General features: G+C 71.0%; 44 protein-coding genes and 1 riboswitch (2 of these 45 cut by a window edge). Of the genes, 23 read left to right on the plus strand and 21 right to left on the minus strand.

What is annotated here, in order from left to right:
* Together treS and ABZ564_RS14505 are read right to left on the minus strand one after the other, a co-directional pair.
* Positions 1-1,703: the 5' portion of a maltose alpha-D-glucosyltransferase gene (gene treS, locus ABZ564_RS14500; RefSeq protein WP_360855040.1), read on the minus strand. The gene continues 4 nt to the left of window position 1, outside the view; only the first 1,703 of its 1,707 coding nucleotides appear in the window; it begins with the start codon at positions 1,701-1,703; its stop codon lies beyond the left edge, outside the window.
* Positions 1,700-3,733 carry an alpha-1,4-glucan--maltose-1-phosphate maltosyltransferase gene (locus ABZ564_RS14505; RefSeq protein WP_360855043.1) on the minus strand — a complete coding sequence of 678 codons (2,034 nt, stop codon included), beginning with the start codon at positions 3,731-3,733 and terminating at the stop codon, positions 1,700-1,702. Before ABZ564_RS14505 ends, treS begins: the two co-directional genes overlap by 4 nt.
* A gap of 700 nt (positions 3,734-4,433) precedes the next feature.
* Between ABZ564_RS14505 and glgP the strand changes: the two genes are divergently transcribed.
* Complete coding sequence (gene glgP, locus ABZ564_RS14510) at positions 4,434-7,037, plus strand: alpha-glucan family phosphorylase (protein ID WP_360855046.1); 2,604 nt, start codon at positions 4,434-4,436, stop codon at positions 7,035-7,037.
* Positions 7,038-7,137: 100 nt separating this feature from the next.
* Here glgP and ABZ564_RS14515 read toward each other — a convergent pair whose 3' ends face one another.
* The 4 genes from ABZ564_RS14515 to glgX all read right to left on the minus strand — a co-directional run bounded on the left by ABZ564_RS14515 (position 7,138) and on the right by glgX (position 16,003).
* Positions 7,138-9,180 (minus strand): M4 family metallopeptidase, encoded by a 2,043-nt coding sequence (locus ABZ564_RS14515; RefSeq protein WP_360855049.1) that lies wholly within the window; start codon positions 9,178-9,180, stop codon positions 7,138-7,140.
* Positions 9,181-9,569: 389 nt separating this feature from the next.
* Positions 9,570-11,450 (minus strand): ABC transporter ATP-binding protein, encoded by a 1,881-nt coding sequence (locus ABZ564_RS14520; RefSeq protein ID WP_360855052.1) that lies wholly within the window; start codon positions 11,448-11,450, stop codon positions 9,570-9,572.
* The gene (locus tag ABZ564_RS14525) at positions 11,447-13,426 is read right to left on the minus strand and encodes an ABC transporter ATP-binding protein (protein ID WP_360855055.1); all 1,980 of its coding nucleotides are present in this window, start codon (positions 13,424-13,426) and stop codon (positions 11,447-11,449) included. The genes ABZ564_RS14520 and ABZ564_RS14525 overlap by 4 nt, the downstream gene beginning before the upstream one ends.
* Positions 13,427-13,756: 330 nt before the next feature.
* Entirely contained in the window at positions 13,757-16,003 is a 2,247-nt protein-coding gene (glgX, locus tag ABZ564_RS14530) for a glycogen debranching protein GlgX (RefSeq protein WP_360855058.1), read from the minus strand.
* Positions 16,004-16,276: 273 nt separating this feature from the next.
* Between glgX and ABZ564_RS14535 the strand changes: the two genes are divergently transcribed.
* The 5 genes from ABZ564_RS14535 to ABZ564_RS14555 all read left to right on the plus strand — a co-directional run bounded on the left by ABZ564_RS14535 (position 16,277) and on the right by ABZ564_RS14555 (position 21,233).
* Positions 16,277-17,389, plus strand: coding sequence for an Ig-like domain-containing protein (locus ABZ564_RS14535; protein ID WP_360855205.1), 1,113 nt, complete (start codon positions 16,277-16,279; stop codon positions 17,387-17,389).
* Positions 17,390-17,590: 201 nt separating this feature from the next.
* Positions 17,591-18,841, plus strand: coding sequence for an Ig-like domain-containing protein (locus ABZ564_RS14540; protein WP_360855061.1), 1,251 nt, complete (start codon positions 17,591-17,593; stop codon positions 18,839-18,841).
* Between the two features lie 129 nt (positions 18,842-18,970).
* Positions 18,971-19,738, plus strand: a complete 768-nt coding sequence (locus tag ABZ564_RS14545) for an enoyl-CoA hydratase-related protein (RefSeq protein ID WP_360855064.1) — start codon at positions 18,971-18,973, stop codon at positions 19,736-19,738.
* Between the two features lie 244 nt (positions 19,739-19,982).
* Positions 19,983-20,498, plus strand: coding sequence for an ATP-binding protein (locus tag ABZ564_RS14550; protein ID WP_360855067.1), 516 nt, complete (start codon positions 19,983-19,985; stop codon positions 20,496-20,498).
* Positions 20,499-21,017: 519 nt separating this feature from the next.
* Positions 21,018-21,233, plus strand: coding sequence for an EF-hand domain-containing protein (locus ABZ564_RS14555; protein WP_360855070.1), 216 nt, complete (start codon positions 21,018-21,020; stop codon positions 21,231-21,233).
* A 48-nt stretch (positions 21,234-21,281) separates the two neighbouring features.
* On the opposite strand, the gene ABZ564_RS14560 is transcribed toward ABZ564_RS14555, so the two are convergent.
* The 12 genes from ABZ564_RS14560 to gcvT all read right to left on the minus strand — a co-directional run bounded on the left by ABZ564_RS14560 (position 21,282) and on the right by gcvT (position 36,727).
* Positions 21,282-22,742: a carboxylesterase family protein gene (locus ABZ564_RS14560; protein ID WP_360855073.1), complete on the minus strand. Its 1,461-nt coding sequence runs from the start codon at positions 22,740-22,742 to the stop codon at positions 21,282-21,284.
* Positions 22,743-23,045: 303 nt separating this feature from the next.
* Positions 23,046-24,026 (minus strand): terpene synthase family protein, encoded by a 981-nt coding sequence (locus ABZ564_RS14565; protein ID WP_360855208.1) that lies wholly within the window; start codon positions 24,024-24,026, stop codon positions 23,046-23,048.
* An 838-nt stretch (positions 24,027-24,864) separates the two neighbouring features.
* Positions 24,865-26,571: a methionine--tRNA ligase gene (gene metG, locus ABZ564_RS14570; RefSeq protein ID WP_360855076.1), complete on the minus strand. Its 1,707-nt coding sequence runs from the start codon at positions 26,569-26,571 to the stop codon at positions 24,865-24,867.
* Positions 26,572-26,785: 214 nt separating this feature from the next.
* Positions 26,786-27,754 carry a hypothetical protein gene (locus ABZ564_RS14575; RefSeq protein ID WP_360855079.1) on the minus strand — a complete coding sequence of 323 codons (969 nt, stop codon included), beginning with the start codon at positions 27,752-27,754 and terminating at the stop codon, positions 26,786-26,788.
* Positions 27,755-28,300: 546 nt separating this feature from the next.
* Positions 28,301-30,505, minus strand: a complete 2,205-nt coding sequence (locus tag ABZ564_RS14580) for a caspase family protein (RefSeq protein ID WP_360855082.1) — start codon at positions 30,503-30,505, stop codon at positions 28,301-28,303.
* Positions 30,505-30,912 carry a hypothetical protein gene (locus tag ABZ564_RS14585; protein WP_360855211.1) on the minus strand — a complete coding sequence of 136 codons (408 nt, stop codon included), beginning with the start codon at positions 30,910-30,912 and terminating at the stop codon, positions 30,505-30,507. The genes ABZ564_RS14580 and ABZ564_RS14585 overlap by 1 nt, the downstream gene beginning before the upstream one ends.
* Positions 30,913-31,399: 487 nt before the next feature.
* Complete coding sequence (locus ABZ564_RS14590) at positions 31,400-31,792, minus strand: PIN domain-containing protein (protein WP_360855085.1); 393 nt, start codon at positions 31,790-31,792, stop codon at positions 31,400-31,402.
* Positions 31,789-32,061, minus strand: coding sequence for a hypothetical protein (locus ABZ564_RS14595; RefSeq protein WP_360855088.1), 273 nt, complete (start codon positions 32,059-32,061; stop codon positions 31,789-31,791). Before ABZ564_RS14595 ends, ABZ564_RS14590 begins: the two co-directional genes overlap by 4 nt.
* Before the next feature lie 242 nt (positions 32,062-32,303).
* Positions 32,304-33,686 (minus strand): L-serine ammonia-lyase, encoded by a 1,383-nt coding sequence (locus ABZ564_RS14600; protein ID WP_360855090.1) that lies wholly within the window; start codon positions 33,684-33,686, stop codon positions 32,304-32,306.
* Positions 33,687-33,852: 166 nt separating this feature from the next.
* Positions 33,853-35,112 (minus strand): serine hydroxymethyltransferase, encoded by a 1,260-nt coding sequence (gene glyA, locus ABZ564_RS14605; RefSeq protein WP_360855093.1) that lies wholly within the window; start codon positions 35,110-35,112, stop codon positions 33,853-33,855.
* A 20-nt stretch (positions 35,113-35,132) separates the two neighbouring features.
* On the minus strand, positions 35,133-35,510 hold the full coding sequence (gene gcvH, locus ABZ564_RS14610; RefSeq protein ID WP_360855096.1) for a glycine cleavage system protein GcvH: 378 nt from the start codon (positions 35,508-35,510) through the stop codon (positions 35,133-35,135).
* A gap of 101 nt (positions 35,511-35,611) precedes the next feature.
* Positions 35,612-36,727, minus strand: a complete 1,116-nt coding sequence (gcvT, locus tag ABZ564_RS14615; RefSeq protein WP_360855098.1) for a glycine cleavage system aminomethyltransferase GcvT — start codon at positions 36,725-36,727, stop codon at positions 35,612-35,614.
* Positions 36,728-36,870: 143 nt separating this feature from the next.
* Positions 36,871-36,964, minus strand: a riboswitch (glycine riboswitch).
* A 181-nt stretch (positions 36,965-37,145) separates the two neighbouring features.
* Here gcvT and ABZ564_RS14620 point away from each other — a divergent pair.
* The 11 genes from ABZ564_RS14620 (at position 37,146) to ABZ564_RS14670 (ending at position 49,377) form a co-directional block, all read left to right on the plus strand.
* Positions 37,146-37,829 (plus strand): AAA family ATPase, encoded by a 684-nt coding sequence (locus ABZ564_RS14620; protein WP_360855101.1) that lies wholly within the window; start codon positions 37,146-37,148, stop codon positions 37,827-37,829.
* A 122-nt stretch (positions 37,830-37,951) separates the two neighbouring features.
* On the plus strand, positions 37,952-38,746 hold the full coding sequence (locus tag ABZ564_RS14625; RefSeq protein ID WP_360855104.1) for an enhanced serine sensitivity protein SseB: 795 nt from the start codon (positions 37,952-37,954) through the stop codon (positions 38,744-38,746).
* A 166-nt stretch (positions 38,747-38,912) separates the two neighbouring features.
* The gene (locus ABZ564_RS14630) at positions 38,913-39,695 is read left to right on the plus strand and encodes an enhanced serine sensitivity protein SseB C-terminal domain-containing protein (protein ID WP_360855107.1); all 783 of its coding nucleotides are present in this window, start codon (positions 38,913-38,915) and stop codon (positions 39,693-39,695) included.
* Between the two features lie 424 nt (positions 39,696-40,119).
* Positions 40,120-41,118, plus strand: coding sequence for an ABC transporter permease (locus ABZ564_RS14635; RefSeq protein ID WP_360855110.1), 999 nt, complete (start codon positions 40,120-40,122; stop codon positions 41,116-41,118).
* A gap of 70 nt (positions 41,119-41,188) precedes the next feature.
* The gene (locus tag ABZ564_RS14640; protein WP_360855113.1) at positions 41,189-42,955 is read left to right on the plus strand and encodes an ABC transporter substrate-binding protein; all 1,767 of its coding nucleotides are present in this window, start codon (positions 41,189-41,191) and stop codon (positions 42,953-42,955) included.
* Between the two features lie 139 nt (positions 42,956-43,094).
* Positions 43,095-44,105: an ABC transporter permease gene (locus tag ABZ564_RS14645; RefSeq protein WP_360855115.1), complete on the plus strand. Its 1,011-nt coding sequence runs from the start codon at positions 43,095-43,097 to the stop codon at positions 44,103-44,105.
* 35 nt (positions 44,106-44,140) lie between these two features.
* Entirely contained in the window at positions 44,141-45,187 is a 1,047-nt protein-coding gene (locus ABZ564_RS14650) for an ABC transporter ATP-binding protein (RefSeq protein WP_360855213.1), read from the plus strand.
* Positions 45,188-45,201: 14 nt separating this feature from the next.
* Positions 45,202-46,434: a dipeptide ABC transporter ATP-binding protein gene (locus ABZ564_RS14655; RefSeq protein ID WP_360855117.1), complete on the plus strand. Its 1,233-nt coding sequence runs from the start codon at positions 45,202-45,204 to the stop codon at positions 46,432-46,434.
* An 18-nt stretch (positions 46,435-46,452) separates the two neighbouring features.
* Positions 46,453-47,112 carry a trimeric intracellular cation channel family protein gene (locus tag ABZ564_RS14660; RefSeq protein WP_360855119.1) on the plus strand — a complete coding sequence of 220 codons (660 nt, stop codon included), beginning with the start codon at positions 46,453-46,455 and terminating at the stop codon, positions 47,110-47,112.
* Between the two features lie 58 nt (positions 47,113-47,170).
* Entirely contained in the window at positions 47,171-48,007 is an 837-nt protein-coding gene (locus ABZ564_RS14665) for a thioesterase family protein (RefSeq protein WP_360855122.1), read from the plus strand.
* Between the two features lie 200 nt (positions 48,008-48,207).
* Positions 48,208-49,377, plus strand: coding sequence for a cysteine desulfurase family protein (locus ABZ564_RS14670; protein ID WP_360855125.1), 1,170 nt, complete (start codon positions 48,208-48,210; stop codon positions 49,375-49,377).
* Here ABZ564_RS14670 and ABZ564_RS14675 read toward each other — a convergent pair.
* Positions 49,374-50,054 (minus strand): N-acetylmuramoyl-L-alanine amidase, encoded by a 681-nt coding sequence (locus tag ABZ564_RS14675; protein WP_360855128.1) that lies wholly within the window; start codon positions 50,052-50,054, stop codon positions 49,374-49,376. The two genes, ABZ564_RS14670 and ABZ564_RS14675, sit on opposite strands and share 4 nt — an antisense overlap.
* Positions 50,055-50,115: 61 nt before the next feature.
* On the opposite strand from ABZ564_RS14675, the gene mnmA reads away from it, so the two are divergent.
* Complete coding sequence (mnmA, locus tag ABZ564_RS14680) at positions 50,116-51,246, plus strand: tRNA 2-thiouridine(34) synthase MnmA (protein WP_360855131.1); 1,131 nt, start codon at positions 50,116-50,118, stop codon at positions 51,244-51,246.
* A 149-nt stretch (positions 51,247-51,395) separates the two neighbouring features.
* Here mnmA and ABZ564_RS14685 read toward each other — a convergent pair whose 3' ends face one another.
* Positions 51,396-52,196, minus strand: coding sequence for an alpha/beta hydrolase (locus ABZ564_RS14685; RefSeq protein WP_360855133.1), 801 nt, complete (start codon positions 52,194-52,196; stop codon positions 51,396-51,398).
* A 66-nt stretch (positions 52,197-52,262) separates the two neighbouring features.
* Positions 52,263-52,598 (minus strand): DUF427 domain-containing protein, encoded by a 336-nt coding sequence (locus tag ABZ564_RS14690; protein ID WP_360855137.1) that lies wholly within the window; start codon positions 52,596-52,598, stop codon positions 52,263-52,265.
* Positions 52,599-52,675: 77 nt separating this feature from the next.
* Between ABZ564_RS14690 and ABZ564_RS14695 the strand changes: the two genes are divergently transcribed.
* From ABZ564_RS14695 to ABZ564_RS14715, 5 genes are all read left to right on the plus strand, one after another.
* Complete coding sequence (locus ABZ564_RS14695) at positions 52,676-53,215, plus strand: TIGR00730 family Rossman fold protein (RefSeq protein WP_360855140.1); 540 nt, start codon at positions 52,676-52,678, stop codon at positions 53,213-53,215.
* A 38-nt stretch (positions 53,216-53,253) separates the two neighbouring features.
* Complete coding sequence (locus tag ABZ564_RS14700) at positions 53,254-53,943, plus strand: SDR family oxidoreductase (RefSeq protein ID WP_360855143.1); 690 nt, start codon at positions 53,254-53,256, stop codon at positions 53,941-53,943.
* 29 nt (positions 53,944-53,972) lie between these two features.
* Positions 53,973-54,998 (plus strand): methionine synthase, encoded by a 1,026-nt coding sequence (locus ABZ564_RS14705; RefSeq protein ID WP_360855146.1) that lies wholly within the window; start codon positions 53,973-53,975, stop codon positions 54,996-54,998.
* 30 nt (positions 54,999-55,028) lie between these two features.
* Entirely contained in the window at positions 55,029-57,242 is a 2,214-nt protein-coding gene (gene ligA, locus ABZ564_RS14710) for an NAD-dependent DNA ligase LigA (protein ID WP_360855149.1), read from the plus strand.
* Between the two features lie 266 nt (positions 57,243-57,508).
* Positions 57,509-57,671, plus strand: the start of a protein-coding gene (locus ABZ564_RS14715; protein WP_360855152.1) for a bifunctional diguanylate cyclase/phosphodiesterase. The gene runs 2,015 nt beyond the window's last position; only the first 163 of its 2,178 coding nucleotides appear in the window; the start codon lies at positions 57,509-57,511; the stop codon falls past the right edge of the window.

Consider the following 57,671-nt stretch of genomic DNA (forward strand, 5'->3'; position numbering starts at 1 on the left):
CTCGGCGGCGCGTCCTTGCGCAGCCGGAACCAGTAGAAGCCGTGGCCCGCGAGAGTCAGCAGGTAGGGCCACTGACCGATGGCGGGGAAGCGCACCCCGCCGATCAGCTCCACCGGATGACGCCCGTTGAAGGACCTGAGGTCGAGTTCCGTCGGCTGTGCGAACCGCGAGAAGTTGTGGACGCACAGCACGAGGTCGTCCCCGTGCTCGCGGGTGAAGGCGAGCACGGCCGGGTTCGACGACGGCAGTTCGTTGTACGTGCCGAGGCCGAACGCCGGGTTCTGCTTGCGGATCTCGATCATCCGCCGCGTCCAGTGCAGCAGCGAGGACGGGGAGGCCATCGACGCCTCGACGTTGGTGACCTGGTAGCCGTAGACCGGGTCCATGATCGTGGGGAGGTAGAGCCTTCCCGGATCGCTGGAGGAGAAGCCGGCGTTGCGGTCGGGCGTCCACTGCATCGGGGTGCGTACGGCGTCCCGGTCGCCCAGCCAGATGTTGTCGCCCATCCCGATCTCGTCCCCGTAGTAGAGGATCGGGGAGCCGGGCAGCGACAGCAGCAGCGCGGTGAACAGCTCGATCTGGTTGCGGTCGTTGTCCAGCAGCGGGGCCAGCCGGCGGCGGATGCCGATGTTGGCCCGCATCCGCGGGTCCTTGGCGTACTCCGCGTACATGTAGTCGCGTTCTTCGTCCGTGACCATTTCGAGCGTCAGCTCGTCGTGGTTGCGCAGGAAGATGCCCCACTGGCAGTTGTTCGGGATCGCCGGGGTCTTCGACAGGATTTCCGAGACCGGGTAGCGGCTCTCGCGCCGTACCGCCATGAAGATGCGCGGCATCACGGGGAAGTGGAACGCCATGTGGCACTCGTCGCCGCCGCTCTGGTAGTCGCCGAAGTAGTCGACGACGTCCTCCGGCCACTGGTTGGCCTCGGCGAGCAGGACGGTGTCCGGGTAGTTGGCGTCGATCTCCTTGCGGACCCGCTTGAGGAAGTCGTGGGTCTCGGGGAGATTCTCGCAGTTGGTGCCCTCGCGCTGGTAGAGGTACGGCACGGCGTCCACCCGGAAGCCGTCGATGCCCAGGTCCAGCCAGAAGCGGAGCGCGGAGATGATCTCCTCCTGCACCGCCGGGTTCTCGTAGTTGAGGTCGGGCTGGTGCGAGAAGAACCGGTGCCAGTAGTACTGCTTGCGCACCGGGTCGAAGGTCCAGTTGGACGACTCGGTGTCGACGAAGATGATCCGCGCGTCCTGGAACTGCTTGTCGTCGTCGGCCCAGACGTAGTAGTCGCCGTACGGTCCGTCGGGGTCGGTCCGGGACTGCTGGAACCACTCGTGCTGGTCGCTCGTGTGGTTCATGACGAAGTCGATGATCACACGCATGCCGCGCTGGTGGGCGGCGTCGACGAACTCCACGAAGTCGGCGAGGTCGCCGAACTCCGGCAGCACGGCGGTGTAGTCGGAGACGTCGTAACCGCCGTCGCGCAGCGGTGACTTGAAGAAGGGCGGCAGCCAGAGGCAGTCGACTCCCAGCCACTGGAGGTAGTCCAGTTTGGCGGTGAGCCCCTTCAGGTCTCCGATGCCGTCGCCGTTGGAGTCCTGGAAGGACCGGACGAGCACCTCGTAGAAGACGGCACGCTTGAACCAGTCGGGATCGCGGTCCTTGGCCGGGGTGTCCTCGAACTTGTCGGGGACGGGCTCATTGACGATCATGGTGTGGGTGACCCTCCGGTCGGCGGGGACGGTCGCAGGACGGCGATGTGCGCGGGCGTCACGCCCGGCTCAAGGCGCACATAGAACGTCCTGCCCCAGTGATAGGAAGTGCCGGTGAGCTCGTCGCGCACCGGCACGCTCTCGTGCCGGTCGAGGCCGAGTCGCGGCATGTCCAACGAGACGGTCGCCTCCTGGGTGTGGTGCGGGTCGAGGTTGACGACCATCAGAAGGATGTTCGAACCGGAACGCTTGCTGTACGCGATCACCGCGTCGTTGTCCGACGAGTGGAAGTGAACGTCACGCAGCTGCTGCAGGGCCGGGTGGCGGCGCCTGATCCGGTTGAGCGAGGTGATGAGCGGGGCCAGCGAACGGCCCTCACGCTCGGCGGCTTCCCAGTCCCTGGGCCGGATCTCGTACTTCTCCGAGTCGAGGTACTCCTCACTGCCGTGGTGGATCGGGGTGTTCTCGCACAGCTCGAACCCCGCGTACACCCCCCAGGAGGGGGAGAGGGTCGCCGCGAGCACCGCCCTGGCCTCGAAGGCGGGCCTGCCGCCCTCCTGAAGGTATCCCGGAAGGATGTCGGGAGTGTTCACGAAGAAATTCGGCCTCATGAACGCGGCGGTCTCACGGGCCAGTTCGGTCACGTAATCCGTGAGTTCCTGACGGCTGTTGCGCCAGGTGAAATACGTGTAGGACTGCTGGAACCCGATGGCGGCCAGGGTGCGCATCATCGCCGGCCGCGTGAACGCCTCGGCCAGGAAGATCACATCGGGATCGGTCCGGTTGATCTCCGCGATCACCTTCTCCCAGAAGATCACCGGCTTGGTGTGCGGATTGTCGACCCGGAAGATCCGCACACCCCGGTCCATCCAGAACCGCAGGATGCGCACGCTCTCCGCGACGATGCCCGGAAGGTCCTTGTCGAAGGCCAGGGGGTAGATGTCCTGGTACTTCTTCGGCGGATTCTCCGCGTAGGCGATCGACCCGTCGGCCCGGTGCTGGAACCACTCGGGATGCTTCTGCACCCACGGATGGTCGGGCGAGCACTGGAGGGCGAAATCCAGGGCCACTTCCATCCGCAGATTGCGGGCCGTCTCCACGAAATGGACGAAGTCCTCCAGCGTGCCCAGATCCGGGTGGACCGCGTCGTGCCCGCCCTCCGCCGAACCGATCGCCCAGGGCACGCCCACGTCGTGCGGGGCGGGGGTCAGGGAGTTGTTCGGGCCCTTGCGGTGGGTCGTGCCGATGGGGTGGACGGGCGGCAGGTAGACCACGTCGAAGCCCATCGCGGCGACCGCCGGCAGCCGCTCGGCCGCCGTACGGAAGGTGCCGCTGACGATCCGGGGCGGCTGCGGCTCCGCGGACTTGGCGCCACGGCCCCTGGCCGGTTTCGCGGGCTCGATCCTGGCCCCCTCCGAGCGCGGGAACATCTCGTACCAGGAGCCGTACAGCGCGCGCCGGCGCTCGACGACCAGCGGGTGCGGGCGGGAGGCGGTGACCAGTTCGCGCAGGGGATGGCGGTCGAGCGCCCGGCGGGCCTCGGGGGCCAGGGCCGCGGCCAGCCGCGCCTCGGCCGGCCTGGACTCGTCGCGCAGCGCGTCCACCGCGGCCAGCACCGCCTCGCGGCCGTCGCGCTTGGGCACGCCCTCGGCGGCCCGCTCGTACAGTTCGGCGCCCTCGGCGAGCACCAGCGCGGTGTCGATGCCCGCCGGGATCTTGATCTGCGCCGCGTGGAGCCAGGTGGCGACCGGGTCGCTCCACGCCTCGACCGTGTACGTCCAGCGGCCCTCGGAGTCCGGGGTGACCTCGGCACCCCAGCGGTCGGTTCCCGGAGCCAGCTCGCGCATCGGGGTCCAGGGGCCCGGGCGCCCGCTCGGACTGCGCAGCACGACATTGGCCGCCACCGCGTCATGGCCCTCCCGGAAGACGGTCGCGGTGACCTGGAAGGTCTCACCGGCAACGGCCTTGGCGGGCCTTCTGCCGCAATCGACGAGCGGATGGACGTCGAGAACGGGAATGCGACCGATCATGGAATCACCTGGGGGCTGGAGCTCGGACTCGGCAGAGTGGGCAGCGGGCGCCGGAGACTGAACGCGCGCGCCGCGAGGGTGGGGTTGCGTCCTTTCTAGCCGCTCGGTGGATGACTGGTGGGGTGTGGGCATGGCCGCTCCTGTCCGCGTTCACTCGAATGGCAGCTCAAACAGGTCGTATACGAACCGGGGACCGATCACCGGCGGCCAGGGAATGAAGCGCGCGCGTGCCGGAGATGAACCGTCATCGGCCGTCATCCGAATGCATTCGTTCCGGGTACCGGAGAAGCCTTCCCCCGCATCATGGTGGGCCAATCCGGTGATATGTCATCTGCTCGGGCGTATGGGGGACGTACGGAATGCGCCGGGCCCCGCCGCGCGCACGCGGGATGGTGCGGAACCGGCGCACGCGGGTGGGAAAGGGCGCCACCCGGCAGCTTTCCTTGTGGCGAGAAGGCCCACAAGGCCGCGCGAGGGGAAGGAATCGGCCATAACGCCTGTGCCGCAGGGGCCCGGTGACGCGTGCGGGGCGTACGGGACGGCGGTGCACGGGTGTCCGGAACGCCCCGGTCGCACTCCGCGCGGCGCCTTCGCGCCGTGTCCGGCGCGCCGGGACGCGGCTACCGTCGAGGGTGACGGAGCGGCGCACATGGTGGTGCGTCCCGCTCGGATTCGTACGTCCCCTGTAAAGGTGGAATACGTGAAGGCCATTCGTCGATTCACCGTGCGTCCCGTCCTTCCGGACTCCCTCCAACCCCTCAGCGACCTGGCGCGCAACCTGCGCTGGTCCTGGCACACCGAGACCCGCGAGCTCTTCCGGTCCGTCGACCCGGCGGCCGGCTCCGCGGCGGAGTGCGACCCCGTCCGCCTGCTCGGCTCCGTATCCGCCGGGCGGCTCGCCGAGCTCGCCCGTGACGAAGCGTTCCTGCACCGGCTCGCCGAAGCGTCCGCCGACCTACGGGAGTACCTCCAGGGGCCCCGCTGGTACCAGGAGCAGCGCGAGCGGGGCGGCCCGCTTCCCGCCGCCATCGCCTACTTCTCGCCCGAATTCGGGGTGACCGCCGCCCTCCCCCAGTACTCCGGCGGGCTCGGCATCCTCGCCGGGGACCACCTCAAGGCCGCCAGCGACCTGGGGGTGCCCCTCGTCGGCGTCGGCCTGCTCTACCGGCACGGCTACTTCCGCCAGAGCCTGTCCCGGGACGGCTGGCAGCAGGAGCACTACCCCGTCCTCGACCCCAACGAGCTGCCCCTCACCCTGATCCGCGAGGCCGACGGCACCCCCAGCCAGGTCGTCCTGGCGCTGCCCGGCGGCCGGTCCCTGCACGCCCAGATCTGGCAGGCCCACGTCGGCCGGGTGCCCCTGCTCATGCTCGACTCCGACGTCGAGGAGAACGCCCCCGGCGAACGCGAGGTCACCGACCGGCTGTACGGCGGCGGCAGCGAGCACCGGCTGCTCCAGGAGATGCTGCTGGGCATCGGCGGGGTCCGCGCCGTGCGGGTCCACTGCCGGCTCACCGGCCACCCCGCCCCCGAGGTGTTCCACACCAACGAGGGCCACGCCGGCTTCCTCGGCCTGGAACGCATCCGCGAGCTGGCCACGACGGGCCTCGACTTCGACTCCGCGGTGGAGTCCGTGCGCGCCGGCACCGTCTTCACCACCCACACCCCGGTCCCGGCCGGAATCGACCGGTTCGACCGCGAACTCGTCGCCCGCCACTTCGGCGAGGACGGCGAACTGCCCGGCGTCCCCGCCGAACGCGTCCTGGAACTCGGCACCGAGACCTACCCGGGCGGCGACCCGGGCGTCTTCAACATGGCGGTGATGGGGCTGCGGCTCGCCCAGCGCGCCAACGGCGTCTCCACGCTGCACGGCGCGGTCAGCCGGGAGATGTTCGCCGGGCTCTGGCCGGGCTTCGACGCCCCGGAGGTGCCGATCACCTCCGTCACCAACGGCGTCCACGCGCCCACCTGGGTCGCCCCCGAGGTCTACCGGCTGCGCACCGAGTCCGGCGGCACGCCGGGCCGTTGGGACTCCGTCGCCGACATCCCCGCCCGCCGGCTCTGGGAGCTGCGCCGCACCCTGCGCGAACAGCTGGTGGGCGAGGTACGGCAGCGGCTGCACGCCTCCTGGCGCCACCGGGGCGCCCAGCCCGCCGAACTCGGCTGGATCGACGGCGTGCTGGACCCCGACGTGCTGACCATCGGCTTCGCCCGCCGCGTCCCCTCGTACAAGCGGCTGACGCTGATGCTGCGCGACCGCGACCGGCTGCGGGGGCTGTTGCTGCACCCCGAGCGGCCGGTCCAGATCGTCGTCGCGGGCAAGGCGCATCCGGCCGACGACGGCGGGAAGCGGCTGGTCCAGGAGCTGGTCAGGTTCGCCGACGACCCCCGGGTCCGTCACCGCATCGTCTTCCTGCCCGACTACGGCATGGCGATGGCCCAGAAGCTCTACCCGGGCTGCGACGTCTGGCTGAACAACCCGCTGCGCCCGCTGGAGGCCTGCGGGACGAGCGGGATGAAGGCCGCGCTCAACGGCTGTCTCAACCTGTCCGTGCTGGACGGCTGGTGGGACGAGTGGTTCGAGCCGGACTTCGGCTGGGCGATCCCGACGGCCGAGGGCAGCGCGCTGGACGAGGACCGGCGCGACGACCTGGAGGCCAATGCCCTGTACGAGCTGATCGAGGACCGGGTCGCGCCGCACTTCTACGACCGCGGGGCCGAGGGGCTGCCCGGGCGCTGGATCGAGATGGTCCGCCGCACGATGGGCACCCTGGGGCCCAAGGTGCTCGCCGACCGCATGGTCGCGGAGTACGTGGAGCGGCTCTACGCCCCCGCCGCGCTCGCCCAGCGCTCCATGGACGTGGCGCGGGCGCAGGAGCTGGCGGGCTGGAAGGCGAAGGTCCGGGCCGCCTGGCCGCGGGTGGCCGTGGACCACGTGGAGGCGATGACGCCGACCGCCTCCGGTACGGCGGCGGAGCTGGGCTCCACGCTGGCGCTGCGGGTCCGGGTCTCCCTGGGCGCGCTGGTGCCGGACGACGTGGAGGTGCAGGCGGTGGCCGGGCGGGTCGACTCGTCCGACGCGATCTCCGAGGCCCAGGTCTTCCCGCTGAAGCCGGCGGGCGGCCAGGACCTGGAGGGCCACTGGCTGTACGAGGGCCCGCTCGCCCTGGACCGCACGGGACCGTACGGCTACACCGTGCGCGTGCTGCCCGCCCACCGGCTGCTGGGGAGCGGCGCCGAACTCGGCCTGGTCGCCCAGCCGACCGGGGCCACGGGTGAGGGCGCGGGCGTGCTGTTGCGCTGAGCGCCGCCCGGCACGGCGGAACCGCCCGGGAGGAGAGGCTCCTCCCGGGCGGTTTTGTGTCAGCGGCGGGCCATGCGGTGACCCGTGCGGCGGGGCCGGTTCAGAAGGTCAGCTTGAAGCTGTTGATCTTCCCGGTGTCCCCGCTGTAGACGTCCTGGACCTTGAGCTTCCAGGTGCCGTTCGCGACCTCCGACGAGGCGTTGACCGTGTAGGTGGTCTGTACGTTGTCCGCCGAGTCGCTGGAGGAGGAGTTCTTCAGCCGGTAGGTGCTGCCGTCCGGCGCGACGAGGTCGATGACCAGGTCACCGCGGTAGGTGTGGGTGATGTCCACGCCGACCTTGAGGGTGCTCGGGGCGTTGCCGGTGCGGCCGGTGACGGTGACCGAGCTGGTGACGGCCGAGCCGTAGTCGGGGATGGCCACGGGGGTGGTGTTCTGGAAGACCGTGCCGGTGCCGGGGTCGGTGCCGCCGGAGCGCGCACCGACGTTGATTCCGGCCCAGGCGTCCTGGACGGCCTTGTACTCGGCGCTGCTCGTGCCGTACAGCTCACCGGCCACCGCGAGCGTGCCGGTACGGGCCCCCGCGTAGTTGGTGGTGGAGGTGAACTTGGTGGTGAGCGCCTTGAACCAGATCTGCTCCGCCTTCGCGCGGCCGATGCCGGTCACCGGCAGGCCGTCCGAGGTGGGGGAGTTGTAGCTGACACCGTTGATGGTCTTGGCGCCGCTGCCCTCCGACAGGAGGTAGAAGAAGTGGTTGGCCGGGCCCGACGAGTAGTGCACGTCGATGCTGCCGATGCCCGAGTACCAGGCGTCCTTGGACGCCCCGTCCTTGCTCGGCTTGTCCTGGTAGCGCAGCGGCGTGCCGTCGCCGTTGATGTCGATCTTCTCGCCGATCAGATAGTCACCCGGGTCGGCGGAGGTGTTGGAGTAGAACTCGACGGCGGTGGCGAAGATGTCGCTGGTCGCCTCGTTGAGGCCGCCGGACTCCCCGCTGTAGTTCAGGCCGGCCGTGTTCGAGGTGACGCCGTGGCTCATCTCGTGGGCCGCCACGTCCAGCGCGGTCAGCGGGTTGGCGTTGCCGCTGCCGTCGCCGTACGTCATGCAGAAGCAGCTGTCGTCCCAGAACGCGTTCACGTAGTTGTTGCCGTAGTGGACGCGGGAGTACGCGCCGACGCCGTCGCCCTTGATGCCGGTGCGGCCGTGGACGTTCTTGTAGTAGTCCCAGGTCTCGGCCGCGCCGTAGTGGGCGTCCGCCGCCGCGGTCTCCGCGTTCGAGGCGCTGCCGTTGCCCCAGACGTCGTCGGCGCCGGAGAAGAGGGTGCCCTTGCCGGACGTGCCGTGGTTCAGGTTGTACGTCTTGTGGCTGCCGCGCGCGGTGTCGGTCAGGTTGTACGAGCCGGCGGACCCGGAGGTCCCCAGGGTCACCTGGCCGCTGTACTCGGTGTTGCCGACGCCGTTCTCGATGGCCTGCCACTTGTAGAGCTCGGCTCCGCTGGAGGCGTCCGTGATGACGTGCAGTTCGTTCGGGGTGCCGTCCTCCTGGAGGCCGCCGACCACGGTCTCGTAGGCCAGCTGCGGGGTGCCCGAGGCCATCCAGACGACCTTGCGGGGCGCCTTGGCGGCCTCCGCCCTGTCCGAGCCGGCCGTCTTGGCGGCGCCGAGCGCCTGCTTGGCGGCCGCCGCCGGGGTGATGTCCGCGACCGTGTCGACGGCCTTCAGCTGGGCGGTGGTGGCGCGGGACGCCTTGACGACGCTCTCGGTGGCGCCGGACTTCGTCTCCTGGACGACCAGGTCGCCGCCGAGGACCGGGAGTCCGTCGAAGGTGCGCTCGTAACGCGTGTGCGTGGTGCCGTCGTTGTCCTGGACGACATCGCGGACGACGAGCTTCTCCTGGGACCCGAGGCCGAGCTCCTTCGCCGTGGCCGCCCGGCTCGCGGTGGCCTCGCGGATCAGCTCGGCGCGCTGCGAGGGCGTCAGCTGCCTGGGCAGGGCGCCGGGGTTCGCCTTGGAGGCGGTGGCGGTCCGTGCGGTGCCGGCGTCCGGCGCGGCCGAGGCCGGCCCGGACTGGACTCCCACGGCGAGGAGGGCGGCTGCGGCTATGAGAGCGCCGGTCGCGGTGGTACGGCGGCTGTGCGTGGATCTCACGCGGACTCCTTCTGCGAGGGGGGTACCGGCGGCCGGGCGAGCCGTCCGGGCAGAGCAAGCAGTGCGCGGAACGGGGTGAAGAGTGTCAGGAGTCGGCCATCTCTGTCAGGACCGCGTCAAAAACTTGGCTGGAATTCGTTCGTTGCCGGAAGATGCGTGTTCGTTAAGCGGACGTTTCGCCGATCTTCACGTGGGGGCGTCGAGGCGCGCCCGAAAGGCCCCGGGGGCCCGAAGGCGCAGGGCGCGTCGGGGTTGCGCGCGAGGGAGCGGAGTACGACGCGGATGTGAACGGCCGCAGAGTTCCCACCTGTCGAGACGACAGGGGGTGTGGCGTGAACCCGGCCGTCCGCCTCCGGGGAGAAGGGGCGGACGGCCGGGGCCGCCGAGGGTCAGGCCAGGCTCTCGCGCCAGGCGCGGTGCAGCCCGGCGAACCGGCCCGTGCCGCCGATGAGTTCGGCCGGCGCGCCGTCCTCCACGATCCGCCCCCGCTCCATCACGAGCACCCGGTCCGCGACCTCCACGGTCGACAGGCGGTGCGCGATCACCACCGCGGTGCGCCCGTGCAGCACGGTGTCCATCGCCTGCTGCACCGCGCGCTCACCGGGGATGTCCAGCGAACTGGTCGCCTCGTCGAGGATCAGCACCGCCGGGTCGGCCAGCAGCGCCCGGGCGAACGCCACCAGCTGGCGCTGACCTGCCGAGATCCGGCCGCCCCGCTTGCGTACATCGGTGTCGTAGCCGTCCGGCAGGCCGGTGATGAAGTCGTGGGCGCCGATCACCTTCGCGGCCTGCTCGATCTCCTCGCGGCTCGCCTCCGGGCGGCCGATCGCGATGTTCTCCGCGACCGTCCCGGAGAACAGGAACGCCTCCTGGGTCACCATCACCACCCCGCGCCGCAGTTCGGGCGTGGCGAGGTCCCGCAGGTCGGTGCCGTCCAGCAGGACCCGGCCCTCGGTCGGGTCGTAGAACCGGGCCAGCAGCTTGGCGAGCGTCGACTTGCCCGCACCCGTGGAACCGACCACCGCCACCGTCTGCCCCGCCGGGACGGTCAGGTCGAAGCGGGGCAGCACCTCGCCACCCGTCCGGTACGCGAAGCCCACCCCCTCGAAGACCACCTCGCGGCCCGGCTCACCGCCCGCCCGGGCCGGCAGCTGCCGGGGCTCCAGGGCCTCCGGGACGGTGGGCGTCTGGGCCAGCAGGCCGGCGATCTTCCCCAGCGAAGCCGCCGCGGACTCGAAGGAGTTGAGGAACATGCTGAGCCGGTCGATGGGGTCGTAGAGCCGCCGCAGATAGAGCACCACCGCGGCCAGCACCCCGAGCGCGAGACCGCCGGAGGCCACCCGGTACGCGCCCCACAGCACGATTCCGGCCACCGCCGTGTTGGCGACCAGGCGTGAGCCGACGACGTAACGCGCGTTCTCCAGCATCGCGTCGCCGTTGGTGTCGCGGTGACGCGCGTTCAGCTCCCGGAACGCCGCGTCGTTGACCGGCTCGCGGCGGAACGCCTGGACGGGCCGGATGCCGTTCATGGTCTCCGCGAACTTCACGATGACCGAGGCGATCGCCGTCGAACGGGCGGCGAAGATCACCGAGGAGCGCTTCCGGTAGAGCCGCACCAGCAGGTACAGCGGCAGGAAGGACGCCACCGCCACGGCACCCGTGGCCAGGTCGAGCCAGAGCAGGATCAGGGCGATGGAGGCGAACGAGAGGACGACGTGGATCAGTTCCTGGAGGCCCTCCTCCAGGAGCTCCCGCAGTGACTCCAGGTCGGTGGTGGACCGCGAGATCAGCCGCCCCGAGGTGTACCGCTCGTGGAAGTCCACGCTCAGCGCCTGCGCATGGCGGAAGATGCGGCCGCGCAGGTCGAGCAGGACGTCCTGGCTGACCCGCGCGGACACCCCGACGAAGGCGTACTGCAGGGCGCCCGCACCGGCCGAGCAGAGCGCGTAGCCCAGCGCCACCGCGATCAGCGGCCCGTAGTCGTCGTCGCGGAAGGCGGGCACCCCGCGGTCGATGGCGTAGGCGACCAGCAGCGGGCCCGCCTGCACGGCGGCCTGCTGCAACAGGATGAACAGGGCGGCGGCCGCCACCTGCCCCCGCATCGGCCGCAGCAGCGAGCCGAGCAGCTGCCGGGTGGCGCCTCGCGGGGTCGGCAGGTCGTCGCGGTCGAAGGGGTCGCCGGGCGCCTTCGCGGGCGCCGCGTCCGGGGCCGGCCGTTCGTCCTCCTCGCCGCCCGGTTCCGCCGGCCGTCCGGTCGTGGTGCTGGTCATCGGGTGCTGCCCTCCTCGGCAGGGGCCTTCGCGCCCAGGGATTCGTCCTCGTCGGTCCGCGGTACGGGTGCGCCGTCGCCCGGGTGACCCACCGCCTCCGACACGTGCTCCGCGTCCGCGTGCTCCGCGTCCGCGTGCTCCGCGTCCGCGTGCTCCGCGTCCGCGTGCTCCGCGTCCGCGTGCTTCGGCAGGTCCGTGCCGTCCGGCAGGTCCGCGCCGGACATCAGCCAGGCGTACTCGGCGCTGGTGCGCAGGAGTTCCTGATGGGTGCCGACCGCGCTGATCCGGCCCTCCGACAGCAGCGCCACCCGGTCCGCGAGCATCACGGTGGACGGCCGGTGCGCGACCACCACCGCAGTGGTCTCCTCCAGGACGCGCCGCAGCGCCGCCTCCACCAGGGCCTCCGTGTGCACGTCGAGCGCCGAGAGCGGGTCGTCGAGCACCAGGAAGCGCGGCCGGCCCACGACGGCCCGGGCCAGGGCGAGGCGCTGGCGCTGGCCGCCGGACAGGCTCAGACCCTGCTCACCGACCTCCGTCCCGACGCCGTGCGGCAGGTCGTGGACGAAGTCGGCCTGGGCCACCGAGAGCGCCCGCAGCACCTCCTCCTCGCCCGCGTCCGCGGCGCCCATCCGCACGTTCTCGCCGACGCTCGCCGAGAAGAGCGTCGGCTCCTCGAACGCCACCGACACCAGCTCCCGCAGCCGGGCGCGCGGCATCGTGGTGATGTCCTCGCCGTCCAGGGTGATCCGCCCGGAGGTCGCCTCGTACAGCCGGGGCACCAGGGAGGTCAGCGTGGTCTTGCCGGAGCCCGTCGCGCCGACCAGGGCCATCGTCTCGCCCGGCCGGATGTGCAGGTCGATGCCGGCCAGGACGGGCGCCGAGCCCTCCTCCGCGTCGGGATAGCGGAATCCGACGCCCTCGAAGACCATGCCGCCGGCCTCGGGGGCCTCGCTCACGGCCGTCCGCCCGGCCTCCTCATCCTCCTCCTCGGCGACGTCCATCACCTCGAAGAACCGCTCGGTCGCCGTCGCCGCCTCCTGGCTCATCGCCAGCAGGAAGCCGATCGACTCGACGGGCCAGCGCAGCGCGAGCGCCGTGGAGAGGAACGCGACCAGGGTGCCCGCCGACAGGCCGCCGTCCGCGACCTCGATCGTGCCGATCACCAGCGCGGCCCCGATGGCGAGCTCGGGCAGCGTGGTGATGAGGGCCCAGATCCCGGCGAGCAGCCGGGCCTTGCCCAGTTCCGTGGCGCGCAGCCGCTCGGCGAGGGTCCGGAAGGCGTCGGCCTGGCTGCGGTGCCGGCCGAAGCCCTTGATGATGCGGATGCCGAGCACGCTCTCCTCGACCACCGTCGTCAGGTCGCCGACCTGGTCCTGGGCCCGGCGCGCGACCCTCGCGTACTTCGACTCGAAGGCCGAGCAGATGATCACGAGCGGCACGACGGGGGCGAGCAGCACAAGACCGAGCGTCCACTCCTGGAGCAGCAGGACCACGAAACCGACGAGGATCGTGGTGGCGTTGACCAGCAGGAAGGTCAGCGGGAAGGCCAGGAACATCCGCAGCAGCATCAGGTCCGTCGTCCCGCGGGACAGCAACTGCCCCGACGGCCAGCGGTCGTGGAAGGCCACGGGCAGCCGTTGCAGGTGCCGGTAGAGATCGGCCCGCATCGACGCCTCGACCCCGGCCAGCGGACGTGCCACCATCCACCGCCGCACCCCGAACAGCACCGCCTCCAGGGTGCCCAGGAGCAGCAGGAACAGGGCGCCGAGCCAGACCCCGTCCGGGTTCCGGTCCGCGACCGGGCCGTCGACGATCCACTTCAGGACGAGCGGGATCACGAGGCCCAGGCAGGAGGCGACGACCGCCACCAGGGCCGCGCCGAAGAGCCGGGTCCGTACCGGCTTCACATACGGCCACAGCCGTAGCAGGGAGCGTACGGCGGACCGGTTCTTGGGCTCTACATGTTCCTGGTGCATCAGGGTGAGCCTACGATGCGTCCGGATACCGGTCCTGTGGTTTTATCCGGCCGTCCGCAGCCCCGCGACGACGGCGTGCCGCGTACGAGCCGCAGGGCGGCGTCAACCGGTCGGCTGATGCCGGTTCGAGCGCGATGGCCGACCACCGGATCGCCGCCGAGCTGTTCATCGGCGAGTCCACCGTGAAGAGCCGCCTCCCCCACCTCTTCGCCGAGCCGGGCGCCAAGGACCGGGCCGCCGCCGTCGCGGCCGGGTACGACCGCGGCATCCTCGGCCAGGGGGTCCTGCCGGCCAGGGGGCCCTGCCGGTCAGGGCCGGACCCCGCGCCCCTCAATCCCGTACGCGCAGCAGCAGCACCGACCGCTCCGGCACCGTCAGCCGCTCGCCGCCCCGGTGGACCGTGCCCGGGGCCTCGGCCTGGTCCTCGCGCGAGGTGTCCAGGACCAGTTCGTACGCCTGCGCCCAGGGCGGGCCCGGCAGCAGGAAACCGGCCGGCCGGTGGCCCGCGTGCAGCACGGCCAGGAAGCTGTCGTCGGTCACCTGCTTCCCGCGCGCGTCCCGCCCGGGGATGTCCCGGCCGGAGAGGTAGAGCCCGACCGTCGCGGCCGGCGCGTACCAGTCGGTCTCGGTCATCTCCGCGCCCTCGCCGGTGAACCACGCCAGGTCCCGCAGCCCGTCCGGGGCCTGCGGCCGGCCGGAGAAGAAAGCCCGGCGGCGCAGCACCGGATGGCGGTGGCGCAGCGCGAGCACCCGGGCGGTCAGCGCGGTCAGCTCCCGCCACTCGGGCTGTTCGAGCAGCGACCAGTCCACCCAGCCGGTCTCGTTGTCCTGGCAGTACGCGTTGTTGTTGCCGCCCTGGGTGCGGCCCATCTCGTCGCCGGCCACCAGCATCGGCACCCCGGTCGACAGGAGCAGCGTGGTGAGCAGGTTGCGCAGCTGCCGGCGGCGCAGCGCGTTGACGGCCTCGTCGTCCGTCTCGCCCTCGGCGCCGCAGTTCCACGCCCGGTTGTCCGAGGTGCCGTCCCGGTTGTCCTCGCCGTTGGCCTCGTTGTGCTTGTCCTGGTAGCTCACCAGGTCGCGCAGGGTGAATCCGTCGTGCGCGGTGACGAAGTTGACCGAGGCGTACGGGCGCCGCCCGCCCCACGCGTACAGGTCGCTGGACCCGGTCAGCCGGTAGCCGAGGGCCCGTACGTCGGGCAGCGCGCCGCGCCAGAAGTCCCGTACGGCGTCCCGGTAGTGGTCGTTCCACTCGGTCCACAGCGGGGGGAAGGCGCCCACCTGGTAACCGCCGTTGCCCACGTCCCAGGGCTCGGCGATGAGCTTGACCCGGCGCAGCACCGGGTCCTGGGCGATCACCGCGAGGAACGGGGAGAGCATGTCGACGTCGTGCATGGAGCGGGCGAGCGCCGCCGCGAGGTCGAAGCGGAAGCCGTCGACGCCCATCTCGGTCACCCAGTACCGCAGCGAGTCGGTGATGAGGCGCAGCACGTTCGGCTGGACGACGTGCAGGGTGTTGCCGCAGCCGGTGTAGTCGGCGTAGCGGCGCGCGTCGGCCTGGAGGCGGTAGTAGCCGCGGTTGTCGATGCCGCGCAGCGACAGCATCGGGCCCAGCTCGCCCGCCTCGGCGGTGTGGTTGTAGACGACGTCGAGGATCACCTCGATGCCCGCGTCGTGCAGGGCGCGCACCATCCGTTTGAACTCGCCGACCTGCTCGCCCCCCGTGCCGCTCGCCGAGTAGCCGGCGTGCGGGGCGAAGTAGCCGATCGAGTTGTAGCCCCAGTAGTTGCGCAGCCCGCGCCGCAGCAGATGGTCCTCGTGGGCGAACTGGTGCACCGGCAGCAGTTCCACGGCCGTCACCCCGAGGTGCTTCAGATGGCCGATGGCCGCCGGGTGCGCCAGCCCGGCGTAGGTGCCGCGCAGCTCCTCCGGGATGCCGGGGTGGCGCTGGGTGAAGCCCTTCACGTGCAGCTCGTAGATGACGGAGTCGGCCCAGGGCGTCTTCGGCCTGCGGTCGTCGGCCCAGTCGTCGTCGTCGTGGACGACGACCCCCTTCGGGACGTACGGGGCGGAGTCCCGTTCGTCGCGGACGGTGTCGGCGACCTGCTGGTCGGGCCAGTCCCTCACATGGCCGTACACCTCGGCCGGAAGGGTGAATTCGCCGTCCACGGCCCGGGCGTACGGATCGAGCAGCAGCTTCGCCGCGTTCCACCGGGCGCCCGTCCACGGGTCCCACCGTCCGTGCACCCGGTAGCCGTACCGCCGGCCCGGCCGCACCCCGGGCACGAAGCCGTGCCAGATCTCGTGGGTCAGCTCGGTCAGGGCGAGCCGGGTCTCCGTGCCGTCCTCGTCGAAGAGGCACAGCTCGACGGCCTCCGCCCCGCCCGCCCACAGGGCGAAATTGGTGCCCGCGACCCCGTCAGGGCCGGTCCTGAAGCGGGCTCCGAGGGGCATCGGCGTCCCCGGCCACACCACGGGCGGGCGCTGCCCGGGCGTGGTGGCGGCGGCCCGCTCCGCCAGGGCACCGGTCGTCGCCGCGTCCTTCCTCGGCACTGCCTTCTGCTCGGCTGCGCTCGACATCTGTTCGCCTCCCGCGGCTCATGGGACCGGCACCGGAAGGGGGCGCGCGGCGTCCCGGCCGCGGCTCCCCGAGTGTGGTCGTCCCCTGTGTTCTGCCCACCAGGGGGCCCGCACTCACGTTTCCCCCGACCGGCCCCCGTCGTTGGGGGGGACGTGACTCATGTGACGAAGAAGGCAGGGGCGAGCCCGGCCACCGCGCCGGTCGGGCCGGGAGTGCTCGCCGTACTGGTTTTCCTGGCCGTGCTGACGGGCTGTTCGGGCCCCGGTTCGTTCATGGGCGGGAAACCGAGGTCGCCGCAGGAGGTGATCCGGATCACCCCGGCCGACCGGGCCGAGGACGTCCGGGCGGACAGCCGGGTGGAGGTGAAGGTCCCCGACGGGCGGCTGGAGAGCGTCCGGGTGCGGCGGATCGAGGACGCGCAGGAACAGGAGGTACCGGGTGAGATCGCCAAGGACGGCCGGTCCTGGGCACCGAGGAAGGGCGCCGGGCGGCTCGGGCTCGCCGCCAAGTACAGCGTGGACGCGGTCGCGGTGGACGGCGGCGGCCACCGCGCGGCGCGGCACACCACCTTCACCACCGCGGTCCCCAAGGACCGCTTCATCGGGTACTTCAAGCCGGAGAACCGCTCGACGGTCGGCACCGGCATGATCGTCTCCTTCGAGTTCAACCGTTCGGTCACCCGGCGCGCGGCGGTGGAGCGGGCCATCCGGGTGACCGCCGATCCGCCGGTGGCGGTGACCGGGCACTGGTTCGGGAAGACCCGCCTGGACTTCCGCCCGGCCGCCTACTGGGAGCCCGGCACCGAGGTCACCGTCGACATCGGGCTGCGCGACGTGGAGGGCGCGCCGGGGGTGTACGGCAGCCAGCGCAAGACCGTGCGGTTCACGGTGGGCCGGGAGCAGATCTCCCGGGTGGACACGGCCGCGCACACGATGGAGGTGCGCCGGGACGGCCGGCTCGTCTCCACGGTCCCGATCACCGCGGGCTCCCCGACGACCACCACGTACAACGGCAGGATGGTGGTCAGCGAGATGCACGAGGTGACGCGGATGGACGGACGGACCGTGGGCTTCGGCGGCGAGTACGACATCAAGGACGTACCGCACGCCGTCCGGCTGACGACGTCCGGCACCTTCCTCCACGGCAACTACTGGTCCGACGAGGAGGTCTTCGGCTCCACCAACGTCAGCCACGGCTGCATCGGGCTGCGCGACGTCCAGGGCGGCGGCGACTCCACCCCGGCCGGCTGGTTCTTCGACCGCACCCTCATCGGGGACGTCGTCGAGGTCGTCAACTCCCCGGACAGGACGGTCGCGCCGGACAACGGACTCGGCGGCTGGAACCTCGACTGGGCCCAGTGGCGGGCGGGTTCCGCGCTGCTGTAGGACACCTCCCGGCCCCGCCCGGGGCGGGTGGTGGAAACGCCGTGGCCACTTGGGACGGAACAGTGACATTCCTGGGGGGATCTGCCCGCAGTCGGTGTGATTATCTCTTTGCTGAGCGCGCATGTGCAGCGCGCGGGGGTGGGAACCCGCGGGTTCCCGGGGCCTCGGCGGGGCCGGGCCGTGTGAGGGGAGACGACCACATTGAACGGGCAGCCGATATCGGGGAGATCGGCCGGGGGCGGCAGGCGGCGTGTGCGGAGGGTCACCGGGCTGCCGGCCCTGGCGGTGGGTGCGCTGTTGCTGCTGGTGACGGCGTGCGGCGGGGGCGACGCCGACGGGGCGGGCAAGGACGGCAAGGCCGGCGGGGTCAAGGACCGGGACACCAGCGCCTCGCAGGCCGTGGTGACCGTCGCGCCCGAGGACGGGACCGGCGACGTCGCCACGAGCGGGGCGCTGAAGGTCACGGCCGCACAGGGGAAGCTGACCGTCGTCAAGGTCTCGGACCCCAAGGGCGGCGAGGTCGAGGGGAAGATCGCGGCGGACGGCGCGAGCTGGGTGCCCGACCAGCACCTGGCCTCGGCGACCAAGTACAAGGTCCACGCGGTGGCCAAGGACGCGAAGGGCCGTGAGTCCGCGAAGGACACCACCTTCACCACGCTCGTCCCGAAGAACACCTTCATCGGCCAGTACACCCCGGAGGACGGCTCGACCGTCGGCGTCGGCATGCCGGTCTCCATCCACTTCACCCGGGGCATCACCGACCCGGAGGCCGTCGAGAAGGCCGTCGAGGTGACCGCCGAGCCCGCCGTCCCGGTCGAGGGCCACTGGTTCGGCAACGACCGCCTGGACTTCCGCCCCGAGAAGTACTGGGCCGCCGGCACCAAGGTGACCGTCAGGCTCAACCTCGACGGTGTGGAGGGGCGGCCCGGCGTCTACGGCAAGCAGGCCAAGACCGTCTCGTTCACCATCGGCCGGAGCCAGGTCAGCACCGTCGACGCGGACTCGCACCGGATGAAGGTCGTCCGCGACGGCAAGCAGATCAAGGACATCCCGATCTCGGCGGGCGCCCCGGCCACCACCACGTACAACGGCCGGATGGTCATCAGCGAGAAGCTGCGGGTCACCCGGATGAACGGTGACACCGTCGGCTTCGGCGGTGAGTACGACATCAAGGACGTGCCGCACGCGATGCGCCTGTCCACCTCCGGAACCTTCATCCACGGCAACTACTGGGGCGGCTCCGGGGTCTTCGGCCACGCCAACACCAGCCACGGCTGCGTCGGCCTCCAGGACGTGCGCGGCGGCGGCGACCCGAAGATGCCGGCCTCCTGGTTCTTCGACAACTCGCTCATCGGCGACGTCGTGGTCGTCAAGAACTCCCACGACAAGACGATCAGTCCGGACAACGGCCTCAACGGCTGGAACATGAGCTGGTCGGAGTGGACCGCGTAGCACTCGGCCGTACGCGCGCGGGCGGGCCCGGCACCGGGATCACGGTGCCGGGCCCGCCCGCGTCGCCGTGACCAACGGCACCGCCCCGCCCCCTGCGGCCTCGCGTTAGCGCCGGTTAACCTGCACCCCATGACCGTAACCCTCGAAGTAAGCGGCGGCGTCGGCACGATCCGGCTGGACCGCCCGCCGATGAACGCCCTGGACGTGGCGACCCAGGACCGGCTGCGCGAACTCGCCGACGAGGCGTCCCGGCGCGACGACGTGCGGGCCGTGGTGCTCTACGGCGGCGAGAAGGTGTTCGCGGCGGGCGCGGACATCAAGGAGATGCAGGCGATGGACCACGCGGCGATGGTGCTGCGGTCCAAGGCGCTCCAGGACTCCTTCACCGCCGTCGCCCGCATCCCCAAGCCCGTCGTCGCGGCCGTCACCGGCTACGCCCTGGGCGGCGGCTGCGAGCTGGCCCTCTGCGCGGACTTCCGGATCGCCGGCGACAACGCGAAGCTCGGCCAGCCGGAGATCCTGCTCGGCCTCATCCCGGGCGCCGGCGGCACCCAGCGGCTCGCCCGGCTGGTCGGCCCCGCCAAGGCCAAGGACCTCATCTTCACCGGCCGCCACGTCAAGGCCGAAGAAGCCCTGAGGATGGGCCTGGTGGACCGGGTGGTGCCCGCCGCCGAGGTGTACGAGCAGGCGCACGCCTGGGCGGCCGGGCTGGCGAAGGGGCCGGCGCTGGCCCTGCGCGCCGCCAAGGAGGCCGTGGACGCCGGACTGGAGACGGACATCGACACGGGCCTCACGATCGAGCGAACCTGGTTCGCCGGTCTGTTCGCCACGGAGGACCGGGAGCGCGGAATGCGCAGCTTCGTGGAGGAGGGTCCGGGCAAGGCGAAGTTCCTCTGACCGGGCGCCGGTTGGGAGGACGGGCGGGGGGGGGGCGTTCATCCGTGCGGGCGGATCGGCGGAGCCGTGGGGAGCGTTGCGCCCAGCACGTCGGCGGCCCCGGCCGGGAGCGTCATCGCCGCAGGTCAGGCGGGGTTTTTCGGAGAGCATTCTGCCTCTGGCATATGCCAACCTGCCCTGGGAGGCGGCTGATTACGGGTCGGGGATTCCCCCGGAACGGCCCCGGAAGGCCCGCCGTGCGGCCATGATGGTGTGCATGGCGGGCCTGGAGGGTGTGGAGCAGCCGCGACCGCGCAGCAGCGCGACAGCGGCACGGAGAATGCCGGTCGTCGAGGACGAACAGGCGTTCAAAGCGCTGGAGTTGTTCGGTAACCCGACGGAGGAAGAAGTCCGGCTGCCCTCCCGCCCGGAGTCCGCTGCCACCGCCCGCCGGCTCACCTCGTGCGTCGCCCTCCATCAGTGGGCGCTCTCCCCGCAGGCCGCCGAACACGCCGTCCTGCTCGTCTCCGAACTCGTCGGGAACGCCGTGCGGCACACCGGGGCCCGGGTCTTCGGCCTGCGTATGCTGCGCCGTCGCGGCTGGATCAGGATCGAGGTGCGCGACCCCTCGCGCGGCCTGCCGTGCCTCATGCCGGTGGGGGAGATGGACATCAGCGGCCGGGGTCTCTTCCTCGTTGACAAGCTCTCCGACCGGTGGGGCGTGGACCTCTTACCCCGAGGCAAGACCACCTGGTTCGAGATGCGCATCTCCGACCGCTGATCCCCTCCGTCGCCGCTCCCGTAAGACAGAAGCCCCCGTGTCGGCCGTGGTGCGGCGCCTCGGGGGCTTCTGTGCGGGGGCCGTGAAATGGGGGGTGTGTTCACGGCCGCTCATGACGACCTGGCCCGGGTCAATGGGGGTCGTGTCACCGACTATGACAGACGGACGACCTCCCAGCCAAAGCCGCAAACTTCTCAGAGTGTCGCATTTCCGGACATCGAGCCGAAGAAGCGAAGGTGGATTGGGTCACTCGCCTGGAAATCCATGAATATTCATGAATGCCAACGCATGATTCATTGGATATCGGCGGGGGTGTGCTTCACTCCGCGACCGACCGTGCCCGGCACCGGATGCCGGGCCGCCCGGGACGGTCCCCTCGTGCTCCCGCTTCGCTCTCCGCGTGACCGGCCGCCGGGCGGCGGACGACCTGTTCGTGATCGACGACCGGCCGCCGCAAGGACCACCCGGGGCGCCCGTTAATCTGGCCCTCGTCAGACAGTCATACGAAGGGGCGGAACAGTGGCGGACATCGAGTCGGCGCGCAAGGCGTTCGAGCGGTACGACCTGAACGGCGACGGGTTGATCTCGGCTGCCGAGTACAAGAGCGTCATGGCTCAGCTGGGTGACCCCTACGTCACCGAGCCGGTCGCGCAGGCCGTGATCAACTCCCACGACGGGAACGGCGACGGGCTCCTCACGTTCGACGAGTTCTGGGCCGCGCAGAACAAGGCCTGACCCGGGACCGGCGCCCGGACCGGCCGCAGGCCCGTCCCGGCGCCCGTCCTACCGGTACGGCGGCCAGCCGCGCAGTTCGTCGTCGCGCGGGGCCCGTACCGGCCCGGGCGCGCCGGGCCCGAAGCGCATCACCGGGCGCGTGGCGTCCCAGGCCGGCCAGCCGGGGTCGCCCGACGTGGCGAACCGCACCCACGCCGCGTGCATCGAGTCGGCCAGCTCCTGCGGGGCGTCGTACCCCGCGAGCGCGACCGCGTCCGGACCGCGCAGGGTGTCGAAGACGAAGCCGATCTCCAGCCCGTGGCAGGCCCCGAGCCCCTGTACGGGGGAGGGCCAGCCGAACTCGTACAGGTGGGTGGTGCCGGGGGCGCGGGCGTCGGCCAGCCGGTTCAGCGGCACCCGCAGCAGCAGGTCGGTGGCGAGCGCGCCGAGCAGTTCGCCGGGCGTGGCCCCGGGCCGGTTGGCGCGGTACGTACGGACGGTGGCGCGCGGCACCCGGAACTTCAGGAGCGCGAGGCGCAGCTTCGTACGGGAGAGCCGTTCGGTCAGCCCGCTCGGTACGAACCACAGCCGGTACTCCTCGGTGTTCGAGCCCATCAGCAGCCCGACCCCGGACCCCGCGCCGTCCAGCAGGGCCTCCAAGGGGTCACGGGGCAGCAGCTCGCCGTCCACCACGAGCCGGAAGGAGTGGCCGCCGGTCAGCGGGGAGCCGCCGGCCGTCACCTCGCTCTGCGCGGCCAGCAGCGCTGCGGGGTCCACCCCGGCCAGGTCCCGCGCCGTCGCCGCCACCCCGAGCCGTCTGGCGATGAGTTCGGTGGTCCTCCGGCCCTCGGCCACGGGCAGCGCGGACGGCATCCCGCTCTGCAGCACCGCCCGCCGGAACAGCCCCCGGGCCCGGGGCGCGGCCAGCAGCGCCCCGACACTGATGGCGCCCGCCGACTCCCCGCACACCGTCACCCGGTCCGGATCGCCGCCGAACGCCGCGATGTTGTCCCGCACCCAGGTGAGGGCGGCCAGTTGGTCGAGCAGGCCCCGGTTGGCCGGTGCGTCGGGCAGGACGCCGAACCCCTCCATGCCCAGCCGGTAGTTCACCGACACGAGCACCACCCCGTCGCGGGCGAACGCCGTCCCGTCGTACAGCGGCAGGGCGGACGAGCCGTGCAGCAGCGAGCCGCCGTGGATCCAGACCAGGACGGGCAGTCCGGCGCGGGCGGGCGCCGGTGTCCACACGTTCAGGTTGAGACAGTCCTCGCCCGGCACCGAGGGGTCGGCCAGCAGCCGGTCGAAGGGCGGGGCGTAGGGCCGCTTGGGCGCGGTCGGCCCGAACGCCGTGGCCGCCCGCACCCCCGTCCAGGGCTCCGGGGGCCCGGGCGCGCCGAAGCGCCGGGCACCCACCGGGGCCGCCGCGTAGGGGATGCCCCGGAACACGGCGACCCCGCGCTCGTGCGTCCCCCGGACGGTGCCGTGGACCGTCTCGGCGCGCGGGGCGGGCGGCGAGGATGGCGCTGTCATGGCGTTCCGGCCCTTCCGCGTGCGTCGGGCGTGTGCTCCAGCAGACCACGGGCCGGGAGGGGCGGCCAGCCAAGGGCGGCGGGCGGGTGCCGGCGGCCGCGGGCGGCGGCACCCGGCGGGTTCCCGGCACCCCGGGCACGGGCCGGCCGGCCGGGTAGCCCCGGGGTGCGGCACCCGCGGCTTCCGGCCGTCGGCCGGCCCGCGGGGCCGACCGGGGCGGCCGGTCCGAGAAATGTCCGGAAATCGCCGGTGCGGGCCCGCGCCCCGATGCCGCTCACCGCCCCGCCGCTCCCGCCGGCCCCGTCAGGCGGCGAAGTTGCGGGACATCGAGTCGTCCTCGTCGATCTCCGTCAGCTCGGGCCGGGTGTAGCGCTCGGCCCGAGCGTGGTAGTCGAAGTCGCCCCGTACGAGCCCCCGGTAGTCCCGGACGCAGCGCTCCAGCGCGAGGCGCGTCGGGCCCTCGATCCCCGCCGCCTCGATCTCCTCGACGAGTTCCTTCTCGGCCCGCTGCACGCGGTCGGCGATGCGGCCGAGCAGCATCCCGGCCTCGTCGACCGCCTCCTGGAGCGTGCCGCCCCGGTCGCGCTGGATCAGCCGCACGGTGTTGTGCTCGTAACCGAGCACGGCCTCCTTCTCGAACGAGCAGATGTCGTTGCAGAGACCGGAATGGTCGGCGACCGCATTGCGCAGTGCGATATAGGCGGGCAGGCTGCGGGCGGATTCCGGCAGGTCGATTCCCGCGGTGATCTCGTGGAGATCGAGGAACGGCTGCATCGCCACGGAGTCGCGGCGGTGCTTCACGAAGTCGGCGGTGCTCGGGACATGGCCCGCGGCCCGGTCCACGGCCTCCGCGTAGTACGTCCACAGCCAGGCCGCCGTGTCCCGCCGGAACTGCCGCACCCAGTGCGCGGGACGGTCCCCACAAGTCCGGGCGAGCAACTCGTCCAGCGCGTGCTCCATGCGGCCCACGGGGGCGCGGGCGCCGTCGAGCACGTCCACCAGGCGGCCGATCGCGCTCTCGCACACCCGGGGGTCGCGGCCGGCCGGGCCGTCGTCGAACTCGTCGTCGACGAGGAAGGCCCAGAAAAGCCACTGGCAGAACAGGTCCAGGTGTTTCTGCGACGCCTCGGGGAATATCAGCGATATCCAGAGCTCCGGACGGGTCCTGATCATTTTCTTGACGGCCACGGGTGACAGGACGAGATCACTGGCCTCCGCCCATTCCCAGGCGGCTTTTTTGGTCTGTTCAACTCCCGGATTACATCCCGCGCTTTCGAACGGCATGTGGAATTCTGGAAGCGCGATCTTGCTCATGGTGCACCTCGTCGAGACGATGAGAACAGGACAGGGGGATGCGCGAGGCGGATACGCGCCCGCCGGAATTCCGGCGCCGGGCGGCGGACGCGCGGCCGGTCGGGCGGCAGCCGCCCGCGCCGGCCCGGCGGGAGAGCCGTGGGGTGCGAGCCGGTCGTGACGACGACTGCCGCCGGGGCGGGCCGGGGCGGGTGCGGGAGGTGGCCGCCGCCGGGCATCCGCCCGCCCGTGCCGGACGGCCGTACGTGGCCCGCACAGCCGGATCGCACCGCCGGCGTGCCGGGGGAGGGGCGGCTGTCAATCGCTGTCCTCTCTCCTCCGCACGGGCCGGGCGGCCGGAACAGGGCCCGGGGCAGCGGACCGCCCGACGTGCGCGGCGGCCGCGTCACCACTCGTCACGACCAGTGAACTCCCTGTACGCGGGAGAGGGAAGGCGCAGGTGACCGAAAATGTGTGATCGACAGGAACTCCTGCGCGGGTATGAGCAGTTGACGCCCTCCTGGGCCCGCCGCGAGACGGTCCGGCGGATGGCCGCATGGCCGATTCGGTGAGCCTCCGGACGGAACCGGGAAAGGCGGGTCCACGCGCCCGTCGCCGGTGCGCGAACCCGCCTTCGGAGCCGTTCGGCTGCGGCCGGAGCCCGCCGCGAGACGTCCCGTCACGATGCCGCCGGCCCACGGACACGATCCGCGCCACCGGAAGTCTCGGTCAATGGTTCGAGCGTGTCCGGGTGTCGAAACGCGCGTCGCCCGGCCGGGGGTTCCCGACCGGGCGACGACGTACTACCGCTGGAACTGCTGGAGCGGCCCTACTGGGCGCCGAAGCGCGAGCGCCAGGCTTCCAGGTCCTCGTCGGTGATCTTGGCGAAGAGCACCGGCGGCACCGAGAACGCGGTCCCGGCCGGCACGGACGCCAGGGCGCGGGCCTCGTCGGCGCTCACCCACGTCGCCGTGTCGTCCGCCAGGGCGAACGCCTCGCGCATGGCCCGCGCGGACGAGGGGATGAACGGCTCCGAGACGACGGCGTACAGGTGGATCAGGTTCATCGCGGTGCGCAGGGTGAGCGCCGCACCCTCCTGGTCGGTCTTGATCTCCAGCCAGGGGGCCTTCTCCTCCAGGTAGGAGTTGCCCGCGCTCCACAGCGCCCGCAGGGCCTGGGCCGCCTTGCGGAACTGGAGCGTCTCCATGTGGCCCTCGTACTCCGCGAGCAGCCGCGCGATCTCCTCGCCCAGCTTCCGCTCGGCCTCCCCGGCCTCCTTGCCGGCCGGCACCTCGTCGCCGAACCGCTTGCGCGAGAAGGACAGCACCCGGTTCACGAAGTTGCCGAGGGTGTCGGCCAGATCCTTGTTCACCGAGGTGGCGAACAGCTCCCAGGTGAACGACGTGTCGTCCGACTCCGGGGCCTGCGCCATCAGGAAGTAGCGCCAGTAGTCCGCCGGCAGCAGTTCGAGGGCCGTGTCGGAGAAGATGCCGCGCTGCTGCGACGTGGAGAACTTCCCGCCGTAGTAGTTCAGCCAGTTGAACGCCTTGACCAGGTCCACGCGCTTGACCGGCTCACGGGTGCCGATCTCCATGGCCGGGAACATCACCGTGTGGAACGGGACGTTGTCCTTGGCCATGAACTGCGTGTACCGGACGTCGGAGGCCTCGTACCACCAGGACTTCCAGTCCCGGGTCTCCGGCTCCAGGTCCGCCCACTCCTTCGTCGCACCGAGGTACTCGATGGGGGCGTCGAACCAGACGTAGAAGACCTTGCCCTCCGCCGCCAGCTCCGGCCAGGTGTCGGCCGGGACCGGCACGCCCCACTCCAGGTCACGGGTGATCGCCCGGTCGTGCAGACCCTCGGTGAGCCACTTGCGGGCGATCGAGGACGCCAGGTGCGGCCACTCGTCGCTGGTCTCGTCGATCCACGCCTCGACCTCCCCGGCCAGCTTCGACTGGAGGAGGAAGAGGTGCTTGGTCTCCCGGACCTCCAGCTCGCTGCTGCCGCTGACGGCGGAGCGCGGCTCGATCAGGTCGGTCGGGTCGAGCACCCGGGTGCAGTTCTCGCACTGGTCGCCGCGCGCCTTGTCGTACCCGCAGTGCGGGCACGTGCCGACGATGTAGCGGTCCGGCAGGAAGCGGTCGTCGGCGATCGAGAAGACCTGGCGGATCGCCCGCTCCTCGATGAAGCCGTTCTCGTGCAGCTTGCGGGCGAAGTGCTGCGTGATCTCGCGGTTCTCGGCGGAGGAGCTGCGGCCGAAGTAGTCGAACGAGAGTCCGAAGCCGTCGTAGACCGCCTTCTGCGCGTCGTGCTGCTGCGCGCAGAAGTCCGCCACCGGCAGCCCGGCGGCCTTCGCGGCCAGCTCCGCCGGGGTGCCGTGCTCGTCGGTGGCGCAGATGTACAGCGCCTCCTCGCCGCGCTGGCGCAGGTACCGCGTGTACACGTCCGCCGGGAGCATCGACCCGACCAGGTTCCCCAGGTGCTTGATCCCGTTGATGTAGGGAAGCGCGCTGGTGATCAGGTGTCGAGTCATCGTCGGATGCTCCCAGTTTCTACTGCGATGGGCCATGTGCGGCCCGGCAATGGAGTCGAGGTCGGATTCCTGCCGGCGGGCACCGGTCGGACGCGGAGCGTGCCGGTGGCGCTGCTGCAGGCCGTATGCATCCTATCCAATCGGGGGGAGGGGCCCTTACCGCATTTCCTCCGGGCCCGCCCCCGGCTCGCGGGAGCCGCGTGCGGGAGAGCCCTCAGGCGCGCAGGACCACACCGTGGTGGACGCGCAGGCGGTGGATCTCCCACCAGGCCAAGGCCGACACGGACGCGGGCCCGCCGACCAGGGCGAGGAGCTGGACCGGCACCGGACCGGGCGGCGGGCCGCCCGCGATGAGGCCGATGATCATGAATTCCCACACCAGCACGCCGGTGAGCAGGGCGGGCAGGGCCGCGTGTACCTCCGAGGTGTTGAACGCGCTGCGGACGGCGGGCCCGGAGGCGAACGCCACGAACAGGAAGACCCAGAGCATGGGGACGTAAGCGGCGAACATGAGGGGGAGCACCAGGAAGGGGTTCATGTCGCCGGCAGAGGAGTCGCTCACCATCAGGACCCAGGTGCAGAGCAGCGCGAGCAGCGGAATCAGGCTGAACGCGCCGACGTACCACAGGGCGGACCGCCTGGCGGTGCGCAGGTGGGGTCGCATGGCCGCCCGCTGGGCCGGCGAGGCCCACCGGAAGACCAGCGCGATCACGGCGGGGGCGCTGAGGAGGAGCAGCCACGGAGTGGCCATCAGCCGTATCAGGTACTGCTCCTGGGCCTCGGCCATGTCGCCCGGCTTGCCGTACACGATCAGGATGAGGACCGAGCTGACCGCGGCGGTCCAGGCCCGTGCTCGTTGCACACGCATCACGTCGGGGTCGTTGATCCGGCGCCCGCGCACCGGGAAGACCATGCGCGCCCTGCGGCGGGCCGACCTGGCCAGCGGGTAGCCGGCCAGCAGGGGCAGCGTCATCGCCCAGGTGCACGGGAGAAGGACCAACGCCCAGACACAGCCGTGGACGCGCTGCCGCCCGCCCCTGAGCAGCTCACCGAGCGGCGGCCATTCGTCGCTGCGCAGCCGTTGCCACAGGGAAGCCGGGGGCGGGACGTACGGAGGCGGATACGGGCCACCGCCGGGTGGCCAGGGCGGCGGCTGGTACGGGTTGTATCCCCCGGTGCTCACGTTGCGGTCCTTCCCGGCGACGTCATTGCGGTGCCCACCCAGTCAACTGGCAGGAGAACGCGAGGATATGGGATTCCGTCAGGACGCCCGGCATACACCCTGGAATTGCCCGGCCCACGCCCCGGCCGGCCTGACAGGATCGCCGTATGCGCACTGTGTACGCCCTGTTCGTGGGCATCGACGACTACCCGAGAGCCCCCCTGAGCGGCTGCCTCAACGACGTGCGGGCTGCGGAGACTGGTTGCGAGCGCTGAAGGATGAAAACGTGCTGGTCAGGGCCTACGGTCTCAGCACTCGATGATGTTCACCGTGAGTCCGCCCCGCGCGGTCTCCTTGTACTTGACGCTCATGTCGGTCGCATTTGGTCGTGCTTCTGACCTGCCAATTTGGTGCCATAAGCACGCTTTGCGGCACGTCAGGGATTTTTCAGGGACTTCGTCTCGACGTTGTCGACAAGGATGTCCGATGGTCATCGAGTCACTATGCTCGTAGCGCCGATGCAGGTGTCTACGCTATTGCTGCGGAGGGCTCCAGCAGGCTTGGTTGCTACCTTGGGTGGCGGTAGATCGTCGGGAGTCGTGACGACTTCAGCAGCCGCTCAAGCGGCGGGACCCCGTCGTTGTAGATGGCTGGGCCCGATGTGCCGGGCATGAGTCGGCGTAGCGCACGCGTTGTGATGTCGGCGAGAGTTGCGCCAACCTCGCCGTCTATCGCGATATTCATCGTGCCGATGAGACGAATCTCGCGATCGTCCCACGCGTCAATGTGCTCCGTGAGGAAGTCCACAGCCACAGACTGACGACGAGCAAGAAGTAGCAGCTCGCATGCGTGCACGGCGTCGCGGAGGTCGAAGCGGAGGCAGGCTGTGAGCTTCGATGATCCAGGCCCCGGTTTCCAGCAGGTGATGAAGAGCTCGTCAGCGGCGTGGTTCTTGGCGGTGATGCTCACCTGCATGCCGCCGCGCTCGAGGATCGCTTCCGCTGCCCGCCGTTCGTGTTCGCCGTGAAGGGCGATTGACCACCAGGGAAGCGGCCCCCATGTGCCGTGTGCTGTTTCATGCTCAGGGAAGGGGGAGGAGATCTGGTGCCGCTGTAGCAGATGGTCGTGGAAGGTAAAGAGGCAGCCGTCTTGGAAGTGCTCGTCCCCGCTGCGCTCGCGTAGCAGGTCGTACTCGACGGCACTCATGCCCTCCACGGCCAGGCCGATGTGATCGACTTGTTCCTGGATGACCTTTGTGGCTCGCTCGAGCACCCCGCGGAACTCATCGTCGGGAGGTGCCTGATCGAGGAGCCGGCTGAGAGCGCGAAGCGCGGCCTGGCAACGGACGAGATCTTCGCCGAGTCCCACCAGGTGACCAGCCTTGAGGATGCTCCAGGGGCGAGTGGATTTCCATCGCTCCCAGGCCCGGTCGCCGCCGCCCCACTGTGTGAGCACCGTTGCTCCGACGTTGCCGACGCGGAAGTCTGGTTCGGCCTTCAGCCTCTCCCACAGATCGGGGTACGTCTCCAATGGGAAGGACGGCAGAGAGGAGTGCGCTGCAAGGACACGTGAGTCCGAGGTGTCCCAAAACTTGCTGAGTTCTTGTTCCACGCGCGTACGAGGCACCGTACGACCTCGCTGCGCAGCCCAGTACTCGATCAGCAGCATGTACGTGCTCTCCGGACTCCAGGGGAGCATGCCCAGGCCGTCGGCCACAACGGTGTTGGTCAGCCCGTCGTGCTCGAATCCGAACCGAACCCTGTCGATGACTTCGGTGAGCTCGTCAACATCGGGGCCGGACGCGGCGAAGACCGGACTGGAGGCCAGCATGTCCCTGATGTTCGTTGTGCTCTTGCCCCGGGCGAGTTGAACGGCGATTCGCGCGACCAGCAGGGAGCGGGTGAGCGCAGGCTCGCCGAAGTCGCTGCGTAGTCGGTCCTTGCCAAGCGCCGGGACATCCTTCAGGTGCCAAAGCAGTGCTTCTTGGATCTCGCGGAACCAATCCTCCCGCTGCGCTGCGAGCGTTGGCTTCTCGGTCGGCGGGACCCACCGGTTGCGGAACAGTGCGATGGTGTGGCCCTGGCCACCGGCCCGTTGCTGGGGTACCGGCATTCCCTGCGATTCCAGTCGGCGGCGGACATGCCGGTAGAGGGAGTTCATGTCGAGGAGGTTGGACGCCCCGGGGACGCCATCGTTGACGGCTCTCACGAGTTCGCCGGTGAACGAGGTAAGGGGCGCGCCCAGAGGAGCCTTGGCGGCTTGCGTCGCAGCTGAGGCAGTCATGACGTAGGTGCCTTCGATGGCGGTCTGGTCCGCGAACTCCCCAGGGTTGTCCATGTACCCCTCCAGCGCGGCCCCGCTGTAGCAACAGTCGAGGATCACAACGCTGCGGGACGCCATGCTGTCCAGCACTTCGGCCCGGAGGTAGTCGAAGGACACGGATTCGTACAGTTTCCTGCCTTGTTCAGAGTTCCTTAGAGCGAGATGCAGAGAGCCATCCGGCGACCGCATGCCGTGGCCGGCGAAGTACACAACCAGTGTGTCTGTCGCCTCACTTGCTGCTTGGTGCACGGCGTCCAACATGCCCTTGGCATCGATGGGATCAAGCAACGTCGCGCAGTGCATGGCAGGAAGGCCGCCGAAGTGCGGGGACCCGAACAGCTCGGCAAGCCTGCTGAGGTTGTTGCGTACTGCCGGCAAGTTCGGGAAGTGCTGGTACTCCGCAGCCCCGATCAACACCACACGGGTGCTGTCGGGGTCAGGCAGACCCATCATCGGTCTCCGGAGACCGACGGCGCCGTAGTCTCTCCCATGCCAACGGCTCCTGAAGCTCCGCCAGGAGGCGTGGATGACAGCAGATCTGCGACTCGGCGAAGTGTTTCCTCCGATGTATCGTGCACAGTCACGGTCATGCCGTCGCGGTCGAAGGTCACGGTTTCTGGCGGCGAGGGGCGGGCCGCTCGCCAGGCGACCACGATGTTCACCAGCAAGCTTGCGGCGGCCAGGCCATTGCTGACGAACATGTTGATGGTCTCGCCCGCGTCCATGCGGCCAGAAGCCTCAGAGGTTTGTGTCAGGTCGGCCTTCGCGTGACGCCGGAGTTCGCGATCCTGCCGGAGCCAGTAATAGAGATCGTGCGCCGCTGCGTCGTCACCCTCTGCATCGACCGTGATCTGCATCTCCACGACGTCTCCCCCTACGGTCCCTCGTGCCCGGCCCGCGACAAGGAGCGGACGCCGGTCCGTCGCTCCTGCCGCAGCTATCAACCAGGCAGCAGGATACGTTCTAATGGGCTTGGTTCTGCGTCGTGTTGGCCGGGGTGGTTGACCGGCGGGAACGGGCGAGCCGTGGACCCGTGAGTGAGGTGCTGCAGCTGGCCGCCGACTGGGTGGCCCAGGCGCCGCCAGGGCCGGGAGATGGCAGCCGTGGTTCTCGGTGCGTTTCGCAAGCGTGTGTTGTCTGGAGCGATGAGGAGCTGGCGCACCAGCTGCTCATGGAGGGCGCCCTCAGCCGTGACGCGTGCTTCTGGCACCCGTGCCACCGGTTCTGTGATGAGCGGCAGCGCGGTCGAGCCAGCGTCTGGTCGGCCGAGGAGGGCTACTGCCCGAGGCCTTCCGCGCAGCGCTCTGATTCGCACAAGAGGTGGGTCGAGTCGCGGCCTCGCGGTCAGACCTTGATGACGCGGATGCTGGGGCCGCAGAGCATCAGGAGGTCTTCGGGGTCCGATGTCAGGACGGTCGCTGGGGCTGGCGAGGTGAGTGCGGTGGCGGCCACGATGGCGTCGAGGGCGTACTTGTGGCCGTGCAGTCCGGCCGCGGCCAGGAGCTTGCTCGCATGGCGGGCGATGGCTTCGGTGGGCGGGATGATGTTCACGCGGGAGACTGCGTAGTCGAAGCGGGCCTGGTTGACCCTGGGGTCGCGTGCTTCGACGAGGGTGACGGAGCTGGTGACGATGCGGATGTCTTCGGCTTCGGCCGCGGCCAGCCACTCGGTGATCTCGGGCGTGCGGCGCACCAGTTTGGACAGGCCTTCGCAGTCCAGGACGAGCGTGCCGCTCACGCGGCGTCCGCCGAGCCCGCGGCGTCGCCGCGGAGAATGGCGCGTTTGGCGTAGACCGCCGCCTGATCGACCGGGCCGTGTTCGGTTTCCGCGTCTTCGATGAGCTCGCGCAGCCGGTCCCGTTCCAGTTGGCGCTGGATGAGGGTCTCGACGTAGGCGGACATGCCTCGTTTGCCCGTACGTGCTTTGAGGGCAGCGATGGTGCCTTCGTGGAGGGAGACCGATACGGGCCGGACGGGTCCTTCGCCGGGCGCCTGGGAGGTAGCCATGGGGCCGATTTTAACAAAACTCTTGTTATTGAAGGAGAGTGATTCTCCGAGCGGGTGTGTCGGAGGGACATCCGGGTGTCGCGAACTTCCAGGTCAAGCGCCCATCGGCGAGGGATCCGTCAGGGACTTTGCAGGGACTTTCACGTCTGTCTCAGGGAGACTCCAGGGAATTTCCGCCCCGTAAGCAGGGAAGGCCCTGACAGCGCTGAAAGAAGTAAACGCGCTGGTCAGGGCCTAGAACCTCAGCACTCGATGATGTTCACCGCCAGCCCGCCCCGGGCCGTCTCCTTGTACTTCACGCTCATGTCCGCGCCGGTCTCCTTCATGGTCTTGATGACCTTGTCGAGGGAGACCTTGTGGCTGCCGTCGCCGCGCAGCGCCATCTTCGCCGCGGTGACGGCCTTCACGGCGGCCATGCCGTTGCGCTCGATGCACGGGATCTGGACGAGGCCGCCGACCGGGTCGCAGGTCAGGCCCAGGTTGTGCTCCATGCCGATCTCGGCGGCGTTCTCCACCTGCTCGGGGGTGCCGCCCAGGACCTCGGCAAGGGCGCCCGCGGCCATGGAGCAGGCGGAGCCGACCTCGCCCTGGCAGCCGACCTCGGCGCCGGAGATGGAGGCGTTCTCCTTGAACAGCATGCCGATCGCGCCCGCCGCCAGCAGGAAGCGGACGATGCTGTCGTCCTTCTCCGCCTCGGTCGCGCCGCCCGCCGCGAAGTTCATGTAGTAGTGCAGGACGGCCGGGATGATGCCGGCCGCGCCGTTGGTCGGGGCGGTGACCACGCGGCCGCCCGCCGCGTTCTCCTCGTTGACCGCCATCGCGTAGAGGGTGATCCACTCCATGGCGTGCGCCTGCGGATCGCCCTCCGCGCGCAGCTGGCGGGCGGTCTTGGCGGCGCGGCGGTGGACCCTGAGGCCGCCGGGCAGGATGCCCTCGCGGGACATGCCGCGCGAGACGCACGCCTGCATGGCCCGCCAGATGTCCAGGAGCCCGGAGCGGATCTCCTCCTCGGTGCGCCAGGCGCGCTCGTTCTCCAGCATCAGCGAGGAGATCGACAGGCCGGTCTCGCGGGCCAGGCGCAGCAGCTCGTCGCCGGTGCGGAAGGGGTGCTTCAGGACCGTGTCGTCGAGCACGATCCGGTCCTCGCCCACGGCGTCCTCGTCCACGACGAAGCCGCCGCCGACCGAGTAGTACGTCTTCTCCAGGAGCAGGGCGCCCTCGTGGTCGTACGCGAGGACGGTCATGCCGTTGGCGTGGTACGGCAGCGCCTTGCGGCGGTGCAGGACCAGCTGCTCGTCGAAGTCGAACGCGATCTCGTGCATGCCGAGGAGATTGATCCGGCCGGTGGAGCGGATCGCCTCGACCCGGTCGTCCGCCGTTTCGACGTCGACCGTACGGGGGGACTCGCCCTCCAGGCCGAGCAGGACCGCCTTGGGGGTGCCGTGGCCGTGGCCGGTGGCGCCGAGGGAACCGTACAGCTCGGCGCGTATCGAGGCGGTGTGGGCGAGCAGGCCCTCGTTCTTCAGCCGGCGCGCGAACATACGGGCCGCGCGCATGGGGCCGACCGTATGGGAGCTGGACGGGCCGATGCCGATCGAGAACAGGTCGAAGACCGAGATGGCCACGGGGTGACTCCTAAGGGTTGGTAGACGCCGTTGTCTGCCGGGTGATGCGGTACGGGCGGGGCCGCCCGGAGAGCAAGAGACAAAGCGGAGGACAAGGGAGGGGGCACCGCGCTCACTGTTCAGTGTGCGCGGTGCCCCTCCCGGAGACGCAAATGCGCCGGTCCGGCTACTTCAGGCCGGGGTACAGCGGGAACTTCTCGGCCAGCTTCGAGACCCGGGCCTTCAGGTCGTCCGCGTCGTAGGACGGCTTGAGGGCCGAGGCGATGATCTCGGCGACCTCGGTGAAGTCCTCGGCGCCGAAGCCGCGGGTGGCCAGGGCCGGGGTGCCGATCCGGAGGCCGGAGGTGACCATCGGCGGGCGCGGGTCGTTGGGGATGGCGTTCCGGTTGACCGTGATGCCGAGCTCGTGGAGCCGGTCCTCGGCCTGCCGGCCGTCCAGCTCGGAGTTGCGCAGGTCCACCAGGACCAGGTGCACATCCGTGCCGCCGGACAGCACGGAGACGCCGGCCTCGGTGACGTCCGGCTGCACCAGGCGCTCGGCCAGGATGCGGGCGCCCTCCAGGGTGCGCTGCTGGCGCTCCTTGAACTCCTCGCCCGCCGCGACCTTGAACGAGACCGCCTTGGCCGCGATCACGTGCTCCAGCGGACCGCCCTGCTGACCCGGGAAGACCGCCGAGTTGATCTTCTTGGCGAGCTCCTGGGTGGAGAGGATCACACCGCCGCGCGGACCGCCGAGGGTCTTGTGCGTGGTGGTGGTGACGACGTGGGCGTGCGGCACCGGGTTGGGGTGCAGGCCCGCGGCGACCAGACCGGCGAAGTGCGCCATGTCGACCATCAGGTACGCGCCGACCTCGTCCGCGATGCGGCGGAAGGCGGCGAAGTCCAGCTGACGCGGGTACGCGGACCAGCCGGCGACGATCAGCTGCGGCTTGGACTCCTTGGCCAGGCGCTCGACCTCGGCCATGTCCACGACACCGGTGTCGTCCACGTGGTACGGGACCACGTTGTAGAGCTTGCCGGAGAAGTTGATCTTCATGCCGTGGGTCAGGTGACCGCCGTGCGCCAGGTTCAGGCCCATGATCGTGTCGCCCGGCTTCAGCAGCGCGAACATCGCGGCGGCGTTGGCCTGCGCACCGGAGTGCGGCTGGACGTTCGCGGCCTCGGCGCCGAAGAGCGCCTTGATCCGGTCGATGGCGATCTGCTCGACCACGTCGACGTGCTCGCAGCCGCCGTAGTAACGGCGGCCGGGGTAACCCTCGGCGTACTTGTTGGTCAGGACGGAGCCCTGCGCCTCCATGACGGCGACGGGAGCGAAGTTCTCGGAGGCGATCATTTCGAGCGTGGACTGCTGGCGCAGGAGCTCGGCGTCGACGGCGGCGGCGACGTCCGGGTCCAGCTCGTGGAGGGAGGAGTTGAGAAGCGACATCAGGTGGTCCCTTGGGGTCTTTAGTTGCCGGAGAACTCGGTGTACTCGTCGGCGGAGAGCAGGTCCTTCGGCTCCTCCGTGACGCGTACCTTGAACAGCCAGCCGCCTTCGAAAGGAGCGGAGTTCACCAGCGACGGGTCGTCGACGACGTCCTGGTTGAAGGCCGTGACCTCACCGGTCACCGGCGAGTACAGGTCGCTGACCGACTTGGTCGACTCCAGCTCGCCACAGGTCTCGCCCGCGGTCACCTGGTCGCCGACCTCGGGGAGCTGGGCGAAGACGACGTCACCGAGCGCGTTGGCCGCGTGCTCCGTGATGCCGACCGTGGACACGCCGTCCTCGACGGCCGACAGCCACTCGTGCTCCTTGCTGTACTGCAGCTGCTGGGGGTTGCTCATGACCTGAATTCTCCTGTACGCGGGGGAGTGCTGATGAACGGTGGTCTTACGGTGTGAGACGGGACCGCGTCACGTACGCGGTGCCCGCCGGTCCTACGGTTCTACTTCTGCCGCTTGTAGAACGGGAGCGCCACGACCTCGTACGGCTCGTGGCTGCCCCGGATGTCGACGCCGACGCCCGCGGTGCCCGGCTCGGCGTGCGCCGCGTCGACGTACGCCATGGCGATCGGCTTGCCCAGCGTCGGGGAGGGCGCGCCCGAGGTGACCTCGCCGATGACCTGGCCGTCCGCGACGACCGGGAACCCGGCGCGCGGCACCCGGCGGCCCTCGGCCACCAGGCCGACGAGCTTGCGGGGCGGGGCGGTCTCGGCGCGCTCGGCGGCGGCCTGGAGGGCCTTGCGGCCGACGAAGTCGCCCTCCTTCTCGAACTTCACGACCCGGCCGAGCCCGGCGTCGAACGGGGTCAGCGAGGTGGTCAGCTCGTGCCCGTACAGCGGCATGCCCGCCTCCAGGCGCAGCGTGTCACGGCAGGAGAGCCCGCACGGGATCAGGCCGTGCGGGGCGCCCGCCTCGGTGAGCGCCTTCCACAGCCGCTCGGCGTGGCCGGGCGCGACGAACAGCTCGAAGCCGTCCTCGCCGGTGTAGCCGGTACGGGCGATCAGCGCGGGCACCCCCGCGACCGTGCCGGGCAGCCCGGCGTAGTACTTCAGGCCGTCCAGGTCGGCGTCGGTCACGGCCGCGAGGATCGCCGGGGACTCGGGGCCCTGGACGGCGAGCAGCGCGTAGGCGTCGCGGTCGTCGCGCACCTCGGCGTCGAAGCCGGCGGCGCGCTCGGTGAGCGTGTCGAGGACGAGCTGGGCGTTGCCTGCGTTGGCGACGACCATGTACTCCGTCTCCTGGAGGCGGTAGACGATCAGGTCGTCCAGGATGCCGCCGTCCTCGGCGCAGATCATCGTGTAGCGGGCGCGGCCCGTCGAGACGGTGCCGATGTTGCCGACCAGCGCGTAGTTCAGCAGGTCCACGGCCTGGACGCCGGTGACGGTGATCTCACCCATGTGGGAGAGGTCGAAGAGGCCGGCCTTCGTGCGGACGGCGTTGTGCTCCTCGCGCTCGCTGGCGTAACGCAGCGGCATGTCCCAGCCCGCGAAGTCGGTCATCGTGGCGCCCAGCGAGCGGTGCAACGCGTCGAGGGCGGTGAGACGGGGGGTGGTGCTCATGGACGGGGCTCCCAGGGCATGACGGTGACGAGGACGATCCCTCCCCATCTGTCATCGGAACCTGAGAGGTTCGCCGAAAGCCCCCGGGGGGTCCGGCTTGCACCTTGGGTGGAGCCGCGAAGCGGCTCGCTTTTCAGATCTGCCTCATCCACGCGGTACGGGGCCTGAGAGATTCAAGGGAGGATCTTGCTCCTTCGGCGCCCGGCACGGGGGCCGGAACTCTCCCGCGCGGATTCAAGCGGCCTTTATGCAGTTGGCGGGGTCATCATCGCACGCATTCCGGGTGAGCGGGGCGCCGGGACCGCTCCCGGTCCGTACGGGATTCCGGCGGGTCGGACGGTTGTGTCGCATTACCTTTTCTTTACACTTCCGGGGTAGGTATGACAGCACGCGTCGGCCGTACGGCCAGGGGGAGGCGATGACGTTGCACTACGCGACGACCGCGGGGCCCGCACACGGCGCGCTGCCCGCGCAGCCGGGCTCGCCGCCCCGGCGGGCGGTGGGTGCCGGCCCGCCCCTCGTCCGGGACCTGCGCGGCCGGGCCGGGCGCGGTCCGCGCGTCCTGTGGTTCGCCGCCGGGGACATCGTGGTGGTCTCCGGACTGCCCGGGAGCGGCAAGTCGACCCTGCTCGCCCGCGCCGCCCCGGCGCACGCCGTCGACTCCCAGGACACCCGGGACCGCTGGGCCCGCCGGATGCCCCGTTTACTCCCCTACACCCTCTACCGGCCGCTCGTCCGCCTCGCTCATTACTGGGGGCTGTGGCGGGTGCTGCGCTCGGGCGCATCCGTGGTGGTCCACGACTGCGGCACCCAGAGCTGGGTCCGCGCCCGGCTCGCCCGCCAGGCCCGCAGACGCGGCCGGAGCCTGCACCTGGTCCTGCTCGACGTCTCCGCCCGCACCGCGCGCGAGGGCCAGCGCGAACGGGGCCGGGGCGTCTCCGCGTACGCCTTCGCCCGGCACCGCAGGGCCGTGGGCAAGCTGCTGCGGGACACCGAGGCGGGCCTGCTGCCGCGCGGCTGCGCCTCGGCGGTGCTGCTGGACCGCGAGGCGGCCGGTTCCCTCGCGCGGATCACGTTCGCAGACGCACAGACCGACGGCTGAGCGCGGCCCGTCCGAAGGGCGGACAGCGGCCGCGGGCCCGGGACAAGGCGCCCCCGAGGGGGCGCGACGGCCGGAACAGGCCTTAACCTCTTGCTGCACGGCAACGGGGCGAGAGGGAAGCAGTGGACATTCCGGCACAGGCCGGGAGCCGGCCGCAGGGCGGCTGGCCGGCCAACGAACTCGAAGAGGTACTGGGCGCCTCGCTCGGCGTCCCGGAGGCGGGCGGCCGCCTGCTGGAGGTGCTCGGCCGCAGCCACGTCTGGGTGCCCCTGCCGAACGGCGGCGGGCCCGACGCCCGGGACCTCGACCTGCCCACGCTGGAGATCGAGGGCGCCGCGTACGTCCCCGTCTTCAGCTCCGAGCACCAGTTCCTCACCTGCGTCGGCACCCACATGTCCTTCACGGTCGCCCCCGCACGCGAGTTCGCCCGCGGCCTGCCCCCGCAGCTCGGCATCGCCGTCAACCCGGGCGGCGCCGTCGGCATGCCGCTTCCCCCGCCCGCCGTCGCCGAGCTGTGCCGGGCCGGGCGCACCCCCCTCGACGGCCCGGCCACCGGGGGCCGGGTCCGGCTGTACGAGCCGGACTGGAAGGAGGAGCCCGTCGACTTCCTGGCCGCCGCGGCCGGCGAGTTCGAGGAGAGCGGCGTCGTCCTCACCGCCCGCAGGGCCCTGGCCAGCATCGAGGGCGGCGACCCCGTCCTCTTCGTCGGCGTCGAGTTCTCCACCTGGGAGGGCGCCGGGCAGAGCGCCCCCATGAACGCCCTGGGCCGGGCGCTCGGCCGCGTCGAGGTCCCCTGGCCGGTCAACCTGGTGCTGCTCGACGTGGCGCAGGACCCGGTCGCCGACTGGATGCGCGAGCGGGTGCGGCCCTTCTACACCCGCGCCGGCGGGCCGGGGGCCGACGCCTTCCCGGCATGACGGGCCGGCCGTGGCGTCGAGCCAGTGACAGCACGGCCGCATAAGCTGGTTTGATGGCTGAAGGCCGATGTCCGGTGGCCGAAGGCCGGTGGTTCGGCACCGCGCCGTACCGAGTGCCCCGGGACGCCGGGCCGAAACAGAGGATCTACGAGGGGCGGGACCCAGGGTGAGCGCGTCAGGCACCGCGGCGGCCGGTCAGGTCGAGCACATGCTGCGCCAGGTCGCGCCCGGGCGCTACGACGCGTACGAGGCGCTGCTCCAGGCCCTGGCGGCCGGCCGGGTCTGGATGCTCCTGTGGCACGGCCGCCCCGGCGCCCCCGACGCCCAGTACGGCAACATGGAGGTCGAGGGCCTCGGCTACGCCCCGTGCGTCACCTCCCCCCAGGAACTGGCCGCCAGTGGCTGGAGCCGGGACCACGAGGTCGTCGCCGGCCTCGACATCGCCCGCTCCCTCTACCCCGACCGCTGGGGTATCTGGCTCAATCCGCACGCCCCCGGCGGCGGCGTCGGCATCCCCTGGCTGGACCTGCGCCGCATTGCCACCGGCCTCGACCGGATGCCCGCCGGGCCGCTGCGGATCAGCGAACCCGCCATCGAGCTCCCGCAGTTCTACGCCCAGCTCGCGCAGAACGCCCACCGCACCCCCGCCGTCCGCTCGCTGCGCCGCGCCTGGGTGCAGCCCGCGCTCGGCGTCCCGTACCTCGCCGTCGGCCTCGACCTGTACGACACGAGCGGACCGGCCGTCGACGCGGTGCGGGCCATGATGCGCCAGTCCGTCGGCGCCGTACCCGAGGGGCTGCCGGTCTCCACGGTCGCGATGTCCGACGAGTACGACCCGGTCGCGATGTGGCTGCGCGCCAACTCCCGCCCCTTCTACGACCGCGAGGCGCACGCCGCGCCCGGTTACGGCTACCCCCGGACCCCCGGCCCCGCCCCGCACGCGTACTGAGACGCTCCCCCGCCCGTCGCGACGGACAAAGCGCTGCGTGGCCGGACATGTCCTCCTTGACGTCTGCCCAAATCACCACCCCATCAATCCTGTTGGGCGCCATGTCCGGTCTGGTGGATTAGCGGCCGAACGGTCCGCTCACTCCACCGGGCTGTCCGGATAACGGAAGCCCGCTGCCCGCATCACGGTTGAGCAAACATTCCCCGTGAGGGCTGGCGGGTGATCACAGCCGCATTGAAGACTCCCCGCTAGTGAGGACCGTCCGGTATTTGTACGGGGTGCCCCGGCGGACACCTCGCGGGCGCGTCAACGCGTCCACCGCACCGCACACTTCAGCCGCACCCGATGCCGCGGCTGACACGCGCCAGGCCGTCACCGCGGCGAACAGGGCCGGTTACCGCCGGCGGGAGGGGTCGAAGGCACTGTGACCGCACCGATCGAGACCACCGGTTCGGCTGCCGAGGCGCAGCCGGAGGCAGTACTCACGGGGGCCAAGCAGAGCCAGATCGAAGGCCGTTCGCTCGGACGCATCGCCTGGACGCGCTTCAAGCGCGACAAGGTGGCGGTGGCGGGCGGCATCGTCGTCATCCTGCTGGTTCTCCTCGCCGTGCTCGCCAAGCCGATCCAGGCCGTCTTCGGGCTGGACCCCAACGAGTTCCACCAGGACCTCATCGACCCCGCGCTGCTCGCGCCCAAGGGCGACTGGGGCGGCATCAGCTGGAGCCACCCGCTGGGCGTCGAGCCGCAGTACGGCCGCGACATCATGACCCGCATCATCGAGGGCTCCTGGGTCTCCCTGGTCGTCGCCGTCGGCGCGACCCTGCTCTCCGTGGTGATCGGCGTCTTCTTCGGCGTCGTCTCCGGCTTCTACGGCGGCTGGGTGGACACCGTCATCAGCCGCATGATGGACACCTTCCTGGCCTTCCCGCTGCTGCTCTTCGCGATCTCCATCTCGGCGGCGCTGCAGGACGGGGCGTTCGGCCTGGAGGGGCTGCCGCTGCGCATCGCGGTCCTCATCTTCGTGATCGGCTTCTTCAGCTGGCCGTACATGGGCCGCATCGTGCGCGCCCAGACGATGAGCCTGCGCAACCGCGAATTCGTTGAAGCCGCAAGGTCGTTGGGTGCACGGGGCCCCTTCATCCTCTTCCGGGAACTGCTGCCGAACCTGGTGGCGCCCATCCTCGTCTACTCCACGCTGCTCATTCCCTCGAACATCCTCTTCGAGGCCGGGCTGAGCTACCTCGGTGTCGGTATCGCGCCGCCGCAGGCCTCGTGGGGCGGGATGCTCACCAACGCGATCGACTTCTACCAGAACGACCCGATGTACATGATCGTGCCGGGCGTGGCCATCTTCGTCACGGTCCTGGCGTTCAACCTGCTGGGAGACGGGCTGCGTGATGCCCTCGACCCCCGTAGCAAGTAGGAGTCCGGGCGCTCGCCATCGCGGCGGGCGGCAAGTCACGGCAACCATCGATCGAGGGGAATGTCCTCAGGTGAAGACCAGAAAAACGACAGCGGTGGTCGCCACAGCTGTGGTCCTGATGCTGGGAGCGTCCGCGTGCAACGGCTCCAAGGATGACAACGGCGGCGGCAAGAGCGGCGGCAGCGGCTCGGGTGCCACCGACGCCGCGCTGACGTCGATCGTCAACAAGTCGGACAAGAAGGGCGGCACCCTCAAGCTGGAGATGTCGGACGAGCCCGACTCGCTCGACCCCGGCAACACGTACTACGGCTGGGTGCAGAACTTCGCCCGCCTGTACGGCCGCACCCTCACGTCCTTCAAGCCGGCCGCCGGCAAGGAGGGCCTGGAGATCGTCCCGGACCTCGCGGAGGGCCTCGGCAAGCCGAGCGCGGACGCGAAGACCTGGACGTACACCCTGAAGAAGGGCCTCAAGTACGAGGACGGGTCGCCGATCACCTCGAAGGACATCAAGTACGCCATCGAGCGCTCCAACTTCGCGCCGGAGGCCCTGTCCAACGGCCCGACGTACTTCAAGGCCCACCTCATCGGCGGCGACAAGTACAAGGGCCCGTACAAGGACAAGAACCCGAACGGCATCGCCTCCATCGAGACGCCGGACGACTCCACGATCATCTTCAAGCTGAAGGACGCCTTCGCGGACTTCGACTACCTGGCGACCTTCTCGCAGACGGCCCCCGTGCCGGCCGTGAAGGACAAGGGCGCCGACTACGTGAAGCAGATCGTGTCCTCGGGCCCGTACAAGTTCGAGTCGTACGAGGAGGGCCGCGGCGCGACCCTCGTCCGTAACGACCAGTGGGACCCGAAGACCGACACGATCCGCCCGGCGCTGCCGGACAAGGTGACGGTCCGCTTCAAGGTGAAGCAGGAGACGGTCGACAACAACCTGATCGCCGACAACATCACCGTCGACGGCGCGGGCACCGGTGTCGCGCCGGCGACCCAGCCGAAGGTCCTCACCAAGCCGGACCTGAAGAAGCAGACCGACAACTCGTACGCGGGCGCCACCTCGTACATCGGTCTGAACGTCAACGTGAAGCCGTTCGACAACATCCACTGCCGCAAGGCCGTGCAGTGGGGCATCGACAAGGCCTCGGTCCAGGCCGCACAGGGCGGTGACCCCAAGGGCGACGTCGCCACGACGCTGCTGCCGCCGACGGTCAACGGCTACGCCAAGTTCGACCTGTACGAGTCCGCCGGCCACAAGGGCGACGAGGCGAAGGCCAAGGACGAGCTGAAGCAGTGCGGCAAGCCGAACGGCTTCGACACCAAGATCTCGGCCCGCTCCGACCGCCCCGCCGAGATGGCCATGGTCACCGCCGTGCAGGCGTCGCTCAAGAAGATCGGCGTCAACGCCGAGATCAAGAGCTACCCGGCCGGCAAGTACTTCCAGAACTTCGCGGGCAACCCGAGCTACGTGCACGCCAACAAGCTCGGCATGATCATGAGCGCCTGGGGCGCCGACTGGCCGACCGGCTTCGGCTTCCTGGACCAGATCATCAACGGCTCCGCCATCAAGCCGTCCGGTGGCAACAACGTCCAGGAGCTGGACGACCCCAAGATCAACAAGATGCTCAACGAGGGCATCGCCAACACCGATGACGCCGCTCGCGCCAAGGCGTGGGGCGACATCGACAAGGCCGTGGCCGAGGGTGCCACCGCCGTGCCGCTGATCTACCGCAAGAACCTGCTGCTGCGTCCGGCCTCCGCGACGAACGTCACGGTCACCCAGGCCTACCTCGGCATGTACGACTACGTGCTGATGGGCTCCGCCAAGTAGGAACGGCCCCGTCCCCGGGCCGCGCAGGCGGCCCGGGGACGGCCTCCGGACCCCCAGAATTGTCCCGAAAGGCAGGTGAAGGCACGGTGTCGGACCGCTCGGGTCACCCCCGGCGAACCGGTACCGGCGCCGGATAGCTGTGGCTGCGTACATCATCCGACGCGTCTTCGGCGCGGTACTGCTGCTGTTGATCGTCAGCGCAGTCACCTTCGCGATCTTCTTCCTCGTCCCCCGACTGGCCGGGCAGACGATGGACCAGTTGGCGGCCCAGTACGTGGGCAAGGACGCCAATCCGCAGTCCATCCTCGCGGTCAAGCAGAACCTCGGTCTCGACCAGCCGCTGTACGTCCAGTACTGGCACTTCCTCAAGCAGCTGTTCGTCGGCGCCGACTTCCAGTTCGGCCCCGAGGCCACGCACTGCGGTGTGCCGTGCTTCGGCTACTCCTTCAAGCGGCACGTGGAGGTGTGGCCCGAGCTGACCGCGCGGATCCCGGTCACCTTCTCGCTGGCCATCGGCGCGGCCGTGATCTGGCTGATCAGCGGGGTGGCGATCGGTGTCGTCTCCGCGCTGAAGCGGGGCTCGATCCTCGACCGCTTCTTCATGGGCGTCGCGCTCGCCGGCGTCTCGCTGCCGATCTTCTTCACCGGCATGCTCGCCCTGGGCGTGTTCACTGTCCAGTGGCCCGTGTGGGAGGGCATCACCTACGTACCCTTCACTGACAGTCCGCCGGACTGGGCGTGGAACATGCTCATCCCGTGGTGCTCGCTCGCCTTCCTCTACTCCGCGCTCTACGCCCGCCTCACCAGAGCCGGGATGCTGGAGACGATGGGGGAGGACTACATCCGCACCGCACGCGCCAAGGGCCTGCGCGAGAGCCGTGTCATCGGGAAGCACGGGCTGCGGGCCGCTCTCACCCCCATCGTGACCATCTTCGGCATGGACTTCGGTCTGCTGGTCGGCGGCGCGGTGATCACCGAGACCGTGTTCTCGTTCCCCGGGCTGGGCCAGTACGCGATCAAGAGCGTGCAGGAGAACGACCTCCCGATCGTCATGGGCGTGACGCTCGTCGCCGCCTTCTTCATCGTCATCTGCAATCTGCTGGTGGATCTGGTGTACGCCGCCATCGACCCCAGGGTGAGGCTCTCGTGACCGACGTTTCCAAGACCGGGACGACGGGCGGGCCGGTGGCCGGCCGGCGCGCCGACGGCGAGGCCTTCCTCTCCGTGAAGGACCTGCGCATCCACTTCCGGACCGACGACGGCCTGGTCAAGTCGGTGGACGGCGTCAGCTTTGACGTGAAGCCCGGGCAGACCCTCGGCATCGTCGGCGAGTCCGGCTCCGGCAAGTCCGTCACCTCGCTCGGCATTCTCGGCCTGCACCGCACCGCCGCCAACGCCCGCATCTCCGGCGAGGTCTGGCTGGACGGCGAGGAGCTGCTCGGAGCGTCCGACAACCGGGTGCGCGAGCTGCGCGGCCGCAAGATGGCCATGATCTTCCAGGACCCGCTCTCCGCGATGCACCCGTACTTCACGGTCGGCGGGCAGATCGTGGAGGCCTACCGGGTCCACCACAAGGTCAGCAAGAAGGCCGCCCGCACCCGGGCGATCGAGATGCTGGACCGGGTCGGCATCCCCGAGCCGCACAAGCGCGTCGACTCCCACCCGCACGAGTTCTCCGGCGGCATGCGCCAGCGCGCGATGATCGCGATGGCACTGGTCAACAACCCGGAACTGCTCATCGCCGACGAGCCGACCACTGCCCTGGACGTCACCGTCCAGGCGCAGATCCTGGATCTCATCCGGGACCTGCAGAAGGAGTTCGGCTCCGCCGTCATCATGATCACCCACGATCTGGGCGTCGTCGCCGAGATGGCCGACGATCTGCTGGTCATGTACGGCGGCCGGTGCGTCGAGCGCGGACCGGCGGAGAAGATCTTCTACGAGCCCCAGCACCCGTACACCTGGGGCCTGCTCACCTCGATGCCGCGCATCGACCGTGAGCAGACCGAGCGGCTGATTCCCGTCAAGGGCCAGCCCCCGTCGCTGATCAACGTCCCGAGCGGCTGTGCCTTCAACCCGCGCTGCCCGTACGCGGACATCCCTGAGGACAACCTCACCCGCACCAGGCGTCCCGAGCTGGAGCAGGTCGGTGCCGGCCACTTCTCCGCCTGCCACATGGCACAGGAGGAGCGGACCCGGATCTGGACCGAAGAGATTGCGCCGAAGCTGTGAGCGAGGCGAGCGAGATGAGCGACGTGAGCGAGAAGAAGGACGCCCCGGTGCTGGAGAAGGACGCGAAGATCCCGGCGCAGGCCACCGACTCGCGCGAGCCGCTGCTCAGGGTCGAGGGCCTGGTCAAGCACTTCCCGATCCGCTCGGGCCTGCTGCGGCGGCAGTCCGGCGCGGTGAAGGCCGTCGACGGCATCGACTTCGAGGTGTATCCGGGGGAGACCCTGGGCGTCGTCGGCGAGTCCGGCTGCGGCAAGTCGACCATGGGCCGGCTCATCACCCGGCTGATCGAGCCGACCGGCGGCAAGGTCGAGTTCGAGGGGCGCGACATCACGCACCTGTCCATGGGGCAGCTGCGGCCGATGCGCCGCGATGTCCAGATGATCTTCCAGGACCCGTACTCGTCGCTGAACCCGCGCCACACGATCGGCACGATCGTCAGCGCCCCGTTCCGGCTCCAGGGCGTGGAGCCCGAGGGCGGACTGAAGAACCACGTGCAGGAGCTGCTGTCGCTGGTCGGGCTGAGCCCCGAGCACTACAACCGCTACCCGCACGAGTTCTCCGGCGGACAGCGTCAGCGCATCGGCATCGCCCGCGCGCTGGCCCTGCGTCCCAAACTGGTCGTCGCCGACGAGCCGGTCTCCGCGCTGGACGTGTCGATCCAGGCCCAGGTGGTGAACCTGCTCGACGACCTCCAGACCGAGCTGGGTCTGACGTACGTGATCATCGCGCACGACCTGTCGGTGATCCGCCACGTCTCGGACCGGATCGCGGTCATGTACCTCGGCAAGATCGTCGAGCTCGCGGACCGCACGTCGCTGTACGAGGCGCCGATGCACCCGTACACCAAGGCGCTGATGTCCGCGGTGCCGGTGCCGGATCCGCGCCGGCGGGGTGCGAAGAGCGAGCGCATCCTGCTCAAGGGCGACGTCCCCTCGCCGATCTCGCCGCCCTCCGGCTGCCGGTTCCACACCCGGTGCTGGAAGGCCACGGAGGTCTGCGCGACGCAGGAGCCGCCGCTCATCGCGCTCAGGACCGGCCACCAGGTCGCCTGCCACCACCCGGAGAACGCGCCGGACCAGGCACCCGGGGAGCAGGTCCTGGCGGGGGCGCGGGAAGCGGTCGAGCTGGTGACGGCCGCGAAGGCGGAAGGGGGCGCGCCGGAGACGGAGGCAGAGGCTCCGGAGCCGGCCGCGGCCGACGCGCCCGCCGAGGCCCCCGACTCGTCGCCGGACAGCCCGAAAGAGTAGTACGGGCACAATTGCCCGGTGCTCAACGAACTGTTCACGCCCTCCGTCCAGCATGCGCTCGACATCGTCGGGATCTTCGTCTTCGCGATCTCGGGCGCCCTGCTCGCCGTACGCAAGAACTTCGATGTCTTCGGCATCGCGGTGCTCGCCGAGGTGACCGCGCTGGGCGGAGGGCTCTTCCGCGACCTGGTCATCGGTGCGGTGCCACCGGCCGCCTTCACGGATCTGGGGTACTTCACGACCCCGCTGCTCGCCGCGGGGCTGGTCTTCTTCCTGCACCCGCACGTGGAGCGCATCCAGGCCGGGGTCAACGTCTTCGACGCCGCCGGCCTCGGGCTGTTCTGCGTCACCGGCACGGTGAAGGCGTACGACTACGGCCTCGGCCTCACCTCCTCGGCGGCCCTCGGCCTGGCGACGGCGGTCGGCGGCGGTGTGCTGCGGGACGTCCTGGCCAACGAGGTCCCGTCGCTGCTGCGCTGGGACCGGGACCTGTACGCGGTGCCCGCCATCGTCGGGGCCACCGTGATCGTGCTCTGCATCCGCTTCGACGCGCTGAACGCCCTGACCAGCGGCGCGGCCGTGATCGCCGCGTTCGTCCTGCGGCTGCTGGCACTCCGCTTCCACTGGCGGGCCCCGCGCGCCTACAACCGGCGCTCCGCGCAGGCGGACGAGGGGTGACGGACTCCGCACAGCAAAAAGCTACCGCTCAGTAATAGAATCGGTGTACGGTGCGCCCATGGCACAGGCAACCATCGGGGACAGCGAGTTCGACCGGGACACCGCCGTCACCCTGCGCGAAGAGGGCGTCTACGACGCGGAGCTCTCGGCCGGCTGGACGATCATCCAGGCCGTCAACGGCGGCTATCTGCTGGCGATACTCGGCCGCGCGCTCGCCGAGGCCCTTCCGCACGGCGACCCGTTCACCGTCTCCGCCCACTACCTGACCGCGTCGGTGCCCGGCCCCGCCCTGATCCGCACCGAGACCGTCCGCACCGGCCGCACCCTGTCCACCGGGCAGGCGTCCCTCTTCCAGTACGCCGAGGACGGCACCGAGGTCGAGCGCATCCGCGTCCTCGCCACCTACGGCGACCTGGACGCGCTGAGCGACGACGTCCGCACCTCCGCCAAGCCGCCGGCCATCCCGCCCCGCGAGCACTGCCTGGGCCCGGGTGACGGCCCGGCGCCGATCCCCGGCAGCTCCGCCATCACCGAGCGGCTCGACATCAAGCTCGACCCGGCGACCATCGGCTGGGCCGTCGGGCAGCCGTCCGGCAGGGGCGAGATGCGCGGCTGGTTCGGGCTGGCCGACGGCCGCGACCCCGACCCGTTCTCCCTGCTGCTCACCGTGGACGCGCTGCCGCCCACCTCGTTCGAGCTGGGGCTCAAGGGCTGGACCCCGACCATCGAGCTGACCACCCACGTCCGCTGCCGCCCGGCCCCGGGCCCGCTCCGCGTCTCCATCACCACCCGCAACCTGGCGGGCGGCTTCCTGGAGGAGGACGCGGACGTCTGGGACAGCGCCGACCGCCTGGTCGCCCAGTCCCGCCAGCTGGCCCGCGCCCCGCGCGGCTGACCCCCCTTCCTTTCCGCGGGCGCCCCGGGCCGGCAGGACCGGGGCCGCGCGGCGGGTCATCGCCCTCCTCGCCACCGGAAACGGCGTCGCCGCCCGGGACTTTCGGCGGCCGGCCGGCACCGCCGTTTCCGGTGCGCGGGCCCCGGGACCCCATGCGCCCGGCGTACGCCCCGCCGCGGGCTCGTAGAATCGAGCCCACCATGGCTTACCTCGACCACGCCGCGACCACGCCGATGCTTCCGGAGGCGATCGCGGCGATGACCGCGCAGCTCGCCGTCACCGGCAACGCGTCCTCACTCCACGCCGCCGGGCGCCGGGCCCGCCGTACCGTCGAGGAGTCCCGGGAATCCCTCGCCGACGCCCTCGGCGCCCGTCCCAGCGAGGTGGTCTTCACCTCCGGCGGCACCGAGGCGGACAACCTCGCGGTGAAGGGCCTGTACTGGGCCCGCCGCGACGCCGACCCCCGCCGCACCCGGGTCCTGGTCAGCCCCGTCGAGCACCACGCGGTGCTCGACGCCGTCGACTGGCTCGCCACCCACGAGGGCGCGAACGTCGAGTACCTCCCCGTCGACCGGTACGGGCGCGTCCACCCCGAGGCGCTGCGCGAGGCGGTCCTGCGCGATCCCGGCGACGTGGCACTGATCACCGTGATGTGGGCCAACAACGAGATCGGCACCATCCTGCCGGTACGCGAACTGGCCGAGGTGGCCCGAGAGTTCGAGATCCCGATGCATGCCGACGCGGTTCAGGCGTTCGGGCAGCTCGACGTGGACTTCGCCGCGTCCGGGCTGGCCGCGATGACCGTCAGCGCGCACAAGATCGGCGGCCCCACCGGCGTCGGCGCGCTGCTGCTCGGCCGCGAGCACACCCCGGTGCCCGTGCTGCACGGCGGCGGGCAGGAGCGCCACGTCCGTTCCGGCACCCTGGACGTGGCGGGCATCGCCTCGTTCGCCGTCGCCGGACGGCTCGCCGCGGACCGGCGCGAGGACTTCGCCCGGGAGACCGGGGCGCTCCGCGACGAGCTGGCCGCCGCCGTCCTGGCGGAGGTCCCCGACGCCCTGCTCGGCGGCGACCCGGCACCGGGCGGCCGCCTGCCGGCCAACGCGCACTTCACCTTCCCCGGCTGCGAGGGCGACTCGCTCCTGCTGCTCCTGGACGCCCAGGGCATCGAGTGCTCCACCGGCTCCGCCTGCACCGCCGGGATCGCCCAGCCCAGCCACGTCCTGCTCGCCACCGGCACCGATCCGGACCTGGCCCGCGGCACCCTGCGCTTCTCGCTCGGCCACACCTCCACCGAGCAGGACGTGGAGGACGTGGCCCGCGCGATCGGCCCGGCGGTCGAACGGGCGAGGTCGGCGGGGCTGAGCTAGGCCCTCTCGGAGGCGGGGGCAGAGGCCGCGCGGCGGACCAGCTCCATGTAGCGGTCCCAGTCCCAGCCGCGGCCCGGGTCCGTGTGGTCGGCGCCCGGCACCTCGACGTGCCCGATGATGTGCTCGCGGTCCACCGGGATGCCGTACCGCCCGCATATCGCCGCGGTGAGCCTGGCGGACGCCCCGTACATCGCGGCGGTGAAGTCCTGCGGGCGCTCCACGAAGCCCTCGTGCTCGATGCCCACGCTGCGTTCGTTGTACGAGCGGTTGCCGGCGTGGAACGCCACGTCCAGCTCGCGGATCATCTGCGTCACATGGCCGTCCTTGCGCACCACGTAGTGGGCCGCCGCCCGGTGCCCGGGGTCCTGGAAGGCGCGGACCGCGCTGCTGAAGCTGCCCTGGGTGACATGGACGACCACCCGGTCGATGCCGTAGTCGTCGGGGCGGTCCGCCCGCCGCCAGTTCGCGTCGGCCGCCGCCACCCACCGCGCCCGCGCGTAGTCCACCGCGCCCGGGGTGCGCGGCTTCTCCACGCCCGGCAGCCGCCACCAGGCGCGCTTCAGGCGGTCCCGCGCCAGCGCCGCCATCCCCACGGCCGTGACGGCGCCGCCGATCAGCACCGAGCGTCGGCTGATGCCGGTCCCGGTGCCCGCTCCCGCCGTCCCCTTGGTCCCCATGTGAGGGACAACGCTTATCCGCGAGCTTTCGGTTCCCGCTCCCACGTACCCTGGTGGAGCTATGACTGAGACTCCCCAGCGCCCCCTCCGTGTGCTCGCCGCCATGTCGGGCGGCGTCGACTCCGCCGTCGCCGCGGCCCGCGCCGCCGAGGCGGGTCACGACGTGACCGGTGTGCACCTCGCCCTCTCCGCGAACCCGCAGTCCTTCCGGACCGGCGCCCGGGGCTGTTGCACCATCGAGGACTCCCGCGACGCCCGCCGCGCCGCGGACGTCATCGGCATCCCCTTCTACGTCTGGGACCTGGCCGAACGCTTCCGCGAGGACGTCGTGGAGGACTTCGTCGCCGAGTACGAGGCGGGGCGCACCCCCAACCCGTGCCTGCGCTGCAACGAGAAGATCAAGTTCGCCGCGCTGCTGGACAAGGCCCTCGCGCTCGGCTTCGACGCGGTGTGCACCGGTCACTACGCCACCGTGGTCACCGGCGCGGACGGCAACCGGGAACTGCACCGGGCCTCGGACATGGCCAAGGACCAGAGCTATGTGCTCGGCGTCCTGGACGAGCGCCAGCTCGCCCACGCGATGTTCCCCCTCGGCGACACCCTCACCACCAAGGACGAGATCCGCGCCGAGGCGGAGCGCCGGGGCCTCGCGGTCGCCAAGAAGCCCGACAGCCACGACATCTGCTTCATCGCGGACGGCGACACCCAGGGCTTCCTCGCGAACCGCCTCGGCGGCAGGGCGGAGGGCGACATCCTGGACGAGTCCGGGGCGAAGCTCGGCACCCACGACGGCGCCTTCGGCTTCACCATCGGCCAGCGCAAGGGCCTGCGCATCGGCCACCCGGCCCCCGACGGCAAGCCGCGCTACGTCCTGGACATCTCCCCGGTGAACAACACGGTGACCGTCGGCCCCGCCGAGGCCCTGGACGTCACCGCGCTCACCGCGATCAAGCCCCGCTGGTGCGGCACCCCGCCCTCGGGCCCGGGCACGTACACCGCGCAGCTGCGCGCCCACGGCGGCGAGACCGAGGTGACCGCCGAGCTGACCGACGGCACCCTGCACGTCACGTTCACCGAGCCGGTCCGGGGCGTGGCCCCCGGCCAGGCGGTCGTGCTGTACGACGGCACCCGCGTGGTCGGCTCCGCGACGATCGCGACGACGGTACGCCGGGAGCGCGCGGCGGCGGGCTGAGCCCCAGGCTGCGGCGTACCCCCGTAGCCCCGGCTGCCGCGTACCCACGTGAAGGACCCGCGTACGCGAAAAGCCCCGCGCGGCAACGCCCGACCCCGGTACGGGCGTGACCGCGCGAGGTGTTCGGGCCCCCCGGCCCGTCCGGGTGCTCAGGACGCCTGGCGGGCGTACACGTCGCGGCCGAAGAACTCCGCCAGCACCGGGGCGATCGCCTGCGGCGCCAGTTCGCGGGTCTGGCCGGTCAGAGTGCGGTGGCGGCCCCGGGGCAGCGCGTCCGCGAGCAGCCGGGTCGCCGACCTCGCGGTGGCCGAGCTGAAGCCGCCGCAGACGACCAGGGTGCGGGCCGTCACCGCGGCCAGCCGCCCCACCGGCACCGAGCCGTCGCCCAGCAGCGCGTCGTCGTACACCAGGGTGTGCGCCACGGACTCCAGGGTCCGCCACAGCGGCGCCCCCCGCATCCTGGCGACCGTGCCGGCCGGGACCCCCGTGACGGTCAGGAACAGCTCCACCGCGCCGCCCCGGTCCCCGGCGGCCAGCAGCCGGTGCAGCCGGGCCGTGCAGTCGGCCTTGAACAGCAGTCCGGCCGGCCCCGGCGTGTACGTCGGCTCGTACACCGCGAGCCGGTCCGCCGGCAGCCCGGCCGCCTGCGCCTCCAGGGCCAGCGCGCCACCCGCCCCGACGCCGAACACGGCGGGCCGGCCGCCCGTCACGGCGGCCAGCGCCGCCAGGTCCTCGATCTCGCGCTCCACCGCGTAGCGCCCCGCGTCCCCGCTGGCGCCCCGGCCGCGCCGATCGTACGTGACGACCTCGAAGCGCGACGCGAGCAGACGCGCGAGCGGCTCCTCGGTGCCGGCCGTGCTCAGGGCCCCGCCGACCAGGATGACCGGCGGTCCTTCGCCCCGGCGCCGGTACGCGATCGGGGTGCCGTCGAGGGAGAGAGTCCTGTCCATGCGAGGGTGGACTGCTGGACCGTCACGAACTCATCGGCGCCCGCGGAAAGTTTTCCTGACGAGCTGTCAGCGTGCGATCAGCTCCGTGTCGTAGAAGCAGAAGTGGTCCTTGATCGCGGCCACTTCGTCCTTCGGCTCCGGGTACGCCCAGGCCAGATCGGCGGCCTCCGGCAGGGACCAGTAGGAGGCTTCCCCCTTGAACGGGCAGTGGGTGCGGGTGTCCGACGGCGTCAGGAGTTCGGTGCGGACATCCTCCGGCGGCAGGTAGTAGCGGACCGGACAGCCCGTCTCGCGCAGGACGAGCGGGCGGCGGCTCTCGGCGAGCAGCAGGCCGTCGCGGAGCACCCGCACATGCTCGGTGCCGGGCTCGACGGTGATGTGGTGTCCTCGGGTGGAAGTCATGCCTTCCTCAGCCGTTCGCGGCCCGGGATTGTTCCCCGGATGCGGGGGGTGCGGCGGCGGCCTCTACCGTGGCACCCATGAACATCTGCGTCTTCCTCTCCGCCGCCGACCTCGACGACCGCTACACCGTGCCCGCCCGCGAATTCGCCGAGCTGCTCGGGCGCGGCGGGCACACCCTGGTCTGGGGCGGTTCGGAGAGCGGCCTGATGAAGGTCGTCGCCGACGGCGTCCAGGAGGCCGGCGGGAAGCTCGTCGGGGTGTCGGTGGACTTCCTGGCCGCGAAGGCGCGGACCGACGCCGACGAGATGGTGATCGCCCGCGACCTCGCCGAGCGCAAGGCGCTCCTGCTGGCGAAGTCCGACGCGATCGTCATCATGGTCGGCGGCACCGGGACGCTCGACGAGGCCACCGAGATCCTGGAGCTGAAGAAGCACGGCAAGCACGCCAAGCCGGTCGTCCTGCTCAACACCGCCGGCTTCTACGACGGCCTGCACGAGCAGTTCCGGCGCATGGAGGACGAGGGCTTCCTGCCGCTCCCGCTGACCGAACTGGTGTTCTTCGCGGAGGACGGCGTCGGCGCCCTGGCCTACCTGGAGGAGCGGGCCGGCCTGCAGTGACGTACGGGCCCCCGGACCGCGGGTGCGACGATGGGGCCATGTCCACTCACCTCATCACCGGTGCCGGCTCCGGCATCGGCGCAGCGGTCGCCCGGCGTCTCACCGAACGCGGGGACGACCTCGTCCTGCTGGCCCGCGACGCGGGCCGCGCCAAGGAGCTGGCCGCGCTCCACCCCGGCGCCCGCACCCTCGTCGGCGACCTGACCAACCCGGACCGGCTCTCCTGGGCCCTCGCCCAGCAGAGCGTGCCGGAACGGCTCGACTCGCTGCTGCACATCGCGGGCGTCGTGGAGCTCGGCCTGGTCGGCGAGCTGACCCCCAAGGCATGGCACCTCCAGCTCGACGTCAACCTCGTCGCCCCCGCCGAGCTGACCCGCCTCCTGCTGCCCCAACTGCGCGTCGCCCAGGGCCACGTCCTGTTCGTCAACTCCGGCGCCGGGCTCTCCGCGAGCCCCGAGTGGAGCGCGTACGCCGCCAGCAAGCACGGCCTGAAGGCGCTCGCCGACTCGCTGCGCCACGAGGAGCACGCCGCCGGCGTCCGCGTCACGTCCGTCTACCCGGGCCGCACCGCCAGCCCCATGCAGGAGAAGGTCCACCGGCAGGAGGGCAAGGAGTACGACCCCGCCCGCTGGATCGACCCCGAGTCCGTCGCCACCACGATCCTGATGGCGCTCGACCTGCCCCGTGACGCCGAGGTCAACGACCTCACCGTGCGCCCCGGCCGCTGAGCCCCCGGCCGCGCCCGTAGGCTTCCCGCGTGAGCGAGAACAGTGAGTTCAGGGACTGCCCGGCCACCGGGATCGGTTCGATGCCCGGGACGGACGCCCGGGAGGCGGCGAAGACCGTCACCGGATCCTTCGCGGCCGGCGAGGGCATGCCGTATCTGGCGGAGCTGCCGGCGCGCGGTCCGGGCGCCGACATGATCGGGCGGACGATCGGACTGCTCGCCGAGCTGTACGGGCACCTCGAGCCGAGCGGCTGGCGGATCAGCGACCGGCCCGGCCGCGACACCCGCCGGGCCAGGTCCTGGCTGGGCGAGGACCTGGACGCCCTGGAGGAGTTCACCCAGGGCTACGAGGGCCCGCTCAAGGTCCAGGCCGTGGGCCCCTGGACCCTGGCCGCCGCCCTGGAACGCCGGGGCGGCGAAGCCTTCCTCGGCGATCCGGGCGCCTGCCGCGACCTCGCGGAATCGCTCGCCGAGGGGCTGCGCGGTCACCTCGCCGAGGTGCGGCGCCGGGTGCCCGGCGCGCGCCTCGCCCTCCAGCTCGACGAGCCCTCCCTCACCGCCGTGCTGCGCGGCCGGGTCGGGACCGCGAGCGGCTACCGGACGTACCGGGCCGTGGACCGCCAGATCGTGGAGGCCACCCTGCGCGAGGTGCTGGCCGCGGCCGGCGACACCGCCACCCTCGTGCACACCTGCGCCCCCGAGGTGCCCTTCGCGCTGCTGCGGAGGGCCGGGGCGGACGGAATCTCCTTCGATCTCTCCCTTCTCACCGAGCGTGAGGAGGAGGCGGTCGGGGAAGCCGTCGAGGGCGGCACCCGGCTGCTCCTCGGGGTGGTGCCGGGCACCGACCCGGCCTCGGGCCGATTGTCGGACCCGGGCGGTAGCGTCATGGGTGTCAGGACGCTGTGGCGCAGGCTGGGGCTGAATCCGGGGACTCTGACCGAGTCCGTGACGGTCACCCCCTCGTGCGGTCTCGCGGGTGCGTCGCCCGCGTACGCACGGGCCGCGCTCGCCCATTGCGCCCGGGCCGCAAGATCGCTCGCAGACAACCCTGAGTAACGGGGCGCTGGGTAACGGGAGGACGGGACGATGGCCGGCGAAGAGCAGACCGCGGTGCCAGTTCAGGAGCAGGAGAGGCACAAGCTCCTCGCGGAACAGATCGAGGAGCACCGCTTCCGGTATTACGTGAACGACCAGCCGGTCGTCAGCGACGCCGAGTTCGACCGGCTGATGCGGGAGCTCCAGGCCCTGGAGGACGCCCACCCCCCGCTGCGCACCCCGGACTCGCCGACCCAGAAGGTCGCCGGGCCGTACCGCACGGAGTTCACCTCCGTCGAGCACCGCGAGCCGATGCTCTCCCTGGACAACGCCTTCGACGACGAGGAGCTGGCCGCCTGGGGCGAGCGCATCGCCCGGGAGGTGGGATCGTCCGGCCACCACTTCCTGTGCGAGCTGAAGATCGACGGCCTCGCCGTCAACCTCACGTACGAGAACGGCGTGCTGACCCGGGCCGCGACCCGCGGTGACGGCCGCACCGGCGAGGACATCACGCCCAACGTCCGCACCATCGCCGACATCCCGCACCGGCTGAAGGGCGACCGCGTCCCGCCGCTCGTCGAGGTCCGCGGCGAGGTCTTCTTCCCGATGGAGGGGTTCGAGGAGCTGAACGCCCGGCTGGTCGAGGCCGACGACAAGCCCTTCGCCAACCCCCGTAACGCGGCGGCGGGTTCGCTGCGCCAGAAGGACCCCAAGGTCACCGCAGGCCGACCGCTGCACATGGTGGTGCACGGCATCGGCGCCCGCGAGGGCCTCGACATCGACTGCCTCTCGCACGCCTACGAGCTGCTGCGCGAGTGGGGCCTGCCCACCGCCAAGTACAACAAGGTGGTCGACTCCCTCGCCGGTGTACGGGAGTTCATCGCGTACTTCGGCGAGCACCGGCACTCCGTGGAGCACGAGATCGACGGCGTCGTCGTCAAGCTCGACGAGATCCCGCTCCAGGGCCGGCTGGGCTCCACCTCCCGCGCCCCGCGCTGGGCCATCGCCTGGAAGTACGCGCCGGAGGAGGTCAACACCAAGCTGGTCAACATCCGCGTCGGCGTCGGCCGCACCGGTCGCGTCACCCCGTACGCCCAGGTCGAACCGGTCGTGGTGGCGGGCTCCGAGGTCGAGTTCGCCACCCTCCACAACCAGAACGTGGTCAAGGCCAAGGGCGTGCTCATCGGGGACACGGTGGTGCTCCGCAAGGCCGGCGACGTCATCCCGGAGATCCTCGGCCCCGTCGTCGACCTCCGCGACGGCACGGAGCGGGCGTTCGTCATGCCGACCCATTGCCCCGAGTGCGGTACGGAGCTGAAGCCCATGAAGGAGGCGGACGTCGACGTCCGCTGCCCCAACGCCCGCTCCTGTCCCGCCCAGTTGCGCGAGCGCGTCTCCTACCTCGCCGGCCGCAAGTGCCTCGACATCGACCACTTCGGTTACGTCGTCGCCGCCGCGCTGACCGCGCCGCTGGAGCCCGCCGAGCCTCCGCTGCGCGACGAGGGCGACCTCTTCGGACTGACCGTGGAGGAACTGCTGCCGATCCGGGCGTACGTCCTCGACCCGGACAGCGGGCTGCCCAAGCGCGACCCGAAGACCGGCGAGGAGAAGATCGCCCGGGTCTTCGCCAACCAGCAGGGCGAGCCCAAGAAGAACGCCCTCGCGATGCTTGACGCCATCGAGGCCGCCAAACAGGCCCCGCTGGCCCGCATCCTCACCGGCCTCTCCATCCGCCACGTCGGCCCGGTCGCGGCCCGGGAGCTGGCCCGCCAGTTCCGGTCCATCGACCGCATCGAGGAGGCCACCGAGCAGGAGCTGGCCGACGCCGACGGGGTCGGGCCCATCATCGCGGCCTCGGTCAAGCAGTGGTTCGCCGAGGACTGGCACCGCGAGATCCTGCGCAAGTGGCGCGAGGCCGGCGTCCGGATGGAGGACGAGGGGGCCGGCGAGGACGAGGGCCCCCGGCCCCTCGAAGGACTCATCGTCGTCGTCACGGGCACGCTGACCGGGCACACCAGGGACGGCGCGAAAGAGGCCCTGCAGAGCAGGGGCGCGAAGGTCACCGGTTCCGTTTCCAGGAAGACCTCCTTCGTCGTCGTCGGCGACAACCCCGGCACCAAGTACGACAAGGCGGTGCAGCTGAAGGTCCCGGTGCTCGACGAGACCGGCTTCGCGGTCCTGCTCGGCCAGGGGCCGGACGCGGCCCGCCAGGCGGCGCTCCCGGCCGGGGGACCGGCGGAGGAGGCGGCCGCACCCGGAGAGTGAGGGCCCGCCGACGCTCCGTCGGCATCACCCGGCCGGCGCCCGGGGGTCTCCCGCCGCTCAGGGCCGGACACCCCCTACCAGATGCTGACGGATGGTCGATTCGCATGGGGGCAAGAGCGGTAGACCGCTGCCCGTAGCGGCCCTCCGCGGCCTACTGTGGACAGATGCGCCCTCGGACCCGGCCGCCGGGCGGGGACCGGGGCGCGTCGTGGCACGGAACGCATTCATCGGGTGACATCGGCATCGCCGGCTGTGAGAGGGACGGAATGAAACCGACCGAGAGCGCCGCACCGGTGTCGCGGCTGCAAGGTTTCGTGGGACCCGCGCCCACAGTGGGCGCCGTCGTCGTGGCCCTCGCCACGGTCCAGCTCGCGACCGGCTTCTACCACGCCCTGAGCCGGGGACACGCCCTCTTCCCGGACGGCAGGG

This window comes from Streptomyces sp. NPDC019224 (assembly GCF_040632605.1).
In the GTDB taxonomy this organism is placed as follows: domain Bacteria; phylum Actinomycetota; class Actinomycetes; order Streptomycetales; family Streptomycetaceae; genus Streptomyces.

What these genes read in the sequence shown, in the direction of transcription:
- ABZ564_RS14505 (WP_360855043.1), bottom strand. Translation starts at nt 3,733, where the DNA reads ATGATCGGTCGCATTCCCGTTCTCGACGTCCATCCGCTCGTCGATTGC.
- ABZ564_RS14520 (WP_360855052.1), bottom strand. Translation starts at nt 11,450, where the DNA reads ATGACCAGCACCACGACCGGACGGCCGGCGGAACCGGGCGGCGAGGAG.
- ABZ564_RS14525 (WP_360855055.1), bottom strand. Translation starts at nt 13,426, where the DNA reads ATGCACCAGGAACATGTAGAGCCCAAGAACCGGTCCGCCGTACGCTCC.
- glgX (WP_360855058.1), bottom strand. Translation starts at nt 16,003, where the DNA reads ATGTCGAGCGCAGCCGAGCAGAAGGCAGTGCCGAGGAAGGACGCGGCG.
- ABZ564_RS14535 (WP_360855205.1), top strand. Translation starts at nt 16,277, where the DNA reads ATGGGCGGGAAACCGAGGTCGCCGCAGGAGGTGATCCGGATCACCCCG.
- ABZ564_RS14545 (WP_360855064.1), top strand. Translation starts at nt 18,971, where the DNA reads ATGACCGTAACCCTCGAAGTAAGCGGCGGCGTCGGCACGATCCGGCTG.
- ABZ564_RS14550 (WP_360855067.1), top strand. Translation starts at nt 19,983, where the DNA reads ATGATGGTGTGCATGGCGGGCCTGGAGGGTGTGGAGCAGCCGCGACCG.
- ABZ564_RS14560 (WP_360855073.1), bottom strand. Translation starts at nt 22,742, where the DNA reads ATGACAGCGCCATCCTCGCCGCCCGCCCCGCGCGCCGAGACGGTCCAC.
- ABZ564_RS14565 (WP_360855208.1), bottom strand. Translation starts at nt 24,026, where the DNA reads ATGCCGTTCGAAAGCGCGGGATGTAATCCGGGAGTTGAACAGACCAAA.
- metG (WP_360855076.1), bottom strand. Translation starts at nt 26,571, where the DNA reads ATGACTCGACACCTGATCACCAGCGCGCTTCCCTACATCAACGGGATC.
- ABZ564_RS14580 (WP_360855082.1), bottom strand. Translation starts at nt 30,505, where the DNA reads ATGGGTCTGCCTGACCCCGACAGCACCCGTGTGGTGTTGATCGGGGCT.
- ABZ564_RS14585 (WP_360855211.1), bottom strand. Translation starts at nt 30,912, where the DNA reads ATGCAGATCACGGTCGATGCAGAGGGTGACGACGCAGCGGCGCACGAT.
- ABZ564_RS14595 (WP_360855088.1), bottom strand. Translation starts at nt 32,061, where the DNA reads ATGGCTACCTCCCAGGCGCCCGGCGAAGGACCCGTCCGGCCCGTATCG.
- glyA (WP_360855093.1), bottom strand. Translation starts at nt 35,112, where the DNA reads ATGTCGCTTCTCAACTCCTCCCTCCACGAGCTGGACCCGGACGTCGCC.
- gcvH (WP_360855096.1), bottom strand. Translation starts at nt 35,510, where the DNA reads ATGAGCAACCCCCAGCAGCTGCAGTACAGCAAGGAGCACGAGTGGCTG.
- gcvT (WP_360855098.1), bottom strand. Translation starts at nt 36,727, where the DNA reads ATGAGCACCACCCCCCGTCTCACCGCCCTCGACGCGTTGCACCGCTCG.
- ABZ564_RS14620 (WP_360855101.1), top strand. Translation starts at nt 37,146, where the DNA reads ATGACGTTGCACTACGCGACGACCGCGGGGCCCGCACACGGCGCGCTG.
- ABZ564_RS14655 (WP_360855117.1), top strand. Translation starts at nt 45,202, where the DNA reads ATGAGCGACGTGAGCGAGAAGAAGGACGCCCCGGTGCTGGAGAAGGAC.
- ABZ564_RS14665 (WP_360855122.1), top strand. Translation starts at nt 47,171, where the DNA reads ATGGCACAGGCAACCATCGGGGACAGCGAGTTCGACCGGGACACCGCC.
- ABZ564_RS14670 (WP_360855125.1), top strand. Translation starts at nt 48,208, where the DNA reads ATGGCTTACCTCGACCACGCCGCGACCACGCCGATGCTTCCGGAGGCG.
- ABZ564_RS14675 (WP_360855128.1), bottom strand. Translation starts at nt 50,054, where the DNA reads ATGGGGACCAAGGGGACGGCGGGAGCGGGCACCGGGACCGGCATCAGC.
- mnmA (WP_360855131.1), top strand. Translation starts at nt 50,116, where the DNA reads ATGACTGAGACTCCCCAGCGCCCCCTCCGTGTGCTCGCCGCCATGTCG.
- ABZ564_RS14685 (WP_360855133.1), bottom strand. Translation starts at nt 52,196, where the DNA reads ATGGACAGGACTCTCTCCCTCGACGGCACCCCGATCGCGTACCGGCGC.
- ABZ564_RS14690 (WP_360855137.1), bottom strand. Translation starts at nt 52,598, where the DNA reads ATGACTTCCACCCGAGGACACCACATCACCGTCGAGCCCGGCACCGAG.
- ABZ564_RS14695 (WP_360855140.1), top strand. Translation starts at nt 52,676, where the DNA reads ATGAACATCTGCGTCTTCCTCTCCGCCGCCGACCTCGACGACCGCTAC.
- ABZ564_RS14700 (WP_360855143.1), top strand. Translation starts at nt 53,254, where the DNA reads ATGTCCACTCACCTCATCACCGGTGCCGGCTCCGGCATCGGCGCAGCG.
- ligA (WP_360855149.1), top strand. Translation starts at nt 55,029, where the DNA reads ATGGCCGGCGAAGAGCAGACCGCGGTGCCAGTTCAGGAGCAGGAGAGG.